This is a genomic window from Streptomyces sp. AM25 (genome assembly GCF_058146165.1).
Map to the genome: position 1 here is coordinate 1 of NZ_JBKIWN010000002.1, position 54540 is coordinate 54540.

A 54540-nucleotide genomic window follows, 5' to 3' on the forward strand; every position below is an offset into this window, starting at 1 on the left:
CGTAGATCATTTACGGGACAACCCTTAGTAGCAGTCGCTGTCGTAGTGCGAACCCCTCACGCTGAAAAGGGCCGTTCATGACCGCCTCGACGTCCAGCGTCATCACGTTGCATGTCAATGGAAAACCGCACACTTTCACCGTCGACCACCGCACCACCCTGCTCGACGCGCTGCGCGAGCATCTCGACCTGACCGGCACCAAGAAGGGCTGCGACCACGGGCAGTGCGGCGCCTGCACCGTGCTGCTCGACGGCCGCCGCGCCGTCGCCTGCCTGCAGCTCGCCGTCGCGGCCGAGGGACGGGCCGTCACCACCATCGAGGGCGTCGCCGACGGCGACCGACTGCACCCGGTGCAGGAGGCGTTCCTCGAACTCGACGGCTACCAGTGCGGCTACTGCACCCCGGGGCAGATCTGCTCGGCCCTCGCAGTCCTCCAGGAGCACGCGGCCGGCTGGCCGAGCGCCGTCACCGCGGACCTCCGCCCCGACGCGGGCCCGCCCGCCCTCACCGACGACGAGATCCGGGAGCGGATGAGCGGCAACCTGTGCCGCTGCAGCGCGTACCCGGCGATCGTCCGGGCCGTCGCCCGGTCCGCCAAGGCGGTGTCGGAGTGAGGGAGTTCCGCTACGAGCGCGCCGCCGACATGGCCGGTGCACTCGCCCTGCTCGGTGCCGAACCCGAGGCCCGCCCGCTCGGCGGCGGCACCAACCTCGTCGACCTGATGAAGAACGGGGTCGAGCGGCCCGCGCTCCTCGTCGACCTGCGCGACCTCCCCCTCGACCGGATCGAGCCCACCCCCGGCGGCGGCCTGCGCATCGGCGCGACCGTCACCAACAGCGACCTGGCCGCACACCCCCACGTGCGCCGTCACTACCCCGCATTGGCGCAGGCCGTCCTCGCCGGCGCCTCGGGCCAGCTGCGCAACATGGCCACCGTCGGCGGGAACCTGCTGCAGCGCACCCGCTGCGGCTATTTCACCGACGCCGTCGCACCGTGCAACAAGCGCGCGCCGGGCAGCGGCTGCGCCGCCCTCGCGGGCGAGCACCGCAACCACGCCGTCCTCGGCGCCTCGCCGCACTGCGTGGCCGTGCACCCCTCCGACATGGCGGTGGCCCTGGCCGCCTTCGACGCGGTCGTGACCTACGAAACCCTGGACGGGCCGGGCGAGTTGCCGCTCGCCGAGTTCTACCGGCCGGTGGGAAGCACCCCGCAGCTGGAGACCGCGCTGCCGCCCGGCGCGCTGATCACCGGCGTCGTCCTGCCACCGGCGCCGGTCGCCGCCGTCTCCCGCTACCGCAAGGTGCGCGAACGCGCCTCGTACGCCTTCGCGATCGGCTCCCTCGCAGCCGCCCTCGACGTCCGGGAGGGCGTCGTGCACGAGGTGCGCCTCGCCTTCGGCGCCGTCGCCTCCCGCCCGTGGCGGGCCCGGCAGGCGGAGCACGCCCTGACCGGGGGCCCGGCCGAGACCGCGGCGTTCGCGGCCGCCGCCGACGCCGAACTGGCCGCCGCCCGGCCCCTGCCGCACAACGGCTACAAGCTGCCGCTCATGCGCAACCTGGCCGTCAGCGTCCTGACCGAACTCGCCGAGGAGGCCGCCCGATGACCCCGGCAACGACCACCGGACTCGCGACCCGGGCCGTCGGCGCGCCGCACATCCGCCTGGAAGGCCGCGACAAGGTCACCGGCGCGGCCCGCTACGCCGCCGACTTCCCGGCCGACGGGCTCGTCCACGGCTGGATCGTGCTGTCCACGGTGGCCCGCGGCCGCGTCCGTTCCGTGGACGACGTTGCGGCCCTGAAGATGCCCGGCGTGCTCGCGGTCCTGCACCACGGCAACGCACCCCGCCTGACGGAGGAATTCGTCGGCACCTTCGGGCCCGACGCCACCACGCAGGTCCTCCAGCACGACCGGGTGCCGCACCAGGGCTGGCCCGTCGCCTTCGTCGTGGCCGAGACCCCCGAACAGGCGAGGGAGGCCGCCGAGACGCTCGTCGTCACCTACGACACCGAACCGCACGACGTGGGCTTCCGCCCCGGACACCCCGGCGCCTACACACCGGAGGCCGTGGTCCAGGGACCGGCGCGCACGGACAAGGGCGACGTGGAGGCCGAACTCGCCGCCTCCGACGTGGTGGTGGACGCCCACTACACCACCGCGGAGGAACACCACAACCCGATGGAGCCGCACGCGGCCATGGCGCGCTGGGACGACGGGCGGCTCGAAGTCGTCGACACCACCCAGGGCGCGTACGCGACGGCGCAGGACCTCGCCAAGCTCTTCGGCCTCGACCCCGCCTCGGTGCACCTGCGCTCCGAACACGTCGGCGGCGGCTTCGGCTGCAAGGCCCAGGTCCGCCCGCACCTCATCCTCGCCGTCATGGCGACGACCCTGCTCGGGCGGCCCGTCCGCGTCACGCTCACCCGCACCCAGACGTTCTCGCTCATCGGCCACCGCAGCCCCACCGCCCAGCGCGTCCGGCTGGGCGCCGGCGCAGACGGCCGCCTGCGCGCCCTGGAGCACACGTCGCTCAGCGCCACCTCCACGGTCCGCGAGTTCATCGAACCGAGCGCCTCGTACGCGCGCTCCATGTACGACGCGAGCGGCCACCGCACGGACCACAACGTCGTGCGTCTCGACGTCCCCACGCCGACCTACATGCGCGCCCCGGGCGAGGCCCCCGGGTCGTTCGCGATGGAGTGCGCGCTCGACGAACTCGCCGAGCGGTGCGGCCTGGACCCGATCGCCCTGCGCGCCCGCAACGAACCCGTCGCCGGCCCCGTCTCCGGACTCCCCTTCGCCGGGCGCCGCCTGACCGACTGCTTCGCCGAGGGAGCCCGCCGGTTCGGGTGGGCCGAGCGCGATCCGCGGCCCGGCGTGCGCCGTGACGGCCGCTGGCTCGTGGGCACCGGCACGGCGGGGTCCACCTTCTTCACCGGCGCCTTCCCGGCGACCGCCGCCGTGACGGCCTGCCCGGACGACACCTTCACCGTGCGCATCACCGCGGCGGACATCGGGACGGGCGCGCGCACCGCCCTGACCCAACTCGCCGCGGACGCACTGGAGGTGGCGCCGGACCGGGTGCGTGTCCTCATCGGCGACAGCGACTTCGGCAACGCGTGGCTGGCCGGCGGCTCCATGGGCACCCGCTCCTGGGGCTGGGCCGTCACCCTGGCGGCACGCGAACTGCGGGAGCGCCTCGCCCTCGGCGCCGACATTCCGCCGGACGGCCTCACCGTGCAATCCGACACGAGGGAGGCGGTGGGTTCCCTCGCCGCGTACGAACGGCACGCCTACGGCGCCCAGTTCGCCGAGGTCGCCGTGGACCCCGGCAGCGGCGAGATCCGGGTACGGCGCATGCTCGGCATCTTCGCCGCGGGCCGCATCGTCAACCCGCTGGCCGCCCGCAGCCAGCTGACCGGCGGCATGATCTGGGGCCTGTCCATGGCCCTGCACGAGGAGGCCGTCCGGGACGCCGCCTCGGGCGGCCTGGCCAACGCCGACCTCGCGGGCTACCACATCGCGGCCCACGCGGACGTCCCCGCCGTCGAGGCGGACTGGCTGGACGACGTGGACCCGGACGACCCGGTGGGGATCAAGGGCATCGGCGAGGTCGGCACGGTGGGGTCCGCGGCGGCGGTCGCCAACGCCGTCTGGCACGCGACGGGTGTACGCCACCGGGACCTGCCGATCCGGCCCGACCGCGTCCTGACGGCGGAGCAGGACCGTGCTGGACATAGCTGAGGACCTGGCCCGATGGGCCGCCGAAGGGCGGGACTTCGCGGTCGCCACCGTCGTGTCCGTGAGCGGCAGCGCCCCGCGCGGCCCCGGCGCCGCCCTGGCCGTGGACGGCCGCGGCGAGGCCGTCGGCTCGGTCTCCGGGGGCTGTGTGGAAGCGGCGGTGTACGACCTGTGCGTCCGGGCGCTCCAGGACGGAGCGGTGCTCCGGGAACGGTTCGGCTACAGCGACGACGACGCCTTCGCGGTGGGGCTCACCTGCGGCGGCACCCTCGAGGTCGTGGCCGCCCCGTTTCCGGCCGGCGCCCCGGGCCGGGCCCTGCTGGCCCGGGCGCTGACGGCTGCCGCCGGCGGCGAGGCGCTGGCCCTGGCCCGGGTCGTCCGGGGCCCGGCCGGACTCCTCGGCGGGATGCTGCTCGTCCGGCCCGACGGGTCCTCCGAGGGCGGCCTCGGCGGCCGCCCCGAACTGGACCGCACGGCCGCGGCCGAGGCCCGTGCGCTGCTCGACGCGGGCCGCACCGGCACCGTCGAGCTCTCGCAGGACGGCGCACACTGCCCCGGCGGGGTGACGCTCCTGGTCGAATCGGGCCTGGAGCCGCCGCGCCTGATCGTCTTCGGCGCGGTCGACTTCACGGCGGCGCTGGTCCGCGTCGGCAAGTTCCTCGGCTACCACGTCACCGTGTGCGACGCGCGCCCCGTGTTCGCCACGGCGGACCGCTTCCCCGAGGCGGACGCCGTCGTGGTCGACTGGCCGCACCGCTACCTGCGCCGCACCGCCGTCGACGCACGGACGGTGCTGTGCGTCCTCACCCACGACGCCAGGTTCGACGTGCCGCTGCTGCGGATCGCGCTGCGCCTACCGGTCGCGTTCGTCGGCGCGATGGGCTCGCGCCGCACGCACCACGACCGCGTCCGTCGGCTGCGCGAAGTCGGGGTCGGCGACGTCGAGTTGGCGCGGCTGCGTTCGCCCATCGGCCTGGACCTGGGCGGGCGCACGCCGCAGGAGACGGCCCTGTCGATCGCGGCGGAGTTCGTCGCGGCCCGGCACGGCGCCACGGGCCTCCCGCTCACGGGCACCCGCACGGCGATCCACCGCGTCCCGGAGCCGTCGGGCGTCTCCCCCTCCTAGGGAAGGAACTTCACCTCCGGGAAGGCCCGGGACGGCCCGTCGAGCAGATGCCCGCGGCGGTGCCGCAGGTGCAGGTCGGAGAACGCGAGCGGGTACACCTGCTGGATCCGCACCGCCCGGGCCGGATCGAGGGTGCCGATCCAGGCTCCGAGCTGCTCGTCGCTCATCCCGGCCACCTTCGTGGTGATGGCCCCTCCCCGGGTCTCCGGACAGAACCTGGTCGCTGTCCGTGTCCACGGGCGGAACGCTGTCATGCGGCATACCGCAACACATCCAACCGCCGGGCTGCCTCTGCAGGGTGACGTGGTGGTCGGGCAGCCGGGGCTTGCATCGGTCCCGGCCGGAGGACCCGGCTGGCTAGAGTGGCCGCCATGAGCGATCACCCCGGATCCCGGACCATGTCGCCGGTTCGGCTCGGCGCGGGCGGCAACGACGGGGACTGGCTGCCCGTCACTGCGGGCGAGTCGGGGGCCGCGGTCTTCCGCAGTGCGGACGCCACCCGGTATGCCAAGTGCGTGCCTGCTGTGGATGCGGCCGGTCTGGAGGCAGAGCGCGACCGGGTCGGGTGGCTGGGCGATCAGGGCGTACCGGTGCCCGGGGTGTTGGAGTGGCACTCCGGCGACGCGGGAGCCTGCCTGGTGACCAGCGCCGTCTCCGGTGTACCCGCCGATCGGATGTCTGCGGCCGGCCTGTGGGCCTCCTGGGAACACATCGCGGAGGCGGTCCGCCGACTGCACGAACTGCCCGTGCCGCAGTGCCCGTTCCGCCGGGGTCTGGACGCCATGGTGACCGTGGCACGCGACGTCGTGGCCCGTGACGCGGTGAACCCGGAGTTCCTCCCAGTCGATCAGCAGCACACGCCCGCCACGGAGTTGCTGGCCCGCCTCATCCCGCAGATTCCCCGGAGACGGGAGCAGGAGGCCGTCGATACGGTCGTCTGCCACGGGGACCTGTGCCTGCCCAACATCCTCCTCGACCCGCGGACCCTGGACGTGGCGGGATTTCTCGACCTGGGCCGCCTCGGGCCGGCCGACCGCCACGCCGACCTGGCACTGCTCCTCACCAATGCGCGCGAGACATGGGACGACGAGGACCGGGCGCGGGCCGCCGATGCCGCGTTCGCCGAGCGGTACGGCGTCGCCCTCGACCACGACCGTCTACGGTTCTACCTCCATCTCGACCCGCTCACCTGGGGCTGATCCGGGACGTCACGCTCGGAACGTGCGGAATTTCTCCGCTGCAGCCTGGTTGATCCACTCAGAGTTGCTCTTGTTTTCCGAGTGAGAAGGGACGGCACGCATGGCCAACAGCGCGCTCCTCGTGATGGACGTCCAACAGGACATCGTGGACATCGTCGACGACGGCTCCGGATATCTGCCGCGCCTGCGCAGGGCGATCGGCGGTGCCAGGGCGGCGGGCATACCCGTGATCTACGTGGTCATCGCGTTGCGGCCGGGCCACCCGGACGTCAGCCCGCGCAACCGGGTGCTCAGCGCGATCGCACGGGACGGCCTCTTCGCCGAAGGCGCCCCCGGCACCGGGATCCACCCCGACGTCGCGCCCCGGCAGGGTGACATCGTGGTCACCAAGAAACGGGCGAGCGCGTTCTCGGGCAGTGACCTCGACGTGGTGCTCAGATCGCGCGGAATCGACAGCCTCGTCCTGGCCGGCATCGCCACCAGCGGCGTCGTGCTGCACACGGTGTGCCAGGCCAACGACCTGGACTTCGGCCTCACCGTCCTGGCGGACGCCTGCCTGGACACCGACCCCGAGGTGCAGCGGGTCCTCACCGGAAAGCTGTTCCCGCAGTGGGCGGACGTCCTCACCGTCGAGGACTGGCTCACGGCCGTCGCGCCGCAGTAGCCGGGGCGGGCGCGTCAACTCCCTGCGGTCGGTACGTCCTTACGCCGCGGGAGTACGCGCGTGGCGGCGCAGGCGCGGGATCACCCGGGGAACGCGCTGCTTGTACTCCTCGTACGCGCCCGGGAACTCCTCGGTCATCAGCTTCTCCTCGACGCTGATCTTCCACTGCATGAGGGCGACGGCGAGGAGGACGGCCACCACCCAGCCGCCCAGGAGCATCAGCAGTGCGGTGCCGATGAACATGCCGAGGATGCCGGTGTAGATGGGGTGCCGGACGATCGCGTAGGGGCCGTCGGTGCGCAGTTCGTGGCCCTGCTTGGCCACGGGGGCGGAGGTCCACATCAGGCCGAGGCGGATGCGGGCCCAGATCGCGAAGGCGGTCGCGGCGATCAGCACGACGGCGCCGACGGCGCGCAGCCACTGCACGTGGACGGTGAGCGGGTCCCATGTGCCGTGCGGCAGCAGGGTGTTCACCGTCACCGCCACGACGATCCCGGCGAGGACGCTCCACCGCTGGAGCGGCTGGCCGCGCTTGCGCACGGCCGCGGACCGGCGGGCGTTGTAGAGCGCGCCGACGGCCCATACGGCCAGGAACGTCAGCCAGCAGACGATGTCGATCCCCGTCGCGATGTGGCGCCACTGCGAGTCGGTCATGTGCGCTTCGCCCCCTTCGGCCGGGACGGCCGCCGTGCCACCGCCGGTTTTTCCGGTGAGACGCGGTGGCCTGCGGACCGGTTGCCGCGGAGACGACCTTCCGGAGGCATTGGACGGGGCGCACGGCGCGCTGCTGCGCGCCTGGTCCGGCCGCAGTGGACGGTTTCTCGAAGGCGAGCATTTTACCTGTGTACGAATGTGCGTGCGATCGGCGCGTTCGGGTAAGCGCGCGGCTGGCCCGTTTCGCTCGGCCAGAAAAAGCACCAAATCGCGCATAAGGATTGAATAGGTATATGGATGCCGACCGCAGGAAGCACCCGAGGCCCGGTCAGGTCAGGTCGCCGCGGGAGAGTACTCCCGCGACCGACCGGCTCGTACGCATCATGCTGCGCCGCCGCAAGAGCGCGCTGAGCCTCGACGAGGTCGTGGTCACCGACCGCCCCGAGGTGCGGAGGGCCGTCTCCGCGGCGGCGCTCGGCAACATGATGGAGTGGTTCGACTTCGGCGTGTACGCCTACCTGGCGGCCGTGCTCGGCAAGGTCTTCTTCCCCGGCAGTTCCCCCGGCATCCAGGTGATCGCGTCCTTCGCCACCTTCGCCGTGGCCTTCCTGGTGCGCCCGCTGGGCGGGCTGGCCTTCGGGCCGCTGGGCGACCGCATCGGGCGGCAGCGGGTGCTGGCGGCCACCATGATCATGATGGCGGTGAGCACCTTCGCGGTGGGCCTGCTGCCCGGCTACGGGACGGTCGGCCTGCTGGCGCCCATCCTGCTGCTGGTGTGCCGGCTGGTGCAGGGCTTCTCCACCGGCGGCGAGTACGCGGGAGCCACCACCTACATCGCCGAGTACTCCCCGGACGAGCGCCGGGGCTTCCTGGGCAGCTGGCTGGACTTCGGCACCTTCGTGGGATACGTACTGGGATCCGCGCTCGTGACCACGCTCACCGCGACCCTGGGCGAGACCACCATGGTCGACTGGGGCTGGCGGCTGCCCTTCCTGCTGTCCGGTCCGCTCGGCCTGATCGGGCTCTACATGCGGATGAAGCTGGAGGAGACCCCCGCCTTCCGCGCCGCGGCCTCGGTCGGCGCGGCCGGCATGGCCGGCGACCCCGACGCATCCCCCCAGGCCCTGGCCGAGCACGCCGAAGAGGGCCGGCAGTCCGGGCACGGGCGGTTGAAGGAGACCTTCACCAAACACTGGCACGCGGTGCTGATCTGCATGGGCCTGGTGGTGGTCTACAACGTGACCAGCTACATGGTCACTTCCTACCTGCCGACCTACATGACCGAGACGCTCGGCAAGGATTCCACCACCGCGCAGCTGCTGGTCCTGTGCAGCATGATCGTCGTCGCGCTCACCATCACCACGGTGGGCCGCTACTCCGACATCTGGGGGCGCAGGCCGGTCTTCATGGGCGGCAGCGCCGCCCTGGTGGCCCTGGCCGTCCCCGCCCTGCTGCTCATCCGTGCGCAGGGGGCGGTGCTGCCGGCCATCGGGTGTCTCGTCCTGGCCCTGCTGTTGGTCTGCTTCGCGGGCACCGCCGCGTCCACCCTGCCCGCGCTCTTCCCCACCCGGCTGCGCTACGGAGCGCTCTCCGTCTCGTACAACATCTCCGTCTCGCTCTTCGGCGGCACCACCCCGCTGGTGGTCTCCGCCCTGATCGAGAACACCCACAACAAGATGATCCCGGCCTACTACCTGATGGCGGCCGGTGCCATCGGCTTCGTCTCTGCCTTCTTCCTGCATGAGACGGCCGGCCGGCCGCTGCGCGGCTCCGGGCCGATGGTGGAGAGTGAGGAGAAGGCCCGCGAACTCGTGGCCCGCAGCCGGGTCGAGGCCGGACGCGGGGCCCGGGACGTCTGGGTGCGGCTGCGTCATCCGTGGCACCGGCACCACACGGAGCAGTGAGGGCGCGCAGCCGTGCACGCGCCCGGCCGCCAGGGAGGACGGGGGAGCCACGACAGGCGACCGGACGCCGACCGTCCGGAGGGCCGCACACCGTGCCTGACACCGTGCCTGCGCGGTCGGGAGGTTGAGGGATCGGCCGGGCGGACACCGGGTGCGGCCGTGGGCGGAGACCTCCGGATCGGTCTCCGTCAGCATGCCGCCCCGGCCCCGGCCGGCGCCGGGGCCGAGCGGCCCTTCTCCGGGGCCGTTGGGCCCTGGCCCGAAGTTCCGCCGGCAGTCGGCCACCCCTGCAGCACCGCCCCCACCAGCACCGCCGAAGTCCCCGGCCCCGTCGGCACGGCGGCAGGGCCCGGGGCGGGCTGTCGTTCTTGCCCTCAATGTGATGAAAGCCGCGGAGGGTTCGCTTGAGGATCTCCATCCCCGGTGTCTCCGGTGGCGTGCTTCCGCCGGGTCGGACGGACCACTTCCGCACAGAAGGCCGCACGGATGCACAGCCGGGCCGGCGTGTTCACGGGGCACGGACGACGGGTATCGGACAGCCCGCTCCCTCACCGTCCGTTAATCGCCGTTGCGCGTACGGGAGTTGCCATCCGTGCGCACCTCTGTGACCTCCGGTGCTCCCGAGTGGAATCGAAGGCGGCGGGCCCGTGGCGCGCGATCGTGTGCGACCGGATGTTTTCTTGTGGGGTGCCATGGCCGGCCCGATACTCGATCGCACGACTCTTGGCATGAACGCGACGCATTTCGGTCGCGTCTCAGGCCGCCACGTCCTCCGGGCCCGCCGACCACGGCGGGCACACCCCCCTCACAGGAGGCCCGAGTTGAAGGACTCACGCATACCCAGGAGGCGCACGGCCCTGGCCGTCGCCGGCGCCGTGGCACTGGCCACGGCATCCTCCCTCACCCTCCAGACCGCCCACGCCGCTCCGGCGTCCGACACCACCGCCATGTCCGCGGCCCAGGCCGCACAGATCGGGCAGCACCTGGCGGCCGGCCTCGGGGCCGGCACGGCGGGTTCGTACTACGACGCGGCGGCGGGCAGGCTCGTCGTCGACGTCACCGACGCATCCGCCGCCGCCAAGGTGCGGGCAGCCGGCGCGGAGGCCCGGTACGTCCGGCACTCGGCCGCCCAGCTCGCCTCGGCCAGACGGACACTGGAACAGCAGGCCGCCATCCCCGGCACCGCCTGGTCCGTCGACCCCATGACCAACAAGGTCGTCGTCAAGGCCGACAGCACCGTCAAGGGCGACAGGCTCCAGCAGCTGAACAAGGTCGTCGCGCAACTCGGAGACAAGGCCACCCTTCAGCGGACCTCCGGCACCTTCCGGCCGCTGCTCGCCGGCGGCGACGCCATCTGGGGCAGCGGAGTGCGCTGTTCACTGGGCTTCAACGTCACCAAGGGCGGCCAGCCCTACTTCCTCACCGCCGGGCACTGCGGCAACGCCTCGGCCACCTGGTCCGACTCCCAGGGCGGATCCCAGGCGGGCTCCACCGAGACCTCGTCCTTCCCCGGCACCGACTACGCCCTCGTGGCCTACACCGGCAGCGTCGACCACCCCAGCGCGGTCGACCTCTACAACGGCAGTACGCAGAACATCAGCCGGGCCGCCGACGCGACCGTCGGCGAGAACGTCCAGCGCAGCGGCAGCACCAGCCAGCTCCACGGCGGTCAGGTCACCGGCCTCAACGCCACCGTCAACTACTCGGAGGGCACGGTCAACGGTCTGATCGACACCAGCGTCTGCGCCGAGCCCGGCGACAGCGGCGGAGCCCTCTTCGACAACGACAGTGCGCTCGGCCTCACCTCCGGCGGCAGCGGCGACTGCACCAACGGCGGCGAGACCTTCTTCCAGCCGGTTCCCGCGGCGCTGAGCGCCACAGGCGCCACGCTCCCGTAGGAACCCCTTCGGACGCGCCACCGGCAGGCGCACGGGCGCGGCCCCTGGACCTTCCCCCGGGCCCAGGGGCCGCGCCGCGCCCGCGTGCGGGAAGGGTCAGGAGGAGCGCGCCGGCACCTCCGGCGCCGTGCCGAGCGTCCAACTGGCCAGCAGCCGCAGCGACTCGGCGGACTCCGAACCCGGCTCGGCGTGATACGTGACCAACTGCTGGTCCAGGTCGGTCGGCAGCACCAGCGTCTCGCACGCCAGCGTCAGGGGGCCCACCACCGGGTGGTGCAGCCGCTTCACCCCGTAGCACTTGTCCCGCACGTTGTGCGCGGCCCACAGGCTGCGGAACTCCTCGCTCTTGACGGAGAGTTCGCCCACCAGCGCCGTCAGCCGGGGATCGTCGGGGCGGCGGCCCGCCTCCAGCCGCAGCATCGCGGCGAGGTCGGCCGCCTTGGACTCCCAGTCCGCGTACAGCTCGCGCGTGGCCGGCTCCAGGAAGGCCTGCCAGGCCATGTTGCGCTGCTGGGTGGGCATCGCGGGGAAGTCGCCGAGCAGGGCGCAGGCGAGCCGGTTCCAGGCGATGATGTCCATCCGGCGCCCGAGCACGTACGCCGGCACGTTCTCCATGGTGTCGATCAGGTTCTGCACCGCCGGCCGCACCCGCTGCGGACGGGCGGCCGCGGTGTGCGTGCGGCGCCCGGCCGGCCTGGCCAGGTGCGTGAGGTGGTCCCGCTCGGCCCGGTCCAGCCGCAGCGCATTCGCGATCGCGTCCAGCACCGACGCCGAGACGTTCTGCCCGCGGCCCTGTTCGAGCCGCGTGTAGTAGGCGACGCTCACACCGGCCAGCTGTGCCAGCTCCTCGCGCCGCAGCCCCGGCACCCGCCGCCGGGCCCCGTACGCCGTCAGCCCCACGTCCTCCGGCCGCAGCCGGGCGCGGCGGGAGCGGAGGAACTCGCTCAGTTCGGTGCGCTGGTCCATACCCACCAGTATGCGGGTGCCGCCGGACGCCGAGGGTGGTCCTGCCAGTGGTAGGAACCGCAAGCGTAGGCACAGCCGAGTCCTGGCTGCGATCTTCCGGCTGCCGCAGGATCGGGGACATGACGCACACCACTGCCCACGCTTACGCGGCTCCTGCCCCCAAGGCTCCCCTGGAGCGCATCACCATCACCCGTCGCGCGCTGGGCGAGCACGACATCCTGATCGACATCAAGTACGCCGGCATCTGCCACTCCGACATCCACACCGTGCGCGGCGAGTGGGGCCACGAGACCTTCCCGATCGTCGCCGGCCACGAGATAGCCGGCATCGTCGCCGAGGTCGGTCCCGGCGTCACCCGCTACGCCGTCGGCGACCGCGTCGGCGTCGGCTGCTTCGTCGACTCCTGCCGCGAGTGCGACAACTGCCAGGCCGGGCTGGAGCAGTACTGCACCGGCGAGCTCGGCCTGGTCGGCACCTACGCCGCCACCGACCGCCACGGTGAGTTCACGCAGGGTGGCTACTCGACGCACATCGTCGTCGACGAGAACTACACCCTGCGCATCCCCGAGGGCATTCCGCTGGACGCCGCGGCCCCGCTGCTGTGCGCCGGCATCACCCTCTACTCGCCGCTCGCCCACTGGCAGGCCGGCCCCGGCAAGAAGGTCGCCGTCGTCGGCCTCGGCGGGCTGGGCCACATGGGCGTGAAGATCGCCCACGCCATGGGCGCCGAGGTCACCGTGCTCAGCCAGTCCCTCCGCAAGAAGGACGACGGCCTGCGGCTCGGCGCGGACCACTACTTCGCCACCGCCGACCCGGCCACCTTCGAGGCCCTGGCCGGCACCTTCGACCTGATCCTCAACACCGTCTCGGCGGACCTGGACCTGGACGCGTACTTCGGGCTGCTGAAGACCGACGGCACCCTGGTCCAGCTCGGCGCCCCCGAGAACGCGCTGACCGTCACCGCGTCCGCCCTCTTCCGCCAGCGGCGGTCGATGTCCGGATCGATGATCGGCGGCATCGCGGAGACCCAGGAGATGCTGGACTTCTGCGGCGAGCACGGCATCGCCGCGGACATCGAGCTGATCCGCGCCGACCAGATCAACGAGGCGTACGGGCGGGTCCAGGCCAGCGACGTGCGCTACCGGTTCGTCATCGACACCGCGACGATCTGACGCGCACCGGTCCCAAGACCGCTCCGGCGCCCGGCCCCTCCCCTGTGGGCCGGGCGCCGGAGCCGCATATTCAGCAGGGCCCCGGGCCCCTTCGGGGCGCGATCACGCACCGCACTTCACCAAGCGCTCAGTTCAGGTTCTTCTCCAGCGCGGCGATGTAGTTGCGCATGAAGTGGTCCCGCACACCGGCGCTCGCGGGGGCGAAGGCATCGGCCGTCAGGCCCTTGGCCCGGTCCGTCAGACCGTCGAAGAACGAGATCGTGTCGTGCACCTTGCCGCCGGAGTCGATGTACCGCAGGGCGTCGACGTGCGTGTATGCGGGCTCGGGCGGCAGCTGCGGCACGATGTCGTTGTTGTTGACGAACCGGAACATGCGTTGCTTGAAGCCCTTGTTGTACGCGGCGGCCAGCAGCCGGTCGCAGGTGCGGGGCTGACCGTAGGTGTAGACGCCGTCGGCCAGCAGCTTCGGATCCTCCAGGTAGAGCCGCGCACCGGCGAGCATGGCCAGGGCGCCGCCGAGGCTGTGACCCGTGAACCACAGGGTCTGGCCGTTCGTCCGGAACTCGTCGAGGGCGTCCTTGACGCCGGGGTAGATCGATTCGAGGGCCTGGCCGAAGCCGTAGTGCACGTATCCGGTCTTCGCCGGGCCCGGCCACGGCGTGGTGCCGGCGTCGGAGAGCCAGTCGCGGATCTCCGACGGTTCCGTGCCCCGGAAGGCGGTGATGATCATGTCGTCACTGGCCATGGTGCAGGCCTGGGTGTCCTCCAGCGGGAACGGCGGCGTGAACCGCGTCTCGTGGTGCCGCACCCGGTCGAATCCCCAACTGCGTGCCTGCGCCTCGATGGTGGCCTTGTCCTTGTAGGCGAGGTCGGACGCCTGCGCCAGCCAGTACGCGTGGGCCAGGCTGTACGTACGGGCCTTGTGGTCGAGTGCGGAGGGTGCGGGCACGGGGATTCCCTTTCTCGGGCGGCCGGGGTGCGGATGCACCACAGTCGTTACCGGGGAGCCCCCGTCCCAAAGGACCGGCCCATGACATTCATCCGAACGGGCCCCCTAGTCCGGCCGCGCGAACCGGCGTGCCGCCAGGGCCAGTGCCGCCGCCGCGATCAGTGCCGTCAGCGCGAGTTCCGCCGCGGCCGGTGGCCGGTGGCCGAGGGGCCAGGCGGAGAGGGCGGGGCCGCCGGGCGGTGCGGCGCGGGCGATCGCCTGGCGGAGCGGGTCGAGGGCGTACGTCAGGGGGTCGGCGAGGCAGAGCACGAGCAGCCAGTGCGGCAGGCCGGAGAGCGGGAACATCGCGCCGGAGAGGAAGAGCATCGGCATGAGGGCGAAGCTCAGGACGGCCTGGAAGGTGTGGAGGCGGGTGATGCAGACGGCGCCGAGGGCGGTGAGGGAGGTCAGCGCCAGGGCGGCGAGGGCGAGTTCGGCGGTGAGGACGGCGAGCAGGACGGGGTCGTAGGGGACGCCGGCGGTGCGGGCGAGGGCGAGGAGGAGGACGCCCTGGCAGGTGGCGACGGTGGCGCCGCCCGCGCACTTGCCCAGCAGGAGTGTGGCGCGGTGCACGGGGGCGACGAGCATTTCGCGCAGGAAGCCCGCCTCGCGGTCCCACACGAGGGAGGCGCCTGCGGCGATCGCGGGCGTCTGGACGGTCATGAGCAGGACGCCGGGGAAGAGGAAGGCGCGGTAGTTCCCGGGGACCAGGGTGCCCAGGCCGGTGCCCAGGACGAGCAGGGTGAGCAGCGGCTGCAGCAGGGTCAGGGCCACCCGGGTCCGGCCGCGCAGGAGATGGATCATCTCGCGCTGCCAGACGACGCGCGCGGCGCGCAACTCCCCGTAGATCCGGGTGCGTCGAGCGGTCCGGTGCCCGGTCATGGCGGTGCGTCCTCCGTGTCGCGCAGGGTGCGGCCGGTGCAGCGCAGGAAGACGTCGTCCAGACTGGGCTGCGTGACGGCGACGGACAGCAGCGGCACGCCGAGTCCGGTGCAGAGGGCGGGGACGAAGGCGGCGCCGTCGGGGACGTGGACGCGCAGGCCCGCCGCGGCCGGGACGGCGTCGAGGCCGAAGAGGTCGCGGAGCCGGGCGGCCGCCGCGCGGTCGTCGGTGGTGCGCAGATCGATCCGGTCGGCGCCGATGGCGGCCTTGAGGGCGGCCGGGGTGCCCTCGGCGACGATGCGGCCGTCGTCGATGACGGCGATCCGGTCGCAGTGTTCGGCTTCGTCCAGGTAGTGGGTGGTCAGGAACAGGGTGACCGCGTGCCGGGTGCGGACCTCGTGCAGGTGCTCCCAGACCTGCGCGCGGGAGCGCGGGTCGAGGCCGGCGGTGGGCTCGTCGAGGAAGAGCACCCGGGGGGCGTGGAGCAGCCCCCGGGCGATCTCCAGGCGGCGCCTCATGCCGCCGGAGAAGGTGCGTACGAGCCGGTCGCGGTGGGCGGTCAGACCGACGAGGGAGAGCATGTCGGCGGTGGCCGTGCGGGCGGTGCGCCGCGGCAGGGCGTAGAGCTCGGCGTGGAAGCGCAGGTTCTCGGCGGCGGTGAGGTCGGGGTCGACGGTGGACTCCTGGAAGACCAGGCCGATGCGGCGGCGCACGGCGCCGGGGTCGGCGGCGACGTCGCAGCCGCCGACGAGGGCGCGCCCGGCGGTGGGCCGGGCGAGGGTGCAGAGCATGGCGATGGTGGTGGTCTTGCCGGCGCCGTTGGGTCCGAGGAAGCCGAACGTCTCTCCGGGGTGCACGGTCAGGTCCACGCCGCGCACGGCCTCGGTGCCGCCCGGGTAGGTCTTGCGCAGCCCGCGGGCGAGGACGGTCGGCCGGTCGTCGGTCACGGGCGGGTGCGCTGCAGGCTCGGTACGGTCATCAGCGTGCGGTACGCCCCGGCCGCGTGCGGTTCGTCGATCGGCCGGCCGTCCACTTCGACCCAGGCGTGGGCACGGAACGGGCTCGTGCGGACCCCGGTGCACCAGTCCGGCCACGTGCCGCGCAGCCGGCACAACAGGGCGGTGGCCACGGAGCGTTGGAGGCAGCCCTCTCCGGCGCAGCGGGCGCTGACCGCGACCACGGCGCGCCGGGCGGCGCGGGCCTGCGGGGCGGTGGCCGGCGCGGCACCGCGGCGGAGCTGTGCGAGCACGCGGCGCAGGCGGCGGGGCGACAGCCGGACGAGCAGCCGGGCGGTCCCGACGGCGAGGAGGACGGGCGGACGGCGGAGGAGGGGAAGGTGCTCTCGGGCCTCGGCGACCATCTGCTGGCTCATGTCCGCACCACCAGACGTGCGTCGAGCAGTGTGCGGATGAGGGCGGCCACGTCCTGAGCCGTGCGCTCTGCGGCGAGCTGCGGGTAGCGCTCGCCGAGCCGGTGTGCGGTCTGCTGCACGGTGTCCCCGCCGAGGAGGGCGCGCAGGATGAGCGAGGCGGTCGTATTGAGCTGCCAGTAGCGGCCGTTGACCTCGTCGAGCAGCACCATGCCGTCGTCGGTGTCGGCCGCGGAGACGTCGGCGCGCAGGGTGAGGGTCATGGGCGTTCTCCGGTGGGGACGGCGGTGCGCGGTGGTGCGGTGCTGCCGGGCCGGGAGCGCAGCCAGACCTCACAGGCCAGGGTGGGCTCCAGGAGACGCTGCGCGTCCGGCCCGGTCTGCAGGCCGAGCAGGCTCGCGCGGAAGGCGTCGGCATCGATCAGCCCCGCCCGTGCGAGCCGGGAGTCGTCGAACAGGCGCAGGAGGGCGGCCCGGTTGGCGCGCAGCCCGGTATGGAAGTCGGCGGTGAAGTCGCCCTTGGTGGAACGCTCCAGGAGAGGGTCGGCCACGATGCCGCGCAACGCGGTGGTGAGAACCGGCTTGTAGCGGCGGGGCGCGTTGCGCTCGTGGACGCGGACGGAGAGCGCGGCGTCGAGGACGTTGTCGTCGAGGTAGGGGGCGGCGTACTCCAGGCCGAGGCCGGTGGTCACCTGGTTCATGTGCCGGATGCCGCGCCCGCCCGTCTGGAGGCAGGTGAGGGCGGCGTGCTGGCCGCGCTGCGGCGTGAGCGGCCCGGCGCCGTCGGCGGCCTCGCGGAGGAGGTGGCGCACCAGGCCGACGGCCTCGGGGCTCGCCCACGGGGGCATGCGGAGTTCGGGCCCCCAGGCCAGGGAGGGGAACTCGCGCCCACGCGCGGGCGGTGCCGGATCGGTGAGGTGGTCCGCCGCGCCGGCCAGCCACCGCGCGTAGGTACTCCGGTCCGTCAGCTCGCGGACCACGGGCCACAACCGAGCCGATTCTGCGGCCCGTTGACGCCGGATCCGGGCGGCGGCCGCCCATGGGTGACGTCTGATGTAGTCGTGCAGGTGCGGGGGGAGTGCGCAGAACAGTTCGTCCCCGCCGATGCCGACGAGGTGCAGCCGCGAACCGCGGCCGGCCAGTGAGGGGATGAGGGCCGCGTATCTGCCGATGTCCCGTACCCAGCCGCCGGGTTCGTCGGCGGGGATGTCCAGGCTGTCCAGTCCCGTGAGCCACGCGGGCAACCGGTCGTGCTCCGGCCTCAGATGCTCGCCGTCCGGCAGTGCGGCGGTGGCGCGTACGGCCCATGCGGTGTCGTCGTTGTCCGGGTCGGTGCCGGTCAGGTGCAGGGTGACGAGCCGTGCCGGGCCCCGGGCGGCGAGGAAGCACAGGCTGGTGGAGTCCAGTCCGCCGGAGAGGTCCGCGCTGATCGTGCCGCCGCCCGCGGTGCAGCTCTCCACGGCGTCGACCAGTGCCCGGCGCACCGCCACCACGCCTTCGGTGCGGGAGAGTTCCGGGTCCGGCGGCTGCCACCACGTGCCGGTGCGCGCCCGGCCGTCCCCCTCGACGAGCATGTACCGGCCGGGGTGCAGTGCTCGGACTCCCCGCCACACGCACAAGGCGTCCAGGGGATGGAAGACCGGCATGGACAGCAGGGAGAGCGCCAGTACCGCCTCGTCCATTCCGGTACCGGTCAGTGACGCGAGCCGGTACGGACTGCAGGCCGCCACGGTCACGCCGTGCACCCGGGCGTGGAAGACCCGCCGCACCGCGGACGCACTGCCGCGCACGTAGACGCGGCCGGCGACCGAGGCGGCCACGTGGAAGCTGCCCGCCAGGCCGCGGACCGCTCCCTCCACGTCCGAGACCTTCCGCACCCTCCGCGAACGTGCCGCCAGCGCACCGGCGGCGACCGGGCAGCGCCCGATCACCGCCAGCCGCGCTTCCCCCTCTGCTGCCACGGTCACCCGGCCTTCCGGCCAGTCGCCCAGCAGCCACGGTCGTCCCGATGCGTGCGGGATCACCCGGGAGACCCGGGGAAGCAGCGCCCGGGCCGCGGCGAGGCCTGCTTCACCGTCCGGCAGAACCGCGAACCACACCTCGCTCGCCACGGATACTCAGCCCCGTGTGCCCGTGATCACGTAGTAACCGGCGTACCAGTCGGCGTGGCCGTACGTGATGGGCCCGCGGGTCAGTTCGGCGAATTCGCCGAGCTCCACCACGACGGGGGGCTCATAGATGTGCTGCTGTTCCATGAAAGCTCCTCTTTCGCAGGGGCTCAGCCCCGTGCGCTGTCCGGGTAGTACCAGCCGGTGAAGTACCCGTCCACGTTCGTGCCGTAGTAGGTGCCGCGGGTCGACTCGGCGAATTCGCCGAGCCCGACCACGACGGGCGGCTCGTAGATCTCGTTCTCCTCCATGGGAGTTCCCCCCTTCCCGGCCCCTCAGCCCCGCGCGCCTTCGCCGTAGTTCCAGCCGCCGTACCAGTCGGGGCAATCGCCGTACAGGTACCCGCGGGTGAGCTCGGCGAAGTCGCCGATCTCCGCTGCGACCGGGGGCTCGTAGACGTCTTTCTGTTCCATGGGAGTTCCTCTTTCAGGTGGGTTTCCCCTCATGCGGTGCGAATGTGAATTCGCACGTCCCGGAGATTCCCGGACGTCAAATACCCAAGCGTTGATGTCGAATTCTCCACTCGATCGAGTGGTAAGTCGTATGGGAATCTCGACACGCTTATGCGGTGAGGGCCGCGAACTACCCTTCCTCCAGCCTCAGACGCCGCACGAGCAGCCCGTGCACCCGCCGCAGCGGCCCCGGCGCCCACCAGTTGGCCCGTCCCAGCAGTGCCAGGTACGCGGGGACGAGGACGCCGCGCACCAGCACCGCATCGACGAGCACCGCCGTCGCCAGCCCCGTGCCCAGCAGCTTGAGCACCGTCACGCCCGAAGTGGCCAGGGCGCCGGTGACGACGGCCACCGCGAGGGCGCTCGTGCTCACCAGCCGCCCGGTCCGGGCCACGCCCTCCACGACCGACTCCCGGTTGTCGCGCGTCAGGACGTAGTGCTCCTTCACCCGCGACAGCAGGAAGATCTCGTAGTCGACCGCCAGCCCCACCGCGATGGCCGACATCAGCAGCGGCATCGTCATGTCGAGCATCCCCGTGACGGCGAACTCGCCCAGCGCGCCGCGCAGATGACCGTCCTGGAAGACGAACACCATCGCCCCGAAGCTCGCCCCCAGGCTCAACGCCCCGATGCCCAGGGCCTTCACCGGCAGCAGCACGCTCCCGGTCAGCAGGAACAGCACCGTCCACAGCGCGACACCCGCCACCGCCACCGCCAGCGGCAGCCGAGCGCGCACCGCGGCGCGGGTGTCGGCCAGCACCGCCGCACGCCCCGTCACCAACTGCCCGCCGCCCGGCCCCGGCAGGGCACGCAGCCGCCGCAGCAGGGCCCGGCTCGCCGCGGACTGCGGGCGGGCGTCGGGCCCGGTCACCATCAGGGCCGCGCCTTGTGTGCCGGGCAGGCGGGAGGTGCGGGCGACGCCCGGCAGGTCCGCCACCGCCGCTTCGTACTCCTGCAGTGCAGCGCGGTCGCGTACCGGGTCCGCCGCCGGAAGGACCACCGTCAGGTTGCGCTCGGTGCGCACCGCGAAGTTCTCGCGGACGTTCTGCGAAGTGCGGTACGACTCCGCCTGCGCGGGCAGGATCCGCTCGTCCGGCAGGCCGAAGCGCACATGGCCGAAGGGCGCGGCGAGCACCAGCAGCAGCACCGCGCAGCCCGTTCCGCACCACAGCGGCCGGGCGGTGACGGCGCGGGCGACGGCGCGCCAGGCGGGGCTGTCCGGCCGGGGGGCCCGGCGCAGGCGCAGGACGGCCAGCGGGTCCCAGCGGTCGATCCGCGTGCCCAGCAGGGCCAGGACCGGCGGGACCAGGACCGTCGCCGTGACGGCCGCGAACACGGCGACCCCCGTCCCGGCGCAGGCCATCGAGCGCAGGAACGGCAGCGGCAGCACCAGCAGCGCCGACATCGACAGCCCCACCGCCCCGGCGGAGACCGCCACCGTGCGTCCCGCGATGCGCGCGGTGCGCCGCACCGCGGCGTCGACGGGCAGACCGGCGCGCAGTTCCTCCCGGTAGCGGGTGACGAGGAACAGCCCGTAGTCCACGGCGAGTCCGAAGCCGAGGGCGCTGGTGAGGTTGACGGCGAAGACCGACACCGGCATGAAGAGGGTGAGCAGCCGCAGCAGCGCGAAGGTGCCCACGACGGCGACCGCCCCGATCATCAGCGGGACCAGCGCGGCCACCAGCGAGCGCAGCGCGACCACCAGCAGGAGCAGTGTCAGCGGCGCCGCCACGAGTTCGGCCCGCATCAGGTCCCGTTGCCCGGCCCGGCCGGCCTCGACGCTGACCCAGGCCGGGCCGGTGGCGGACACCTGCAGCACGCCGTGCCGGCCGGTGAGCCCGGGCACGAGCCGGGCGGCCGTGCGTGCGGCGTCCCGGTCCGCCCCGGCGAGGTCCGCCGTGACGAGCGCCGCCGAGCCGTCCGTGGAGCGCAGGACGGGGTTCCGGTCGTCGTCCTCCGTCCAGTACCCGTGCACCCTCGTCACCCCCGGCGAGCGCGCGAGCCGTTGCGCGAGCGCCAGTCCCTGCTCGGCGGCCCGGTCGTCGTCGACGCCGTCGTCGGCCCGCACGAGCAGCGTCAGGTCGGTCCTTCCCGTGCCGAAGCGCTCGGCCAACAGGGCGTCGGCGCGGGCGGATTCGGTGCCGGAGGCGGTGTAGCCGCCGTTGGCGAGGCGGCCGGCGGTGCCGAGCCCGGCCACGCCGAGCAGGGCGGTCAGCACGGCCGCGAGGACGGGCACGAGCCAGGGGCGGGCCCGGCCGGTGCGGGGCGCGGCGGCAGGGGCCGTGGCGGAGTCCGGTGGCGTCGTCACGCGGCCCGGAAGAGGAGCACGGCGTTCTGCCCGCCGAAGCCGAACGCGTTGCTGACCGCGGTCTCCATCCGGTGCTGCCGGGGCTGTTTCGTCACCACGTCCAGATCCATGCCCTCGTCCAGCCGGTCGAGGTTGGCGGTGGGCGGAATGAGCTGCCGTTGCAGGGACAGCACGGAGCACGCGGCGTCGATCGCGCCCGCCGCGCCCAGGGAGTGCCCGATGACGCCCTTGAGCGAGGTGACCGGCGGCGCGGTGCGGAAGACGTCGGCGAGCAGCCCGGCCTCCACCCGGTCGTTGAGGGGGGTGGAGGTGCCGTGCGCGTTGACGTGGTGGACGTCCGGCGGCTGCGCGCGGGCGTCGGCGAGCGCGGCCAGCAGGGCGCGGCGGGCGCCCTCGCCGTGCGGGTCGGGCCGGGTGGCGTGGTAGCCGTCGCCGGAGGCCCCGTAGCCGCAGAGCCAGCCGCGCACCCGCGCCCGGCGGGCCCGGGCGTGCTCCGGCCGTTCCAGGATCAGCACGGCGGAGCCCTCGCTGAGGACGAACCCGTCGCGGTCGGCGTCGAACGGGCGCGAGGCGCCTGCCGGATCGTCGCGGCGCGTGGAGAGCGCCTGCATCCGGTGGAAGGCGGCCGAACCCATGGGTACCCGGGCGCAGTCGGTGCCCCCGGCGATGGCGATGTCGCAGGCGCCGGCGCGGATCAGGTCGCGCGCGGTGCCGATCGCGGTGGCCCCCGAGGCGCAGGCGCTGGAGGTGGTGAGGCAGGGTCCCAGCGCCTGCAGGTCCGCGGAGATCTCGCCCGCGACCATGTTGGGCAGCGAACGCAGCAGCACGGTGGGGGAGATGGCCCCGATCCGGCCCTCGGCCAGGTTGCGGTACTCCTGGGGCCAGCGGTCGCCGCCGTTGCTGGCGGAGCCGAGGACGACCGCGACCCGCGGGCCGTCCCAGGCGGCGGGGTCGAGCCCCGCGTCGGCGACCGCCTCCCGTGCGGCGACGAGCGCGAGCTGGATGAACCGGTCGTTGCGCCAGGTGATCTTCCTGCCGAGCAGGGCGTCCCCGTCGAAGCCGGGGACCGCGCAGGAGAAGTCGACCGGCAGCCCGGCCAGGGCCGCGTCCCGGGCCGCGACGCCGACGCCCGCGCACAGGCCGTTCCAGGTCGCCTCCCGGCCGAGCCCGGCAGGGGTCACCATGCCGATGCCGGTGACGGCGACCTCGCGTTCGCTCACAGGAGAGGGCCGGGCAGCGAAGCGGGCCCCGTCCCCGGCGGGGGGCCCACGGCCGTCGCCGCGCCCCCGGTGCCGCCGGCGACGAGCAGCCGCTCGATGTGGGCGGCGGCCTCGCCGAGCGTGAAGCCGCCGGGCTCCTGATCGAGGGTCACCTGCAGCCGGTCCTCCACCACGGCGAGCATCTCGACCCGGGCGAGGGAGTCGATGTCGAGCTCCTCGAAGGTGGCGTCCGGGTGAATGTGCTCCTCGGGGACGCCGAAGTGCTCGCTGAGGGTTGTGGCCATCATCTGGTAGACGGTTTCCATCGACCACTCTCCTCGATCGGGTCCGGAACCGGGCAGCCGGTACATCGCATTGCATGGTTGTCGGGCTAATCCGGTTGTCGCGTGCGCAGCAGCCTCCCCCGCCGTGCACCCGAGGCGGGCCCGACACGCGCGCCGCCGGGGGCGCTGTCACCCGGCTGACCCCCTGCCGCCAAGTTCCCTCCGCGGCGGCCCTCGTGACGGGGGCCCGGGGTCGGGAGGGTCCGGGGCCGGTGGCATGCTGGGGATGTGAACGGACCCGAGATCGCCATCAGCTTCGCCCCCGGCCTGCAGCTCTTCGTCGAACCGGGGCGGCGGCACCGGGCCCGTACCACCGTGGTCACCGACGGCGCGTCGACGCTCGGCCACGTGGTGGAGTCGCTCGGCGTCCCGCTCACCGAGGTCGGCAGGCTGCTGGTCGACGGCCGGGAGACGGCCGTCTCGCACGTGCCGGGCGCGGGGGAGACCGTGGAGGTCGAGGCGGTCGCCCGGCCCCAGGAGGTGCCGGGCGCGCCCCTGCGGTTCCTGCTCGACGTGCACCTGGGGACGCTCGCGCGCCGGCTGCGGCTGCTGGGCGTGGACGCCGCCTACGAGAGCGAGGACATCGGCGACCCGGCCCTCGCCGCGCTCTCCGCCTCCCAGCGCCGGGTGATGCTCTCCCGCGACCGCGGGCTGCTGCGCCGCCGCGAGCTGTGGGCGGGCGCGTACGTCTACAGCGACCGCCCGGACGAACAACTCCGCGACGTGCTCGGCCGGTTCGCCCCGGCCCTCGCCCCGTGGACCCGCTGCACCGCGTGCAACGGACCGCTCCAGGACGCCGAAAAGGACGCCGTCCGGGAACAGCTGGAGCACGGCACGCAGCGCACCTACGACGTCTTCGCCCAGTGCACCGCGTGCGAGCGCGTCTACTGGCGCGGCGCCCACCACGCGCGGCTGCAGGCGATCGTCGACGAGGCGGTCGGGGAATTCGGGGCCGTGGACGTGCGGTAGCGCCCCGTAAGGGGCGCGGGGAACTGCGCGACCGGCCATGGCGCACCCGCAGTCGGCGTTCTCGGGGCTTCGCCCCGGACCCCGGGGTGGTGTGTCCGCTGCGGGTCGTCGGTGACTGGTCGCGCAGTTCCCCGCGCCCCTTACGGGGCGCTACGGTGCCGCGCAGGCTGCTCGTCACCGCGGCACGGCACGGCGTCACCGTGGACGGACGTGACTGCCTGGAGCCGGAACCTGACGGACGAGCGGGCCGCCGATGCCGGCGTCCGGTGCGCGGCGTCGAAGGAGGAGTAGCTGGAGAGCAGCGACCAGCTGCCGCTCGCTGCCGAACCTGCTGGCCACGCCCCACCTCGGGTACGTGACGCGGCGCAACTACGAGGGCTACTTCGCCCAGGCGGTGGAGGACATCGAGGCGTTCCTCGCGGGCGAGCCCGTGCGCCGGCTGGGGTGAGCGCGGGCCGCAGTAGACCGTTCGGGTGATGCCGGGGCGGTGGCCGCGCTGGTCAGGGGCGGGTCGTGGGGGAGGGGCGGGGCCGGGCCGCCGCCGGCCCCTGCGAGAATCCGCGCCGCGCGCCACCGCCCCCGTACGGTCTTCCCTTGAGGAATCGCATGAGCAGCCCGCACGTCCTGCTGACCGGTGAACGTCTCGCCCTGGGCATGCCCCGCCCGGAGGCGCTGGCCGAGTACCACGCCTGGGAGAGCGACCCGACCACCATCCTCGGCTACGGCGGCCGCTTCCCCCAGCCCTGGGAGGCCCGCCTGGCCACGTGGGAGCGGCGGCGGGCGGACCGGGACCACGTCCAGTTCGAGCTGCTGCGCGCGAAGGACCGTCAGCCGGTGGGCCTCACCTGGCTGCAGATCAACGCCACTGCCGCGACCGCGGAGTTCGCGATCCTCATCGCTCCCGCCATGCGCGGCAAGCGGTATGCGGAGGAGTCGACCCGGCTGACGCTGGACTGGGCGTTCCACCTGGGAGCGCTGCGTTCGGTGTGGCTGAGGGTGCTGGAGCCCAACCGGGCCGGGCTGGCCGCCTATGAGAAGGCCGGGTTCCGGTTCGCCGGGCGGCTGCGCAGGTCGGGGCACTGGCTGGGGCAGTGCGTCGACGAGCTGCTGATGGACGCCCTTCCCGAGGACTTCCCCGGCCCGTCGGCCCTGTGCGGCGTTCTCGGGAAGTGAGGTAAAGGCATATCCTGCGCCGTACCCGGTTGCGGATGTCAAGTCCCCTACCGTGCAATTGAACAGACGGCGTACTGCATCAATACCACACGCCTGCACGGACGTTGAGGCGTCAACGAGGTTCTTTGGTGACATTCCCAGGGCCTGCCGGACGCTGTTTCATATTTACCGATGGCTGCGCGCCGAATTACCCAGTCATTTTCCGCACCCGAACGAGAAAGGGATTGATGTGCCGATAGCCGAGACCCGAAACGGCCCCGTCGAGCATGTTCTCCTCGACGGCGACCCCGACCTGGCGCCGCTCGTCCTCCTGCACGGCGGGCTCGGCTGCATCGCGAGCTGGGGACGCTTCCCCGCCCTCCTCGCCGCGGCCACCGGACGCCGCGCGCTGGTGTACTCCCGCCTCGGCCAGGGCGGTTCGGGACCCGCCGTGCGCCCGCGCACCCCCCGCTACATGCACGAGCACGCCCAGGAGGACCTGCCCGAGCTGCTGGACCTGCTCGGCATCCGCAACCCGGTCCTGGTCGGGCACAGCGACGGCGCCTCCATCGGGCTGCTGTACGCCTCCGTGCGCCCCGCCACCGCCGTGGTCGCCCTCGGTCCGCACCTGTACTTCGAGGAGCAGAACCGCCAGGGCATCGAAGCGGCCCGCGCGTCCTTCGAAGCAGGGCCGCTGCAACGGAAGATGGCCCTGGTGCACAACGACCCGCGGGGCGTCTTCGACAGCTGGAGCGGGGTGTGGCTCTCCGAGGGGTTCCGCGACTGGAACATCGAGAAGGACCTGGACGTCACCGCGCCGGTCCTGCTGATCCAGGGCGACCAGGACGAGTACGGCACCCTCGACCAGCTCGACTCCGCCGAGCGCGCCCTGCGCGGCCCCGTGCGGCGCGTGGTGCCCGAAGGCGTCGACCACTACCCCCACCTGGTCCGCCCCGACCTCGTCGTCGACGCCGTCTGCGCCTTCCTCGACGAACACGCCCCCGGCCGCCCGATCCCCGCGGAGACCCTGCAGTGACCCCCACCGCCACCGTCACCGACGGCACCACCGAGACCCTGCGGCTGGACGGCCTCCTGGCCCGCTCCGCCCGCCTGCACCCCGACCGCCCCGCCCTCTCCGGCGCGGGCGAGGCCTGGACGTACGCCGAACTCGACCGGGCCGTCGGCGCGTTGGCCGCCCGGCTGACCGAGGACGGCCTCATACCCGGCGAACGCGTCGGCGTCCACGCGCCCAAGACCCCCTCCACCGTCATCGCCCTCTACGCCGCCCTGCGGGCCGGAGCCGTCGTCGCCCCCCTCGACACCGCCGACCCGCCGGCCCGCACGGCCCGGATGGTGCGCAACGCCGGCATCTCGCTGCTGCTCACCACCGACCGGGCGCTGCCCGTGTGCCGCAAGGCCGCGGCCGAGGCCCGCGACGGCGCCGAGCCGGACGCGGAGCCGCTGGAGCACGGGCTGCACCGGCTGCGCGTCCTGGACGGCGACGACCGCCCGGCCCCGCTGCCCGCGCCGGCCGACCGCGGCGGGTACATCCTGTTCACCTCCGGCAGCACCGGCTGGCCCAAGGGCGTCCTGCTCTCGCACGCCAACGTCGCCCACTACGCCCAGTGGGCCGCCGCCGAGTTCGGCCTCACCGAGCACGACAGGATCGGCTCGCAGGCCGCCCTCACCTTCGACCTGACCACCTTCGACCTGTACGGCGCGGCCGCCGCCGGAGCCTGCGCGGTGCTCATGCCGGACATGCTGCGGGCCTTCCCGCGCGACGTGGTCGCCTGGCTCAACGACGAGCGGATCACGGCCTTCATGGCCGTCCCGTCCCTGTACCACAACATGCTCCAGCAGGGCGGCTTCGCCGACGCCGTGCCGCCGACCCTGCGCGTGGCCTTCTTCGGCGGCGAGGCCTTCGCGCCGCAACTGCTGGAGGAGTACCTGGGCCTGCTGGGCGACGTGCCCTTCTACAACCTCTACGGGCCCACCGAGACCAACGCCTGCACCTACTGGCTGATGCCGCGCGACTGGACCGCCGACCGGGAACTGACCATCGGCCGCGGCATCGGCGGCGTCGACATCGAGATCCTGGACGACGACGGCCGGCCCACCGACGGGGAGGGCGAGATCCACATCGCCGGACCCACCGTCTTCCAGGGCTACCTGCGCAACGGCGAACTCGCCGACCCCACCGTCACCGTGGCCTTCCGCGACGGCGCACCCCGCCGCGCCTACGCCAGCGGCGACATCGGCCGGATCACCCCCGACGGGCGCGTCTTCCTGCGCGGCCGCCGCGACTCCCAGGTCAAACGGCGCGGCCACCGCATCGACCTGCTCGACGTGGAGAGCGCCGTCCTCGACCTGCCCCAGGTCACCACCGCGGCCGTCGTCGCCAAGGACGGCGGCGACCACGCGGGCGAGATCTGGGCCTACGCCCTGACCGACGCGGGCGAGCGCGAGCTCCTCGCCGAACTGCGCGGCCTGCTGCCCAAGCGCATGCTGCCCGACCGGGTCGTCCCGGTCGCCTCGCTGCCCACCACCACCAGCGGCAAGGTCGACCGGCGCGCCCTGAGCACCCTCGCCGACACCCCTGACGGCACCCCCTCCCACACCCTTGAGGAGAACCGCACATGAACAGCGTCGAAGACCTCTGCGCCCTCATCAGCAGCAAGATCACCTGGGCCCGGGGCGAGGACCCGCAGAGCCTGACCCCCGACACCCCGCTCCTCGAACTCGGCCTGCTGGACTCGCTGGCCATCATGGAGATCGTCTCCGCACTGGACAAGCAGGCCGGCATCGTCCTCCCCGAGACCGAGATCGTCGCGGCCAACTTCCGCAGCCCCAAGGCCCTGTGGACCGCGATAGAGGACCTCACCGGCGAGGCCCGCAAGTGAGCACACCCACCGACCGCCTGCTGCGCTCCGGCCCCGCACCCGCCGAGGAACTCGTCGACGCGTGGCGCGAGCGGGCCCGGCCGGCCGTGGAACAGACCGAGGGCAAGGACTTCCGCACCCAGTGGCAGACCATGGCCGACCTCGGCGTGCTGCGCATGGACGCGCCCGGCGGCGAACACCCCGGCCCGGTCACCCGCGCCCTCGCCGCCGTCGAGGGCATCGGCCTGGCCGGCGCCGACCCCGGCATCTGCTACGCCCTGGCCTCCCAGCTCTTCGGCATGCAGTTCCCGCTGCGCGCCACGCTGCCCGAGCGGGCCTGGCAGTCCCTCGCCCACATCCAGGACGGGCGCACGATGCTGTGCCACGCCCTCACCGAGCGCACCGCGGGCAGCGACCCGCTGTCCATGGACACCCGTGCCCGGCGCGACGGCGACGGCTATGTGCTCGACGGTGCCAAGACCTTCATCACCGCCGCGCCCGTCGCCGACCTCGCCATCGTCTTCGCCCGTACCGCGGAAGGCCGTTCACCGTTCGCGCTCTCGGCCTTCCTCTTCCCGGTCGACACCCCCGGCGTGAGCCTCGGCGAGACCTTCGACAAGACCGCCCTGCCCACGGTCCCCATGGGCGAGCTGGTCTTCGACGGCGCCCGCCTGCCGGCCTCGGCACTGATCGGCGAGGAGGGATCCGGCCTGGCCGTGATGTCCTCCACGACCGCCTGGGAACGCGCCGTCGTCCTCGGCTACGCGCTCGGCCCCATGCGCCGCACCCTGCAGCGCACCGCCGAATGGGCCGGAACGCGCGAGCACTTCGGCCGCCGCATGGGCGCCAGCCACCAAGTGGCCGCCCGCATCAGCGACATGGCGCTCGCGCTGCACCGCTCCCGCATCCAGCTGTACGCGATGGCCGCCCGGCTCGACGCCGGAACGCCCGCCCGGCAGCTGGCCGCCGAGGCGGCCCTCACCAAGATCTCGGTTGCCGAGGACTACGTACGCCTCAGCGAGCACGCCACCGCGCTCGCCGGCGTCCGCGGCTTCCTCCCCGGATCCGGTCTGACCGCCGACCTGCACAGCCCGATGGCGGCCCACGTCTACGCGGGCCACAACGACCTGCTGCGCGTCGGTGTCGCCCGCCAGTTCGGCCTGCCGGTCGAGAACTGACACGAGGAAGGACCCCATGACCACCACCGCCACTCTGCCGGCGACCCTCGACGAGCTGCTCAAGCTCGCCGAGGAGACCGGCCGGACCCTGGCCCCCCTCGCCGCCGACGTCGACGCCCAGCGCGACAACGGCCACGAGGCCTACCGGATCCTCCGCGAGAGCGGCCTGCTCGGCCTGCTCGTCCCGCGCGAGGCCGGCGGAGCCGGGCTCGGCTTCGCCGACTACTCCCGCGTCCTGGCCGTGCTCGGCGCCCACAACGGCGCCGCCGCCCTCGGCTACAACATGCACAACGTCGTCATCGGCGCGCTCTCCGAATCCGTCGGTGCCCAACTGCCCCCGGCCGCCGAGGCCTTCCGGGCCTGGATGTTCGACGAGGTCGTCAACGGCCGCAAGCTCTTCGCCTCCGCCACCTCCGAGGCGGGCACGGGCGCCAAGCTGCGCGGCATCCGCACCAGTTACCGGCGCTCCGAGGACGGGCAGCACTACGTCCTCAACGGCGAGAAGTCCTTCGTCTCGCTGGCCGGCGCCGCCGACTACTACATCGTCGTCGCCCGCGCCGAGGGCACCGAGGGCAGCAGCGAGGTCTCGCACTTCGTGGTCGCCGCCGACGACCCCGGCGTCGGCTTCGGCGAGGTGCACAACCTGTCGGCGCTGTACGGCACCAGCACCGCCGCCATGAAGCTCGACGAGGTCACCGTGCCGCGCTCGCGCCTCTACCTCGGCGTCGAGGGCATGTCGCTGTTCAAGCTCGTCCGCGAACCGCACTGGATGGCCGCCGGCTACACCGGCGCCTACCTGGGCATCGCCGAGGCCGTCTACCGCTACACCGTCGACTACGTGGCCGCCTCGCCCAAGCGCGCCGACTCCCCGGTGCTCCAGCGCGACCTGGGCCGGATGTCCGCCCGGCTGCGCGCCGCCCGGGCCCTGGTGCACGAGGCAGGCGAGTACGTCGACACCCAGCGCGGCAGCCTGGAGGCCAACGCCATGGTGCACGCCGCCAAGTACATCGTCGGCGAGGTCGGCCCCGCGCTCGCCCAGGACGCCGTGCGCATCTGCGGCTCGGCCGCCGTCAGCCGCGCACAGCCGCTGGAACGTTTCATCCGCGAGGTCGCCTTCTCCGCCGTGATGCCCGCCAAGCCCGACGAGTGCCTGGAGTACGTCGGCAAGGCCGCCCTCGGCGTCAACCTCTACAACGCCCAGGCGTTCGAGTGGTGAGCCCCATGTCCCCCGTCGAAACCGCCCCTGTCGAGACCGCACCCACGGTGACGCCCGACGCCTTCCGCGCGCTGATGGGCTCCCACCCCGGCGGCGTCGCCGTCATCACCACCACCGACGCCCTGGGCGACCCGCACGGATTCACCTGCACCGCCTGGTGCAGCGTCTCGCTCGACCCACCACTGCTGCTGGTGTGCGCGGCGAACACGAGCAGGACGCTGCCGGTGATCGCCGAACGCGGGGCGTTCGCCGTCAACCTCCTGCACGGCGCCGGGCGCCGCGCGGCCGAGGCCTTCGCCGGCCGCGCCGCGGAACGCTTCTCCACGGTGCCGTGGCAGCCGTCCCCCGAGACCGGGCTGCCGCTGCTGCCCGAGGACGCCCACACCGTCGCCGAGTGCCGCGTCGTGCGCCTCGACCGGGCCGGCGACCACACCATCGTGCTCGGCGAGGTGATCCGCACCGACGCCCCGGACGGCCCCGGCCCCGGGCCCCTGCTCTACGGCATGCGCCGCTACGCCACCTGGCAGGCGTGAGCAACTCCCCTTCCGTGACTGCTGATTCACTACTGATTTCGAGGTCGAACCATGTACCGCACCATGATGAAGTCCAAGATCCACCGTGCCACCGTCACCCAGGCCGATCTGCACTACGTGGGCTCCGTGACCGTCAGCGCCGACCTGATGGAGGCCGCCGACCTGCTACCCGGCGAGAAGGTCGACATCGTCGACATCGACAACGGCGCCCGCCTGTCCACCTACGTCATCGAAGGCCCCCGCGACTCCGGTGTGATCGGCATCAACGGCGCCGCGGCCCGCCTCATCAGCCCCGGCGACCTCGTCATCCTCATCGCCTACGCGTCGGTGACGGACGAGGAGGCCAAGGTGCTGGACCCGCGCGTGGTCTTCGTCGACGAGCACAACGCCGTCAGGTCCCTGGGCACCGACCCCGCGGACGTCCCCGCGGACTCGGGCCTCAAGCGCGGCGACATCCTCGCCGGATGACGCCCACCGCCGTGGTGAGCGGCGGCACCCGCGGCATCGGCCTGGAGCTCGCCCTGCGCCTGTGCGCACTGGGCCACCGCGTGACCGCCCTCTACCGCACCGACGAACAGGCCGCCCGGCAGGCCGAGAAGGAGGGCGCCGGACGGCTCCGCACCCTCCGGGCCGACCTCGCGCGGCCCGCGGAGATCCGGGACGCCTGCGCGGAGATCCTCGCCACGGACGGCGCACCCGCCGTCCTGGTCAACAACGCCGGCATCAACCGCGACCGGCCCTTCCTCTCCCTCACCGGCGAGGACTGGGACGATGTCCTCGCCACCAACCTCTCCGCCCCCTTCCACCTCGTCCGGGCCCTGGCACCCGCCATGGCCGAGGCCGGCGGCAGCATCGTCAACATCGGTGCCACCACCGCCATCCGCCCCCGGGCGAACGGCGCGAACTACTGCGCCAGCAAGGCGGGGCTGCTGCAGCTCACCAAATGCATGGCCCTCGAACTGGCCCCGCACATCCGGGTCAACGCCCTGATCCCGGGCTTCACCGACACCCCCGAGGTCACCGAACGCTACCGGCTGGACGATCCCGACGTGCGCGCGGCCGTCCTCGCCACCATCCCCGCGGGCCGGATCGGCACCCCCCGGGACATCGCCGACGCCCTGGAGTTCCTCGTCACCTCCCGCAGCTCCTACCTCACCGGGCAGCAGCTGATCGTGGACGGCGGGAACTTCATGGGCTGACCGCGCCCGCCCGCGAACTCCCCTACACACCATGGAGTACTGCACCATGCACCTGACCCAGGAGCAGCTCGACTTCTACCACGACAACGGCTTCCTGATCATCGAGTCCCTGCTGGACCCGCGCGAGGTGACGGCCCTGCGCGAGGCCTTCGCCCGCGACTGCACCGTCCCCGGCCCCCACCTCGTCACCGAGGACACGGGCCAGGAGGTCCGCGCGGTCTACGCCTCCCACCACCGGCAGCCCGAGTACGCCGGACTCGTACGCGACCCCCGCGTGCTGGGCCCCGTCCGCCAGCTGCTCACCGACGACGTCTACGTCTACCAGTTCAAGATCAACGCCAAGCCGGCCTTCGGCGGCGACAAGTGGGCCTGGCACCAGGACTACCTCGCCTGGCAGCTCGCCGACGCCCTGCCCGCACCCCGGCAGGTCAACATCGGCGTCTTCCTCGACGACGTCACCGAGTTCAACGGGCCGGTCATCTTCCTGCCCGGCTCCCACCGCAACGGCATGGTCCGCGACGGCCGCAAGTCCGACGCCCGCTCGGAGCAGCACCTCGACCCCGACGACATCGCCCTGACCCCCGGGCAACTCGCCGAGCATGTCGACCAGTACGGCATGTCCAGCCCCAAGGGCCCGGCCGGCTCGGTGGTGTTCTTCTCCCCGGAGATCGTGCACGGCTCCGCGCCGAACATGTCCCCCTTCGCCCGCCGGCTGCTCATCGCCACCTACAACGACGTCACCAACCTGCCCAGCTGGTCCGGCGAACCCCGCCCCGACTACGTCGTCTGCCGCGACACCGAGCCGCTGCGCCCGCTGTCCGAGCCCTTCCTCGACGCCCTCGAGGGGGTGACGGCATGACCGCGCGCACCGGAAAGGCCGTGGTCCTGGAGGAGTTCGGCGCGCCGCTCGCCCTGCGCGAGTTCGGCATCCCGCAGGCCCCCGCCGGGGGCATGATCGTGGCCTGCGGCTACGGCGGCATCTGCGGCACCGACCTGCACCTCCAGCAGGGCCACCTGCCCATCCCCACCCCGCTCGTCCTGGGCCACGAGGGCTACGGCGTCATCCGCGAACTCGGCGCCGGGGAGCACCGCGACGCCACCGGCGCACCGCTGGCCGAGGGCGACGCGGTGATGTGGGCCTCGTCCATCGCCTGTGGCGCGTGCCCGCCCTGCCGGCTGCACCGCGAACCCACCCTGTGCGAGAACCGCCGCACCTACGGCGTCAACCGCCCCGTGACGGAGGGGGCCGGGCTGTCCGGCTCGTGGGCCGACCACATCGTGCTGCAGCCCGGCACCACCGTCGTCAAGGCGGCCGAGGGCGTCGACCCGCTGGCCGCGATGTCGCTGGCCTGCGCCGGACCCACCGTGGTGCACGCCCTCTTCGAGCGCCGGCCCGTACGGCTCGGCGAGACCGTCGTGGTCCAGGGCAGCGGGCCCGTCGGCCTCGCGGCGGCGGCCTTCGCCCATCTCGCGGGCGCCGCCAAGGTGATCCTCGTCGGCGGCCCCGCCGAACGGCTGGCCCTCGCGGCCGAGGCCGGCATCGGCGACGTGCACATCGACATCGCCGGGGCACCGGACGCCGGGCACGTCCTGCAGCAGGTGCGCGACGCCACCGGCGGCGCCGGGGCGGACCTCGTCATCGAGTGCGCCGGAGTGCCCGCGGCCGTCGCCCAGGGCCTCACCCTGGCCCGCCGCGGCGGCTCGTACCTGGTCATCGGCCAGTACTCCGACGCGGGCGACACCCTGCTCAACCCGCACCAGATCGTCCACCGCCAGCTCGACGTCATCGGCTCCTGGGCGTTCACCGGCGCCCATCTCACCGAGTACGTACGGCTGTTGCCCACGCTGGCCGCCCGCTTCGACCTCGCCGGCCTGGTGACGGCGTACCCGCTGGAGCAGCACGCCGAGGCCATGGCGGCGGTCGCCGCCGGGTCGGTGATGAAGGCCGTGCTCACCAGCTGAACATGCAGGACATCACAGGGAGCCGCCCGCGATGCACAGCGGGCGGCTCCTTCCCGTGCCCTCTCACGCCCCTCCGGCCAGGCGCCGCACGGCCGTTGCCGTCCCCGGGTCGTCCGGCACGTAGGCCAGGAAGTGGTGTCCGGGCTCGTCCACGGCCGCCAGCTTCACGTATCGCAGGTGCAGATCGCCCGCCACCGGGTGACGGAAGTGCCGCACCGCCGGGTGGAACGCCGCCGTCTCCCGCTGCCCGTACCAGCGGGCCGCCTCCGGGTCGGCCAGCAGCTCCTCGACGATCTCGGCGTACCGCCCGTCCCCGGGATGCCGCGCCGCATGCGCGCGGAACTGGCCCAGCAGGCTGCGCGCTTCGGGCTCCCACTGCGCCAGCAGCGAGCGGCTCGGCGGCCAGCGGAACACCAGCCACAGCAGATTGCGCTGCTTCGGAGGCAGCCGCGCCGGGTCGGTGAGCAGCGCCGCGTAACCGGCGTTCCACGCCAGCAGGTCCCAGTGCGGGTCGATCACCACCGCCGGGTTCGGGTCCGTCGCCTCCACCAGCGACAGCAGGTTCCGCGAGACCCAGCCCGGCGCCGCCGACCCGGTCTCCGGGGCGTCCTCGGTGAACGACAGCACGTGCGCCGTCTCGTCCGCGTCCAGCAGCAGTGCCCGCGCCACCGCACGCAGCACCTGCTCCGAGGTGCGCACCCGGCCCTGCTCCAGCCACGCGTACCAGGAACCGCTGATCCCGGCCAGCCCGGCCACCTCGCCCCGGCGCAGCCCGGGGGTGCGCCGCCGCGGCGAACCCGGCAGGCCCACGTCGGCCGGTGCCAGCCGCTCCCGGCGGGAGCGCAGGAAGGCCCCGAGCTCCTGACGCGGCGTGCGCGTCGTGGTGTCCATCGTCCCCCCGGTCTTCCCCGTGACGGCTGCTGACGAGCCTGTCAGCGATGGTAATCGGTTGAGGTGATCACGACGGGCCGCCGGGCGGTGAGATGGAGGCATGGGTGAAGAGAGGAGAACCTCCCCATGACTACTGTCGCGTCCCCCGTTTCCGCCCCTCCTGCAACCGGGCTTCCCAAGCAGTCGCTCCGGATGCTGAGCGCCGCCGGATTCGTCAGCAACTTCGACCGTTTCTGCATCGCACCGATGCTCGTGCTCATCGGCACGCATCTCGGCGCCTCCCTCTCGACCGTGGTCCTCGCGGCCAGCGGCTACTACCTCTGCTACGGGCTCATGCAGCCGGTGTGGGGGCTGGCCAGCGACCGGCTGGGGCGGGTGCGGGTGATGCGGTTCTCCCTCGTGGGAGCGGCCGTTGCCGCGTTCTGCTCGGCGGCGGCGCCCGATGCATCCGTACTGATCGTGGCGCGGGCCGTCGCCGGGGCCTTCTTCGCGGCCTCGATCGCCGCCTCGCTCACCTACGTCGGCGACACCGTCCCCGCGGCGGTGCGGCAGCGCCCGCTGAGCTCGCTGATGACGGCCTTCGCGCTGGGCACGGCCGTGGCCACCGTGGTGGCCGGAGTGGTGGCCCTGTACGTCAGCTGGCGGCTGGTATTCGCCCTGCCGGGCCTGCTCGCGGCGTACCTCGTGTTCGCCCTGCGCCGCCTGGAGGAGCCCGAACGGGAGCCCGTCGGCTCGCTGTTGGCGCCCATACGGGACGTGCTGCGCTCGGGCTGGCAGTGGTACGTCATGGCCGTGGCCGCCCTGGAGGGCGCGGTGCTGCTGGGCTTCCTGACCTACATCGCCCCGGCCCTGGAGGCACGCGGCGTGCCGACCGCACTCGCGGGAGCGGTGTCCGCGCTCTACGGCGTGGGCTCCATGTCCGCCGCCCAGTGGGTCAAGCGCCTGGTGGGCCAGTGGGGCGCGGTCCGGCTGATCGTGGCGGGCGGTGTGCAGATGGCCGCCGCCTACGCGGTCGCGGCGGTCAGCCAGTCCGTGCCGGCGCTCGTGGTGACGGCCCTGCTGCTGGGCGGCGGCTGGTCGTTCATGCACTCCACGATCCAGTCGTGGGCGACCGGCCTGTCGGCGACGGCCCGGGCGACCGGAGTGGCCATGTTCGGCGTGGCTCTGTACGTCGGCAGCGCGGTGGCCAGCGCCGTCTCGGCCGCGGCCGCCGGGGCGCACCACTACGGGGCGCTGTTCACCGTCGCCGCGGTCCTGACGGTGCCGCTGACGGTGGCGGCGGCGGTGGGGCGGTCGCGGTACGGGAAGTAGGGGTTGGCGGTGATGCTGCTTCTGCCGGGAAGATGTCGTCCCGGCAGAAGCAGCGTTCGTTCGTACCGATTTCCCGGGAGGCCGACGTGACAGCTGTGATGCAGACGTCCGAGCAGGTGGTGGGCGTCGAGCGGGGGCAGTTCGCCCTGTGCGACGCGTCGGCGCCGTTCGACGACGAGCAGCCGTGGCGGCTCCCGGCGCTCGAAGGGCGGCAGTTCGCCGTCAACGGCAGCGGGTTGACGGTCGCCAGCACCGTCGCCATGCACGACGCCGATGTGCGGCTGGAGTTGTGGGACGGGCCGCCCCCGGAGCAGCCGGCCGGGCCGCCGGTGGGCGAGTGCGTGCTCGACGTGCCGTCCGGTGCGGTGACGGCCTGGGCGGTGGCGCACGGCCCGGCGGGCGAGCCGATGGAGCTGGGCGGGCCCGGAGCGTACGCCGTGCGCCTGTACCGGCACGGAGGCGGTCCGGTGGCGCGGGCACGGCAAGAGGCCGCGGACCCGCCGCTGTTCGGCGGTCTGGAGCGGTACGTCATCCAGCTGTGGGCCCGGGGGTGACGTACCGCTGACGCGTCAGTGTCAGTGGATGGTGACGTAGAAGGCGTCCTTGTGCAGGATCCGGTCGGCCACGTACCAGTTGTTCAGGTCGGTTCCGGCGTTGCCGTTCTGCGTGCCGTTGACGTACTTCACCGAGAAGTTGCCGTCGCCCTTGCCCGCGCCCTCCCAGGACGAGGCGAAGGGGTACTCGTCGCACTCCTCGCCGGCCTTGTGCGGCAGGTGGGCGCAGGTGCTCTGGACCTTGTTGCGGTTCTTGTTGTACTCGGCGGTGGCCGTCGCGTCCCAGTTGGACACCAGCCGGTGCAGCGGTCTGCCGGAAGCGACGCTGCCCGGAATGGACTTGGTGTGTCCGGCGGGCGCGGGGGGATAGGTGGCCGCCGGGTTGGTCTGGGCGAGCCGGATGTGCTGGGCGACCGCTCCGTTGCGCGTGCTGCGGACGCTGTACTCGCCCATGACCGGCATGACCCGGTCGAATATCCCCGCGCCCTTGGAGCCGAGGTAGCTCGCGGAGTCGAAGCGGACGCCGTTGTCGAGCACCGTCCCGGTGCCGCCGCTGTTGGTCACGTTCGAGCGGATCGCGCAGCGTGCCACCTTGTCGCGGCCGTAACCGTCGTTCGCCGCCGAGGAGATGGTGTGGATGGCGGTCCCGCCCGCCTGCCACTCGCTCAGCAGGTTCGGCCCGGAACCGAAGACGTCGCACGCCTTGTTGCTGCCGTCCGGCCCGCGGTAGCCGGCGGTGGCCCACCCGATGGAGAGCAGTCCGTCGGTCGTCTCCCCGATCCGCCGGAACTGGTCCATGCCGGTCACCATGCGGATGACCCGGGAACCCTTGGTGCCGTCCCCGGCCGTGGTGTTCCGCCACGAGACGGTGCCGACCACCTTGCCGTTGACCAGGACGGAGTACCCGAGCGGGGTGACGCGGCAGTACGCGTAGTGGTTGAGGATCTGCTCACCGGACGTCGGCAGCAGCTTCCGGCAGGTGGTCAGGTCCGCACCGGCCGCGAGTGCCGATGCGTTCCGGGACGTGGCCGTGGACGTGTAGGTGGTTCCCAGCCGTTGCGCGGTCACGTCACCGTGCTCGTGCAGTGTGGCCGGCGGCTGCGGTACGGAATCGGGCCACTGCGCGTCCCGGTTCTGCGCTCTGGCGTCCCATCTGCTGCCGATGGCGGGCAGCGGATGCGCGGCGTCTACGACCTGTATGGGCGTCGTGACGACGTCGGTCTTCGCGGCTGGGCCCGGTTGTGCCACGGCAGAGGTGGCGGGGAGGGCGGTGCAGGCGGCGCCGACCAGGGCGGTGGTCAGCGCACGGCGTATCGGCCAGTGCATGGGCGCTCCTAGAGTCGCTCCTCGTGGCCTGTTGGCCACGGCAGGGCGACGCTAGGCATGCCGAACACGTGAACCAAGAGTTCCGGCCGAACCGCCCACCGCAGAAGGGCGGTTTTCGGCCACTCCAGGAGCCTGCCGTGCTCCGCGTCTCACCACCCCACCGGCATCTCCCGCGGTCCGCGGACCAGCATCTGGGTCTTCCAGACGATCTCACCGGCCGGACGGAGGCCCGGGAGCCGCAGAGAGAGCGCTCTGAGAGCCTCCTGCAACTCCACCCGGGCCAGCGGTGCCCCGAGACAGTGGTGCACGCCGTGGCCGAACCCCAGGTGCTGGTTGCCCTGCCGGGACAGGTCGAGTCCGTCGGGCGCGCTGAAGCGCCGGTCGTCACGGTTGGCGGCGCCCATCGACACCAGGACGGCCTCGCCCTCGCGCACCAGCGTCCCGCCCACCTCGACGTCCTCGGTGGCGTAGCGGGGCACACCGGCCGCCATGCCCATGGGGACGAAGCGCAGCAACTCCTCGACCGCGGCCGGGATCAGGGCCGGATCGGCGGCCAGGCGCGCGAGTTCGCCGGGGCGGTCGAGGAGGGTGTGCACGAAGTTGGGGATCTGGGTGGCCGTGGTCTCGTGCCCCGCGACCAGCACCGCCACGCACAGGTCGATCAGCTCCTGCTCGGACAGCCGGTCCTCCTGGTCGCGGGCCTCGATCAGGGACGTCATCAGGTCGTCCGCGGGCCGTCCACGGTGCTCGGCGATCAGCTCGCCCATGTAGGCACGCAACTCCTGCCTGCTGGCCTCTGCTTCCTCGGCCGTGAGGGAGCTCGTGGAGAGCGCGTCGTCGCTCCACTTGCGGAAGAGGGGCCGGTCCGCCTCGGGCACGCCGAGCATGCGGCAGATGACGGAGACGGGCAGCGGCAGCGCGAAGGAGTCGACCAGGTCGGCGGGTTGGCCCGCCGCCACCATGTCGTCCAGCAGGCTTCCGGCCAGAGCGCGGATGTCCGGGCGCAGCCGCTCCATCCGCTGCACGGTGAACGCCCCGGCCACCAGCCTGCGCAGCCGGGAGTGGTCGGGCGGGTCCATGGCGAGGATGCCGGTGTTGTTCTGGTTCGCCGACTGCCGGGGCTCGTCGTGCGCGACGCAGGCGGCGCGGCTGAACCGCTGGTCGCCCAGGACGAGCCGGGCGTCCGCGTACCGCGTCACCAGCCAGGCCGGCTCGCCGTAGGGCAACTGGACGCGCGGCAGGCCCTCGTGGGCGCGCGCCTCGGCGTACTGCTCGGACAGCTCCAGTCCGGCGGCTTCGTTGAAGGGGTAGGCGGCGGGCTCGGCGGGGGAGACGGACATCCGGACTCCTCGTTCCTTCGCAGGGGCAGTAAGGTCTCGCGGCGGTGCAGGAGCATGATGTAAGCAGGTGCTTACATCGACCGTAGGACGGGACGGGGCAGGCGTCAACAGGGCCTGTCGGCCCGGCGCTTGAGGAGGACCGGAATGACCGCAGAGAAGCCGGCGCGCCGACGCGACGCCGAGGCCACCCGCAGATGCCTCGTCGAGGCAGCTGCTCAGCTCTTCGCCGAACGCGGCTACGACCGCACGACGGTGCGCGCGATCGCCGACCGCGCCGGCGTCAACCAGGCCCTGCTCTTCCGCTACTTCGGCTCGAAGACGGCGCTCTTCGGCGAGGTCGTGGCGATGAACGGCCGCCGGCAGCTGGAGGAGACCCCTGCCGAACAGCTGCTGCAGACCGCCCTGCACAACCTGCTCGCCCCGGCCGGCACGTCGGCTGCCGACCGCTCGCTCGAAGTGTTCCTGCGCTCCGCCGGCAGCGACGACGAGGCGGCGCAGACGAACCGCCGCCTGACCGAGGAGTACGCCGCGGCGCTGACCGGCCTCACCGACGCCGACGACGCCGAACTGCGCGCCGCGCTGGTTCTCGCCTGGCTGCTCGGCATCGGCCTCACCCGCGTCGTCGTCCGCCAGGAACCCCTGGCCAGCGCCGATCCGGAGCACGTGAGCCGGCTGATGCTGGACGCGGTGCGCAGGCTTCTGGAACGGATGCCGTGACCCGGTCCCGGTTGCGTACGCCGTGTTTCACGCTTGCCGCCGCCTCGTGCGCCCTGCCGGACGGTCTGGACGTGCATCGGGGCAAACCGGAAGGCTTGATCGGGTGTTGGTACGACGGTGGCTGGACGAGGCGGGCATCTCCGACCCCGCATTGCGGCAGGGCTACATCATGTGCGTTCGGGATGCCGCTCGTCAGGACCGGGGGAGTGCCCGCTGGTGGGGTCTGCGGGCGGTGCCCGCGGCACTGCGTCCCCATGCCGGGGCGCTCATCAGCATGGCGTTCGCCGCCGACGCACGCGTCGACACCGGCCCGGCCGGTGAACGACGACGCCGGTTCGAGGAGTACGCCGATGCCGTCATGTCCGCGGTCACCACCGGTTGTTCAGCGGACCCGGCCCTTCACGCCACGGCCCATACCGTCCGCACCTTCGCGCTGCCGGTGTCGCTGTTCGAGGGCCACTTCCTCGCACAGCGACAGGATCTCGACCACAGCGGGTTCACGACGTACGACGAGCTGCGGCAGTGGTTGACGAACTTGACCGGTGCGCCGATGGTCGTCGCGATGTCGCTCCTGGCGGGTCGTGACGTCGCTCGTCGGCTGGAGCCGGCGCTGCGCGAGTTCGGTGAGCTGATCCAGTTGACGGATGTGCTCTGCGATCTCGGCGAGGACCTGCGCGGAGGACGGCTGTATCTGCCCCTGGAGGACCTCGACCGGTTCGCAGTCCGCGCCGGGGACCTCAGGGCAGGGCGGTGGACATCCGGCGCGGCCGGACTCGTCGCGTTCGAGGCCGGCCGGATCACCCGGCGGCTTCCCGCTCTGGTCGCCGACATGCAGCGCCACACCGATGCTCGTCTCCTGGGCGTCGCGGAGAAACACTGCGCGCTGTTCCTGCGCGAGGTGCTGGCCGACGGCCCCGCAGTGCTGCAACGGCCCCCGCGACCGGGCTTCACCGAGGTACTGGACGTATGGCAGTCGCACTGGCGCAGCACGATTCCCTGCTGAACGTGCAGGAGAGCGAAGGAGGTCGGTCATGGCGGTCGTCGCCCCGGAGTCCCTGATCCCGCTCATCCGGGCCGAGTTGCTCCGGTGGGCGGGAAGCGGCGAGAACCTCATGGAACTGGCCTGCCTGGATGCGCTGTTCCCCTTGGGCAAGCTCCTGCGCCCCGTCCTGTGCGTGGAGTCGGCGCAGGCCGTCGGCGGCGACGCCGGAGCCGTGCTCCCCTTCGCGGCCGGCATCGAGTGCGTGCACGTGGCCAGCCTCGTCCACGACGACATCGTCGACCAGGACCCGGTGCGCCGTGGACGGGCCTCGACCGCCGAGCAGTTCGGCATCGCGGAGGCGTTGCTGGCGGGGGACGGGCTCTCGGTCGCGGGACAGGCAGCGATGCTCAGCTGCGGTCCGGCGGACCGCGTGCTGGAGGCGGCACGCGCGGTGACCGACGCACTGCAGCGCATGTGCCGCGCCACGATGCGCGAGATGGAGATCCGGGAGGATCTGGACTGCGGCGTGCCGACCGTGCTCGGTGTGATCCGCGGCAAGACCGCTGCGCTGACCGGCGCATCCTGCCGGGCCGGTGCCCTCCTGGCGGGTGCGACGGCTGAGCAGAGCGGATGTCTCGGCCGGTACGGCGAACTGCTCGGCGAGGCGTTCCAGATCGGCGACGACCTGCTGCCGTACACGGTGGACGAGCGGGAGACCGGCAAGCCCGCGATGAGCGATGTCGCCAACCGGCAGCCGACGTTGCCGGTCCTGCTCGCCTACCGGGCTGCGGACGGGACCGACCGTCGGCGGCTCGCCGCGGTCTTCCGCGGCGAGTCCGATCCCGGCACGGCGCATCGGCACGTCCGGGACATCGTGATCGGAACCGGCGCGGCCGCCGAGGCGGCGCGGCAGGTACGCGCCTGCGTCGATGCCGCCCGCGCGGAGCTCGACGGCATTCCCCGCCCCGACCGGCTCGCGGAGCTGGCCCTCTCCGTGGTGGACCGCCACCGCTGAGGCCGCCCGGGTCAGTTGCCGACGTACTCCGCGAGATGCTCCCCGGTGAGGGTGGACCGGGCGGCGACGAGATCGGCCGGCGTGCCCTCGAAGACGACGCGGCCGCCGTCGTGGCCCGCGCCGGGGCCGAGGTCGATGATCCAGTCGGCGTGTGCCATGACCGCCTGGTGGTGCTCGACGACGATGACCGACTTGCCGGAGTCGACAAGCCGGTCGAGCAGGCCGAGCAGGTGCTCGACGTCGGCGAGGTGGAGGCCGGCGGTCGGCTCGTCGAGGATGTAGACACCGCCCTTCTCGGCCATGTGCGTGGCCAGTTTGAGCCGCTGCCGCTCGCCGCCGGACAGCGTGGTGAGCGGCTGGCCGAGGCTGAGGTAGCCGAGCCCGACGTCGGCGAGCCGCTCCAGGATCCTGTGCGCGGCCGGGGTGCGCGCCTCGCCGGTGCCGAAGAACTCCCCGGCCTCGGTCACCGGCATCGCGAGCACCTCGCTGATGTCGCGGCCGCCCAGGCGGTACTCCAGCACCGATGCCTGGTACCGCTTCCCCTCGCACTCCTCGCAGACGGTGGCGACGCCGGCCATCATCGCCAGGTCGGTGTAGACCACGCCCGCTCCGTTGCATGTCGGGCACGCGCCCTCGGAGTTGGCGCTGAACAGCGCCGGCTTCACGTCGTTGGCCTTGGCGAACGCCTTGCGGACCGGGTCGAGCAGCCCGGTGTACGTGGCCGGGTTGCTCCGCCGGGAGCCGCGGATCGCGCTCTGGTCGACGGCCACCACTCCCGCACCGGGCGGGATCGACCCGTGCACGAGCGAGCTCTTGCCGGAGCCGGCGACGCCGGTGACGACGGTGAGCACGCCGAGCGGGACGTCGACGTCGACGCCGCGCAGGTTGTGCGTCGTCGCGCCGCGGATCGGCAGCCTGCCGGTGGGCTTGCGGACCGTCTTCTTGAGGGCGGCCCGGTCGTCGAGATGCCGGCCGGTGACGGTGCCGCCGGCCCGCAGCCCCTCGACGGTGCCCTCGAAGCAGACGGTGCCGCCCGCCTGTCCGGCGCCGGGGCCGAGGTCCACGACGTGGTCGGCGATCGCGATCATCTCCGGCTTGTGCTCCACGACGAGCACCGTGTTGCCCTTGTCCCGCAGCCGCAGCAGCAGTTCGTTCATCCGCTGGATGTCGTGGGGGTGCAGGCCGGTGGTGGGCTCGTCGAAGACGTAGGTGACGTCGGTGAGCGAGGAGCCGAGGTGGCGGATCATCTTGACGCGCTGTGCCTCGCCGCCCGACAGCGTGCCCGACGGCCGGTCGAGCGAGAGGTAGCCCAGGCCGATCTCGACGAACGAGTCGAGGGTGTGCTGCAGTTTGGCGAGCAGCGGCGCCACCGACGGTGCTTTGAGGCCGCGGACCCAGCCGGCGAGGTCGCTGATCTGCATCGCGCACGCGTCGGCGATGGTGATCCGCTTGATCTTCGACGACCTGGCTCCCTCGGCGAGTCGCGTGCCGTCGCAGTCGGGGCAGGTGGTGAAGGTGACCGCCCGTTCCACGAACTCCCGGATGTGCGGCTGCATCGCCTCCTTGTCCTTGGCGAGCATCGACTTGCGGATCCGCGGAATCAGGCCCTCGTAGGTCATGTTGATGCCCGCGATCTTCATGCGGACCGGCTCGCGGTGGAGGAAGTCGTGCAGTTCCTTCTTGGTGTACTTGCGGATCGGCTTGTCCGCGTCGTAGAAGCCGGACTCGCTGTAGAGGCGGTGGTTCCAGCCGCCGGCCTTGTAGCCGGGGACGGTGATCGCGCCCTCGGCGAGCGACTTGGAGTCGTCGAAGAGCTGGGCGAGGTCGAGGTCGGTGACCGCGCCCCGGCCTTCGCAGCGCGGGCACATGCCGCCGGTGCGGGAGAAGGTCGCCTTCACCGTCTTCGACGTACCGCGCTCGACCGTGATCGCACCGCTGGCCTTCACCGAGGGGACGTTGAAGGCGAAGGCGCTGGGAGGACCGATGTGGGGCTTGCCGAGCCTGCTGAAGAGGATGCGCAGCATCGCGTTGGCGTCGGTGGCGGTGCCCACGGTGGAGCGCGGGTCGGCGCCCATCCGCTGCTGGTCGACGATGATCGCGGTGGTCAGGCCGTCGAGGACGTCGACGTCGGGCCGCGCGAGGGTGGGCATGAAGCCCTGGACGAAGGCACTGTAGGTCTCGTTGATCAGCCGCTGCGACTCAGCGGCGATGGTGTCGAACACCAGGGAGCTCTTGCCCGAGCCGGAGACACCGGTGAACACCGTCAGCCGCCGCTTGGGGATCTCGATGCTGACGTCCTTGAGGTTGTTCTCGCGCGCACCGTGCACGCGAATCAGCTCGTGACTGTCGGCAGCGTGCGGCGCGCTCTTCGCGGCCTTGGTCATCGTCTCTCCGTCCAAATCTGCGCCCTGAAGGGGCGCGGGGAACTGCGCGCCCAGCCACGACGAGCCCGCAGCCGACGCACTGCGCTTCCTGTGGATTCGCTACCGCGTACGCGGCTGGGTGAAGCGGAGCATGTTGCCGGCCGGATCGCGGAAGGCGCAGTCGCGGACGCCGTAGTGCTGGTCCATCGGCTCCTGGAGGACCTCGCCGCCGGCGGCCCGGATGCGTTCGAAGGTGGCGTCGCAGTCGTCGGTGGAGAAGATCACGCCGCGCAGCATGCCCTTGGCCAGCAGTTCCGCCATCGCCTGCCTGTCGGCCGGCGAGGCGTTGGGGTTGGCGAGCGGCGGTTCGAGGACGATCTGCACGTCCGGCTGCTCCGGCGACCCGACGGTCACCCACCGCATCCCCTCGAACGCGACGTCGCCGCGCACCTCGAGGCCGAGGACGTCGCGGTAGAAGGCGAGCGCCGTGTCATGGTCGTCGACTGCGATGAAGCACTGGGAAAGCTTGATGTTCATGCCCCCGACGCTACGAGGCGGCAGCCGATTCCGCTTCTCCGATCCTGACCGGTTCGCCGTTCCTGCGCGGCCGCGTGAAGATCTTGGCCACGCACGCCGGGATCGCGGCGCCCGCCTCGTGGCTGCGGGCCCGGTAGGCGCTGGGACTCTCGCCGACCAGCTCGGTGAAGCGCGAGCTGAACGACCCCAGCGAGGTGCAGCCGACCGCGAGGCAGACCTCCGTGACGCTCAGATCACCCCGCCGCAGCAGCGCCTTCGCCCGCTCGACGCGGCGGGTCATCAGATAGCTGTAGGGCGTCTCCCCGAAGGCGGCGCGGAAGCTGCGCGAGAAGTGCCCGGGCGACATGAGGGCGACGTTCGCCAGCGCCGGCACGTCCAGCGGCTGCGCGTAGTCGCGGTCCATCGTGTCCCGGGCGCGGCGCAGCCGCACCAGATCCTCCAGGTTCATGCGCACCAGCATCGCACGCAGCGCTGACATGCCTCCCTGCGAGCAAAAGCCATGGCCTGCGCTTGACGGGGCGGGCGCCGAGCAGGAAACTCACCGTGTGATGAATTATGGCGAGGGGGCCGCCCCCGCGATCCGTGCCACCGGCCTGACGGTCGTCCGCGGTGGCCGTACCGTCCTGCACGGTCTCGATCTCGACGTCCCGCGCGGCTCGGTCACCGGCCTGCTCGGCCCCAGCGGCTGCGGCAAGACCACGCTGCTCCGCTCGATCGTGGGCGTGCAGCGCGTGGCCGGGGGGCGGGTGGAGGTGCTCGGCAGCCCGGCCGGAAGCGCTGCGCTGCGCGACCGGGTCGGCTACGTCACCCAGGCACCCTCCGTCTACGGCGATCTGAGCGTCGCCGAGAACCTCCGCTACTTCGCCGCCGTCCTCGGCGCACCGCCCTCCGACCCCGACCGCGTGATCGCCGAAGTCGGTCTCGCCGCCCATGCCCACGACCTGGTCGCCCGGCTCTCCGGCGGCCAGCGCGCCCGCGTCTCGCTGGCCGCGGCCCTGCTCGGCACCCCCGAACTGCTCGTCCTGGACGAGCCCACCGTCGGCCTGGACCCGGTCCTCCGTCAGGAGCTCTGGCGGCTCTTCCGGCAACTCGCCGACGGGGGCGCCGCCCTGCTGGTCTCCAGCCATGTCATGGACGAGGCCACCCGCTGCGACCGCCTCCTGCTGATGCGCGACGGACGGCTGCTCGCCGCCGGCACCCCTGCCGAACTGCTGCGCAGGACAGGGGCGTCCGACGTCGACAGCGCCTTCCTCGCCCTCGTCGCCCAGGCCCCGGACGCGGCCGCCGCCATCCCCTCCGGAGACGCCTCGTGAACACCGCCCGCACCCTCGCCACTGCCCGCCGGGTGCTGGCCCAGCTCCGGCACGACCCGCGCACCATCGCCATGCTGCTCGTGGTGCCCTGCGTGCTGCTCGCCCTGCTCCGCTACATGTTCGACCAGCAGCCCCAGCTCTTCGACCGCGTCGGCGCGGCGCTGCTGGGGATCTTTCCGCTGCTGGTGATGTTCCTCGTCACCTCGGTCGCGATGCTGCGCGAGCGCACCACCGGCACGCTGGAGCGGCTGCTCACCATGCCCCTGGGCCGGCTGGACCTGCTGCTCGGGTACGCCCTCGCCTTCGGCCTGGTCGCCCTGGTGCAGGCGGTGCTCGCCTCGGCGCTGACGCTCGGGCTGCTGGGGCTGAAGGTGGCGGGCCCGGCCTGGCTGCTCTTCGCGGTGGCGGTCGGCGACGGCCTGCTGGGCATGGCGCTCGGCCTGCTGGTCTCGGCGTTCGCGGCCACCGAGTTCCAGGCGGTCCAGTTCCTGCCCGCCGTGATCCTGCCGCAGCTGCTGCTGTGCGGGCTCTTCGCCCCGCGCGCGAGCATGGCGGCCGTCCTGCGCTGGGTCTCGGACGTGCTGCCGCTCTCGTACGCGGTCGACGCGATGGCCAGGCTGACCACCACCGCAGGCGTGGACGCCCTGCTGGTACGGGACTTGGCCGTCATCGCGGGCGCCGCCCTGCTCGCGCTGTCGCTCGGCGCGGCCACGCTCCGCCGCCGCACGGACTGAGCCCGGCCGCATTGCACGTAAAATAATCACAGCTCGATCTAAAGGCCACGTAAAATCCCCGCGTCCTGATTTTTCTCGATGTGGGGGGGGTACTCCGCCCTGTGGGCACTTCTCTGCGCGCCCTGCGTGCACTTGTGCTGCTGGCCGGCTTCTATCTGCTCGCGCTTGTCGTGCTCGGCGTGTTCGTCGGCATCGACGTGGTGGCGTGGACGCGGGCTCCGGTCGTTGCAGCGATCAAAACAACCGCGGTCACCGTGGTGTTCGGCTACCCCGTGCTCAAGGGCGTCTTCGCGCTCGGCGCGTCCAAGGGCGGGGAGGAGCACGGGCTGCCGGTGACCGAGGGCGAGCAGCCCGAACTGTGGCGCGCCGTACGGTCCCTGGCCGAGCGGTCGGGCACGCGGGCGCCGGACGAGATCGTCCTGACCGGCGACGTCAACGCGGCCGTCTCCGAGGACACCCGGATGCTGGGCCTGCTGCCCGGCCGGCGCCGCCTGTACCTCGGCGTCCCGCTGCTGACGGGCCTGACCGAGCCGCAGCTGCACGCCGTCGTCGCGCACGAACTCGGCCACTACGGCAACGCGGACACCCGCGTCGCCGGCATCACGCGGCGCGGCCGCGACGCCGTGGCGCGGACGGTGGAGGCGTTCCAGGAGCGCGAGCAGAGGGCCGTCAAGGACGAGCGCTCGCGGCAGGAGCGGGCGGCCGCCAAGAGGCTGCGCAAGGGCAGGAAGCCCCGGAAGGTCAACACCGGCGGCGCAGGCTTCGGTCACCGGATGATGGCCAAGCCGTTCCAGGCGTACGCACGCTTCTACCTGCGTGCCACGCACAGCGTCGGCCGGCAGCAGGAGCTCGCGGCCGACCGGTTGGCGGTCCGGGTCGCGGGCCGGGAGGCCACGGCCTCCGCACTGCGGGCGACCGCGGCCCTCGACGCCGCGCACGACCACTACATGGAGAGGTACGCCACGATGGGCGTCCCGGCGGGCGTCCTCCCGCCGCACGGCGAGGTCTTCGGTGGTCTGCGGCACCTGCTCGCCGACCCGCACCGCCAGGCGGACATGGCCGACCTGCGCGGCGAGTTGCCGCCCGACGCGGCGTCCCCGTACGACTCGCACCCTCCGGTGGCCGAGCGCGTACGGCTCGTCGAGGAACTGCCGGACGACGGCATGGCGGCGGCACCGGCGCGCCCCGCCCTGGAGCTGCTGCGCGACCCCGAGCGGGTGCTCGTGGAGCTGGAGGGCGCGGTCCTCACGCCGGAGGCGCTGGCCCTGGAGCGCGTGGAATGGCCGGAGTTGACGCACCGGGCCGCACTCGCATGGGCGCAGCAGGCCGCGCAGCCGCTGCGCTCGGCGATCTCGGAGGCCGGACTGGCGGCGGGCCTCGCCGCGGACGACCTCAACGCCCTGCTGGACGCCGCCGACGCCGGCCGGCTGTGGCAGGCCGCCGGTCACCTGCCCAAGTCGCCGGAGGCCGCACAGGCGACGGGCCGCGCCGCGCGGGAGTTCCTGCGGCCCGCACTGGAGACCGGCGTGACCCGGCTCGCGGAACTGGCCCTGGTGGAACGGGCCGGGGCGCGCTGGGAACTGTCCTGGTCCGCACCTGCCCGACTGGTGCTGCCCGGGGCCGGGGACGTGGCGGACGCGCTGGCCGCCGCGGTGCGGAGCGCTGTCGCGGACGTACCGGACACGCTGCCCCTGCGCACGCTCCTCGCCGACTGACCCGACCCACCGACGACTTGAGAAACCCATACCTGTGAGAATTTTCCCCCTCATCGTCCTCGCCGTCATGCTCGGCTTCTGGCTGCGGAACCGGCGGCGCGCGGCGAAGCTCGCACGCGAGGCGGCCGTCGCCGGCGCGGACCTGCTGCCGCCGGAGCGCCAGAACACGGACCGGGCCGCCGCCGACCCCGAGGCGGACGCCGTGACGGCGGCCCTCGCCCGGGGCGAATGGGAGCCCGCCGCCCGGGCCCTCGCCGCCGCGGGCACGGACTGGGAGCGCCGCTCCTGCCTCGTCGGCATCGCCTCCGGGCGGGCGGTCCAGGACGACGCCTGGCTGCGGGCCTGGCAGGCCGCGCGCCCCGACGACCCGGACACGGCCGTGATCGACGCGACCGCGAAGGTGTTCGTCGCCTGGGAGATCCGCGGCGGGGGCTGGGCCAAGGACACCACTGCCGAACAGTTCGCGGGCTTCCACCGTGTCCTGCGCGAGGCCCGCGAGGACTTCGGGCGGGCCGCGTCCCTGGCCCGCCCCGACGACCCCACCCCGTACCTGCTGCAGATCCCGCTGTACATGGGCCTGGGCGCCCCGCACGAGGCCTTCCACGAGCTGTGGGCCGAGGTCACCTCCCGCGCCCCGTACCACTACGAGGCGCACTGGCGCGCCCTCAACTACTGGTACGCCAAGTGGCACGGCTCCGCCGAGCTCTCCCGCGACTTCGCGCTCCGGGCCGCCGCAACGGCCCCTCGCGGCAGCCTGCTCACCGTGCTCCCGCTCCTCGACTGGTACGAGGCCAACGACGACAAGGCACCCGACGAGGCCTACGGCTGGCCGGAGGTCACCGCCCTCGTCGACGCCGCCCTGGCCGACGTGGCGGCGGCCCGCCCCGACCATCCGCGGCTGGCCGAAGTCCGGCACCTGCTGGCGTACTTCCTCGCCAAGGCCGGCCGCCACGAGGCCGCCCTGATCCAGTTCCGGCTGGTGGACGGCTACGTGGACGCCGTGCCGTGGCGCTACTACAGGCACTCGGCGAAGGCCTTCTGCGCCATGCGCGACAAGGCGCTCAAGGGCGCCCTGAGCGCTGCCCGGCCGTGACGACACGTGCCCGCCGCGCGAGGCCGTGCGGCGGGCACGATGGGCATTGCGGCGTCAGCCGGTGAAGGCGGCCAGGCCGTTGGGCGTTCCCACTCCGGTCGGGCCGTCGTAGCCGGGCCCGGCGGTGCACAGGTAGGAGGGGGAGCACGTGGCCGTCGAGCCGCTGGTCACGTCGTTCAGCGCGTCCGTGTGTGCGTACGGGAACGAGGCGGGGTACGAACCGGCGGACGGGGTGCCGGCGTCGGCGTATACGCTCGCGATGATCGGCGCGGCGGCGCTGGTGCCGCCGTACACGCTCCAGCCGGAGCCGCCGTAGGTCTGGTACACGGCGACGCCGGTGGCCGGGTCGGCGACGGCGGCGACGTCGGCCACCGTGCGCTGCGCGCAGCCGGTGTCCGTCTGCCAGGCCGGCTTGGTGTCGTAGGCCGAGCACCCGGAGCCGCCGCCCTCGGTGGCGCTGGTGTTCCAGACGCTCTCGCCCCAACCGCGGCTGCTGGAGTCGCGCTTGAGGGAGGTGCCGCCCACGGCGGTGACGTACTGCGAGGCGGCCGGGTATTCGACGCCGTAGCCGCTGTCACCGGAGGAGGCGGTGATGACGACGCCGGGGTGGTTGTAGTAGCTCTCGTCGGAGGAGGTGTCCGAGGCCGACTCGGGCCCGCCGTAGCTGTTGGAGACGAACTGTGCGCCGAGCCGTACGGCGGTGTTGACCGCCGTGCCCAGGTCGGCCGTGCTCGCGGTCTTCGCCTCGACGAGGATGATGCGGGCGTCGGGCGCGACGGCGGAGACCATGTCGAGGTCGAGGGAGATCTCCCCGGCCCAGCCCGTGTTGTTGCGCGGGTAGGTGGTGCCGCCCTGCTCGTCGACCTTCTGGAAGCACCTGTTGCCCGTGGTGCAGGCGGGCAGCCCGTACTGGCTGCGGTAAGTGGCCAGGTCCGACTCGGCGTTGGGGTCGTTGTAGGCGTCGACGATGGCGATCGTCTGCCCGCTGCCGCCGCCGGACGGCAGGTTGTAGGCGCTCTGGAGGTCGGCGGGGCCGTAGCCGGAGGGGGTGGCGTCGGCGGTGACGCCGAGCGCCCTGACGCGCTGGGGCGCGTTGGTCACGCGCAGGGCGTTGCAGGCCATGGCGCCGGGCCTGGTGGCCTTCGCGCAGGAGCGGACCCACGAGGCGCCGTGCGAGGAGCCGGAGGCGGGCTGCGCCTCGGCGGGCGCCGAGGCCACGAGGCCGGAGAGGGTGAGCGCGGCGGCTCCGAGGATGGCGAGGGCGGTGCGGCGGGGGGCCTGGGATCTGTGTCGTGCCGATGCGTTGCGCAACGTACGTCCTCCTGAAGTCGGTTGACCCGGTGGGCGGGTTGCGCAGACCGTAGTTTTGTCGGTGATCATTCAACAATGGGAGGGGGTGATTCCTGGGGAATCCTTGGCCGGTTCATGACACTCAGTGGGCCCGACCCCTGGGTCCCGGTCGTCGGCGGCCGTGGTGCAGGATGATCATCCGCGCGCCGGCCCGCTCCCGTGGCCCGGCGCGATCGTGATTCCTGGGACAGGCAGGTGGAAGTGACGCACCATTACCTCGGCCGAGTTGGCCGAACCGATCGCCCTGGCGGCAGATCCGGGCTCCGGGCAGGGGGAGGCCGGTGAACCGGTCGTTGACGCTGCACGACGCAGTCGTCGCCGGCATCGCGGTGGCCGCGGGGCTGGCCGCGGCGCTCGTTCTGCGGGTGCTTCTCCGCTGGCTCGCCGAACGGGCCCGCAGGACGCGGTGGAGCGGGGACGACATCATCGTCGACCTGCTGCGCACGTCCGCGCCGTGGGCCGCGGTGGCGGCCGGCGTCGCCGCGGGGGCCGCGGCCCTGCCGCTGAACCGCACCGTCGGACACACGGTCAACCAGACGCTGACGGTTGTCGTGATCTTCACGGTGACCCTCACCGTGGCCCGCGTCGTCGGCGGGCTGGTGCACTCCGTGGCGCAGTCCCGCTCGGGCGTGGCGGGATCGGCCACGATATTCGTCAACATCACGCGGATCGCGGTGCTGGCGATGGGCTTCCTCATCGTCCTGCAGACGCTCGGCATATCCATCGCCCCGCTGCTCACCGCCCTCGGCGTGGGCGGTCTGGCGATCGCACTGGCACTGAAGGACACGCTGGCCAACCTCTTCGCCGGAGTGCACATCCTCGTCTCGAAGACCGTCCAGCCCGGCGACTACATCCGGCTCAGCAGCGGTGAAGAGGGCTACGTCGTCGACATCGACTGGCGCAACACCGTGGTGGAACAGCTCGCGAAGAACCTCGTCATCATCCCCAACGGCAAGCTCGCCGGCACGAATATGATCAACTTCAGCCGGCCCGAGCAGAAGCTGTCCGTCACGGTGCAGGTGGGCGTCGCCTACGACAGCGACCTCGAAGAGGTCGAGCGCATCACCATCGAGGTGGCCGAGGGCGTGATGAAGGACGTCTCCGGCGCCGTGCCCGACCATGAACCGGCCGTCCGCTTCCACACGTTCGGGGACTCCCGGATCGGGTTCACGGTGATCCTCGGCGTGGGCGAATTCAGCGACAAGTACCGCATCAAGCACGAATTCATCAAGCGCCTGCACCAGCGCTACCGCGCCGAAGGCATCCGCGTCCCGGCTCCGGAGCGGACCGTCTCGCTGCTGCGGGGCTGAATCAGCAGGCGGGGGCGGCCGGCCCGTTCTGGCGCGTGAGATTGTCGTTCGACATCCAGCCCGAGGTGTTCGTGCCGGCCACGCGGACCCAAGTCCACGTGCTGCCGTAGGCGTTGACGACGGAGCAGTGGTACCAGAGCTTCGTGCCGGACTTGGCGAGGGTCACGGACGGGCACATCCGGTACGGCCCGGTCTGTAGGTGATTGCTGCCGGCCATGTAGCCGTAGGTGCCCGGTTCGGGGTCCGTGTGGCTCCAGCCGGCGCAACTCGCCGGAACAGGGGTCGGCTTCGCGGCGGGGGACGGTGACGTGCCGCTTGTGCGGACGCGCTTGCCGCCGTCCGTAGCCGGGGTGGCGGACGGCGGGGCCGTCGTCGGGTCGCTGCTGTTGCTGTTGCTGTTGCTGTGGGAAGGGGAGTTGCCCCCGGGTCGCACGGCTCGCATCTCGCCGTAGAGGGACGGGCCGACCCTGACCGGGCCGGGTTGCGGGAACGCCGGGCATAGGGCGTTTATGGGCACTGACCTGCGGTTATATTGGGTCGTACCCTCAGATCGCCACTGATCCGTGCCCCTTATCTCTCGGCACGTACGACCAACGTCCCGTCGCACTCACCCGTTGGCGGTCCGATGACCTCCGCTGTGATGTTGGTGAAGCAGGCCGAGAACAAGAGAGCCTCCCACTGCCTGGCTGAGTAGTCCCAACGCGAGACTGCCCGTGCTTCTCGAAGTGATCCCCTTGTTTTCTGGTCAGGTCGGGCTGGCCGGTGCGAAAACGCGAACATGCCACCGGGGGAAAGGCTTTGCCGAACCAGCGGCAAGAGAATGGCCGGGTTGGTGAACCACACAGGACCGAAGATGGACAGCACCACGTCGAAGCTGTGGGGGTGGTCGGACAGAAACTCCGTCGCCTCAGCCGTCTGGAACGTGAGGCCGGGCAGGTCTCCCCAGCGTGCGTCCGCTCTGGCTCGTTGACTGGGTGCGATGTCGACGCCGACGCAATCGGCTCCCAAAGTCGCAAGGTGAGCGAGGTTGCAGCCCGTACCGCAGCCGAGCTCCAGCACGCGGCGACCACGCACCGGGCCGAGCAGGGTCTCATCGGGGCCATGGTCGGGGTACTGCGTCCAGTTCAGCCACGTGGTGGCTCCCGCAGCGTTCATGGTCCTTCTGGGCGTCCTTCCTGCCGCGTACCGTTCCCACGCTGCGGTGACTGCTTCCATGCGGTTCCTTTCACGCGTGGTGGCTCCCCCCGGTCCCGGAGGGAGCCACCTCACCCGGCAGATCGTGCTGCTACTTGCCGCCGACCGGGCTGTCGGTGCAGCCGGCGTGGCACTGAGAGCAGTCGGATTCGCCTGCGTTCCACAGCTCGTGGTCGATGGCGAACCCGGCGTTCTCGATCGCCTGGACGGTGTCCCTGAGCGACAGTGGCTGGCTGCCGCTCTCCTGGGGGAGGTGCGGGACGTGGTGAATGTAGCGTCCGGTGACCGCGGTGCAGAAGGCCGTGTAGTTGACCGTGTCGAGCACGAACGAGTGAACACCTAGGTCGATGCTCGGAGCCGGGCCCATGCGAACGTCGGGGTGCTCACCGGACGCTACGAGGTAGGCGACGGTCTGAGCGAATGTGCGATCGGCGAGACTGCGGTCCATCTCGTGGTCGCGCATGATGAGCCGTACCGCGCGCTCCCAGACGTCCGGTGCCACACAGGCCCGGGGGTTCCGGGTTTCTACTGCTGTTGCCATCGTGCGTCTCCTTTTGATCGCGAGCAGGATCACCGGGACGACGGCCCCTCGGGCCGTCTCTATGCCCGGAGCATGGCCCGCGCTCAGGGACGTTTCCACCGACGTTCCGCGGACGTAGCGGCCTTCTCATCGGTAA

Annotated in this window: 56 protein-coding genes and 1 pseudogene; 32 read left to right on the plus strand and 25 right to left on the minus strand. The window is 72.5% G+C overall.

What is annotated here, in order from left to right:
- Positions 1 to 77: 77 nt before the first annotated feature.
- The 4 genes from ACLHRZ_RS02150 to ACLHRZ_RS02165 are packed head-to-tail and all read left to right on the plus strand — an operon-like array spanning position 78 to position 4864.
- The gene (locus tag ACLHRZ_RS02150) at positions 78 to 614 is read left to right on the plus strand and encodes a (2Fe-2S)-binding protein (RefSeq protein ID WP_490416458.1); all 537 of its coding nucleotides are present in this window, start codon (positions 78 to 80) and stop codon (positions 612 to 614) included.
- A complete protein-coding gene (locus ACLHRZ_RS02155; RefSeq protein ID WP_490416459.1) occupies positions 611 to 1603 on the plus strand; it encodes an FAD binding domain-containing protein in 993 nt (330 codons plus the stop codon). Before ACLHRZ_RS02150 ends, ACLHRZ_RS02155 begins: the two co-directional genes overlap by 4 nt.
- Complete coding sequence (locus ACLHRZ_RS02160) at positions 1600 to 3741, plus strand: xanthine dehydrogenase family protein molybdopterin-binding subunit (protein WP_490416460.1); 2142 nt, start codon at positions 1600 to 1602, stop codon at positions 3739 to 3741. The genes ACLHRZ_RS02155 and ACLHRZ_RS02160 overlap by 4 nt, the downstream gene beginning before the upstream one ends.
- Positions 3725 to 4864, plus strand: a complete 1140-nt coding sequence (locus ACLHRZ_RS02165) for an XdhC family protein (RefSeq protein WP_490416461.1) — start codon at positions 3725 to 3727, stop codon at positions 4862 to 4864. Before ACLHRZ_RS02160 ends, ACLHRZ_RS02165 begins: the two co-directional genes overlap by 17 nt.
- Here ACLHRZ_RS02165 and ACLHRZ_RS02170 read toward each other — a convergent pair.
- Entirely contained in the window at positions 4861 to 5031 is a 171-nt protein-coding gene (locus ACLHRZ_RS02170) for a hypothetical protein (RefSeq protein WP_490416462.1), read from the minus strand. The genes ACLHRZ_RS02165 and ACLHRZ_RS02170 overlap by 4 nt on opposite strands.
- Positions 5032 to 5235: 204 nt before the next feature.
- Between ACLHRZ_RS02170 and ACLHRZ_RS02175 the strand changes: the two genes are divergently transcribed.
- Positions 5236 to 6063 (plus strand): APH(3'') family aminoglycoside O-phosphotransferase, encoded by an 828-nt coding sequence (locus ACLHRZ_RS02175; protein ID WP_490416463.1) that lies wholly within the window; start codon positions 5236 to 5238, stop codon positions 6061 to 6063.
- Positions 6064 to 6163: 100 nt separating this feature from the next.
- Positions 6164 to 6727, plus strand: coding sequence for a cysteine hydrolase family protein (locus ACLHRZ_RS02180; protein WP_490416464.1), 564 nt, complete (start codon positions 6164 to 6166; stop codon positions 6725 to 6727).
- Positions 6728 to 6766: 39 nt separating this feature from the next.
- Here ACLHRZ_RS02180 and ACLHRZ_RS02185 read toward each other — a convergent pair whose 3' ends face one another.
- Positions 6767 to 7381 carry a methyltransferase family protein gene (locus ACLHRZ_RS02185; protein ID WP_490416465.1) on the minus strand — a complete coding sequence of 205 codons (615 nt, stop codon included), beginning with the start codon at positions 7379 to 7381 and terminating at the stop codon, positions 6767 to 6769.
- Positions 7382 to 7674: 293 nt separating this feature from the next.
- On the opposite strand from ACLHRZ_RS02185, the gene proP reads away from it, so the two are divergent.
- Positions 7675 to 9285 carry a glycine betaine/L-proline transporter ProP gene (proP, locus tag ACLHRZ_RS02190; protein WP_490416466.1) on the plus strand — a complete coding sequence of 537 codons (1611 nt, stop codon included), beginning with the start codon at positions 7675 to 7677 and terminating at the stop codon, positions 9283 to 9285.
- An 821-nt stretch (positions 9286 to 10106) separates the two neighbouring features.
- A complete protein-coding gene (locus ACLHRZ_RS02195) occupies positions 10107 to 11183 on the plus strand; it encodes a S1 family peptidase (RefSeq protein ID WP_490416467.1) in 1077 nt (358 codons plus the stop codon).
- Between the two features lie 96 nt (positions 11184 to 11279).
- Here the strand turns inward: ACLHRZ_RS02195 and ACLHRZ_RS02200 are convergent, their stop codons facing one another.
- A complete protein-coding gene (locus ACLHRZ_RS02200; RefSeq protein WP_490416468.1) occupies positions 11280 to 12149 on the minus strand; it encodes a helix-turn-helix transcriptional regulator in 870 nt (289 codons plus the stop codon).
- Positions 12150 to 12268: 119 nt separating this feature from the next.
- Here ACLHRZ_RS02200 and ACLHRZ_RS02205 point away from each other — a divergent pair, with 119 nt between their 5' ends.
- The gene (locus ACLHRZ_RS02205; RefSeq protein ID WP_490416469.1) at positions 12269 to 13321 is read left to right on the plus strand and encodes an NAD(P)-dependent alcohol dehydrogenase; all 1053 of its coding nucleotides are present in this window, start codon (positions 12269 to 12271) and stop codon (positions 13319 to 13321) included.
- A gap of 127 nt (positions 13322 to 13448) precedes the next feature.
- Here the strand turns inward: ACLHRZ_RS02205 and ACLHRZ_RS02210 are convergent, their stop codons facing one another.
- From ACLHRZ_RS02210 to ACLHRZ_RS02265, 12 genes are all read right to left on the minus strand, one after another.
- Positions 13449 to 14270 (minus strand): lipase family protein, encoded by an 822-nt coding sequence (locus tag ACLHRZ_RS02210; protein ID WP_490416470.1) that lies wholly within the window; start codon positions 14268 to 14270, stop codon positions 13449 to 13451.
- 105 nt (positions 14271 to 14375) lie between these two features.
- Complete coding sequence (locus tag ACLHRZ_RS02215; RefSeq protein WP_490416471.1) at positions 14376 to 15191, minus strand: ABC transporter permease; 816 nt, start codon at positions 15189 to 15191, stop codon at positions 14376 to 14378.
- Positions 15188 to 16138, minus strand: coding sequence for an ABC transporter ATP-binding protein (locus tag ACLHRZ_RS02220; protein WP_490416472.1), 951 nt, complete (start codon positions 16136 to 16138; stop codon positions 15188 to 15190). Before ACLHRZ_RS02220 ends, ACLHRZ_RS02215 begins: the two co-directional genes overlap by 4 nt.
- Entirely contained in the window at positions 16135 to 16563 is a 429-nt protein-coding gene (locus ACLHRZ_RS02225) for a lasso peptide biosynthesis B2 protein (RefSeq protein ID WP_490416473.1), read from the minus strand. Before ACLHRZ_RS02225 ends, ACLHRZ_RS02220 begins: the two co-directional genes overlap by 4 nt.
- Entirely contained in the window at positions 16560 to 16823 is a 264-nt protein-coding gene (locus ACLHRZ_RS02230) for a lasso peptide biosynthesis PqqD family chaperone (protein ID WP_490416474.1), read from the minus strand. The genes ACLHRZ_RS02225 and ACLHRZ_RS02230 overlap by 4 nt, the downstream gene beginning before the upstream one ends.
- Positions 16820 to 18670, minus strand: coding sequence for an asparagine synthase-related protein (locus tag ACLHRZ_RS02235; RefSeq protein ID WP_490416475.1), 1851 nt, complete (start codon positions 18668 to 18670; stop codon positions 16820 to 16822). Before ACLHRZ_RS02235 ends, ACLHRZ_RS02230 begins: the two co-directional genes overlap by 4 nt.
- Positions 18671 to 18676: 6 nt before the next feature.
- Positions 18677 to 18814: a lasso RiPP family leader peptide-containing protein gene (locus ACLHRZ_RS02240; RefSeq protein WP_490416476.1), complete on the minus strand. Its 138-nt coding sequence runs from the start codon at positions 18812 to 18814 to the stop codon at positions 18677 to 18679.
- 23 nt (positions 18815 to 18837) lie between these two features.
- Positions 18838 to 18978, minus strand: a complete 141-nt coding sequence (locus ACLHRZ_RS02245) for a lasso RiPP family leader peptide-containing protein (protein WP_490416477.1) — start codon at positions 18976 to 18978, stop codon at positions 18838 to 18840.
- A 24-nt stretch (positions 18979 to 19002) separates the two neighbouring features.
- Positions 19003 to 19140: a lasso RiPP family leader peptide-containing protein gene (locus ACLHRZ_RS02250; protein ID WP_490416478.1), complete on the minus strand. Its 138-nt coding sequence runs from the start codon at positions 19138 to 19140 to the stop codon at positions 19003 to 19005.
- Between the two features lie 169 nt (positions 19141 to 19309).
- Positions 19310 to 21487, minus strand: coding sequence for an MMPL family transporter (locus tag ACLHRZ_RS02255; RefSeq protein ID WP_490416479.1), 2178 nt, complete (start codon positions 21485 to 21487; stop codon positions 19310 to 19312).
- On the minus strand, positions 21484 to 22707 hold the full coding sequence (locus ACLHRZ_RS02260; protein WP_490416480.1) for a beta-ketoacyl-[acyl-carrier-protein] synthase family protein: 1224 nt from the start codon (positions 22705 to 22707) through the stop codon (positions 21484 to 21486). Before ACLHRZ_RS02260 ends, ACLHRZ_RS02255 begins: the two co-directional genes overlap by 4 nt.
- The gene (locus tag ACLHRZ_RS02265) at positions 22704 to 23012 is read right to left on the minus strand and encodes an acyl carrier protein (RefSeq protein WP_490416481.1); all 309 of its coding nucleotides are present in this window, start codon (positions 23010 to 23012) and stop codon (positions 22704 to 22706) included. The genes ACLHRZ_RS02260 and ACLHRZ_RS02265 overlap by 4 nt, the downstream gene beginning before the upstream one ends.
- Before the next feature lie 246 nt (positions 23013 to 23258).
- Between ACLHRZ_RS02265 and ACLHRZ_RS02270 the strand changes: the two genes are divergently transcribed.
- The 13 genes and pseudogenes from ACLHRZ_RS02270 (at position 23259) to ACLHRZ_RS02330 (ending at position 34118) form a co-directional block, all read left to right on the plus strand.
- Positions 23259 to 23999, plus strand: coding sequence for a Mut7-C RNAse domain-containing protein (locus tag ACLHRZ_RS02270; protein WP_490416482.1), 741 nt, complete (start codon positions 23259 to 23261; stop codon positions 23997 to 23999).
- A 313-nt stretch (positions 24000 to 24312) separates the two neighbouring features.
- Positions 24313 to 24447: pseudogene (locus ACLHRZ_RS02275) on the plus strand (D-2-hydroxyacid dehydrogenase family protein); the annotation flags it as partial.
- Between the two features lie 158 nt (positions 24448 to 24605).
- Complete coding sequence (locus ACLHRZ_RS02280; protein WP_490416483.1) at positions 24606 to 25172, plus strand: GNAT family N-acetyltransferase; 567 nt, start codon at positions 24606 to 24608, stop codon at positions 25170 to 25172.
- 229 nt (positions 25173 to 25401) lie between these two features.
- Entirely contained in the window at positions 25402 to 26187 is a 786-nt protein-coding gene (locus ACLHRZ_RS02285) for an alpha/beta fold hydrolase (RefSeq protein WP_490416484.1), read from the plus strand.
- On the plus strand, positions 26184 to 27791 hold the full coding sequence (locus ACLHRZ_RS02290; RefSeq protein ID WP_490416485.1) for an amino acid adenylation domain-containing protein: 1608 nt from the start codon (positions 26184 to 26186) through the stop codon (positions 27789 to 27791). Before ACLHRZ_RS02285 ends, ACLHRZ_RS02290 begins: the two co-directional genes overlap by 4 nt.
- The gene (locus tag ACLHRZ_RS02295) at positions 27788 to 28051 is read left to right on the plus strand and encodes a phosphopantetheine-binding protein (protein WP_490416486.1); all 264 of its coding nucleotides are present in this window, start codon (positions 27788 to 27790) and stop codon (positions 28049 to 28051) included. Before ACLHRZ_RS02290 ends, ACLHRZ_RS02295 begins: the two co-directional genes overlap by 4 nt.
- Complete coding sequence (locus ACLHRZ_RS02300) at positions 28048 to 29208, plus strand: acyl-CoA dehydrogenase family protein (protein ID WP_490416487.1); 1161 nt, start codon at positions 28048 to 28050, stop codon at positions 29206 to 29208. Before ACLHRZ_RS02295 ends, ACLHRZ_RS02300 begins: the two co-directional genes overlap by 4 nt.
- Before the next feature lie 16 nt (positions 29209 to 29224).
- Positions 29225 to 30424 (plus strand): acyl-CoA dehydrogenase family protein, encoded by a 1200-nt coding sequence (locus tag ACLHRZ_RS02305; protein WP_490416488.1) that lies wholly within the window; start codon positions 29225 to 29227, stop codon positions 30422 to 30424.
- 5 nt (positions 30425 to 30429) lie between these two features.
- A complete protein-coding gene (locus ACLHRZ_RS02310; RefSeq protein WP_490416489.1) occupies positions 30430 to 30957 on the plus strand; it encodes a flavin reductase family protein in 528 nt (175 codons plus the stop codon).
- A gap of 51 nt (positions 30958 to 31008) precedes the next feature.
- Complete coding sequence (panD, locus tag ACLHRZ_RS02315; protein WP_490416490.1) at positions 31009 to 31425, plus strand: aspartate 1-decarboxylase; 417 nt, start codon at positions 31009 to 31011, stop codon at positions 31423 to 31425.
- A complete protein-coding gene (locus ACLHRZ_RS02320; RefSeq protein WP_490416491.1) occupies positions 31422 to 32156 on the plus strand; it encodes an SDR family NAD(P)-dependent oxidoreductase in 735 nt (244 codons plus the stop codon). The genes panD and ACLHRZ_RS02320 overlap by 4 nt, the downstream gene beginning before the upstream one ends.
- A 31-nt stretch (positions 32157 to 32187) precedes the next feature.
- Complete coding sequence (locus ACLHRZ_RS02325) at positions 32188 to 33015, plus strand: phytanoyl-CoA dioxygenase family protein (protein WP_490416492.1); 828 nt, start codon at positions 32188 to 32190, stop codon at positions 33013 to 33015.
- Complete coding sequence (locus ACLHRZ_RS02330) at positions 33012 to 34118, plus strand: zinc-binding dehydrogenase (RefSeq protein WP_490416493.1); 1107 nt, start codon at positions 33012 to 33014, stop codon at positions 34116 to 34118. Before ACLHRZ_RS02325 ends, ACLHRZ_RS02330 begins: the two co-directional genes overlap by 4 nt.
- 63 nt (positions 34119 to 34181) lie before the next feature.
- Here the strand turns inward: ACLHRZ_RS02330 and ACLHRZ_RS02335 are convergent, their stop codons facing one another.
- The gene (locus ACLHRZ_RS02335) at positions 34182 to 35009 is read right to left on the minus strand and encodes a helix-turn-helix transcriptional regulator (protein WP_490416494.1); all 828 of its coding nucleotides are present in this window, start codon (positions 35007 to 35009) and stop codon (positions 34182 to 34184) included.
- Between the two features lie 126 nt (positions 35010 to 35135).
- Here ACLHRZ_RS02335 and ACLHRZ_RS02340 point away from each other — a divergent pair, with 126 nt between their 5' ends.
- Both ACLHRZ_RS02340 and ACLHRZ_RS02345 read left to right on the plus strand, forming a co-directional pair.
- Positions 35136 to 36320, plus strand: a complete 1185-nt coding sequence (locus ACLHRZ_RS02340; RefSeq protein ID WP_490416495.1) for an MFS transporter — start codon at positions 35136 to 35138, stop codon at positions 36318 to 36320.
- Positions 36321 to 36406: 86 nt separating this feature from the next.
- A complete protein-coding gene (locus ACLHRZ_RS02345) occupies positions 36407 to 36874 on the plus strand; it encodes a hypothetical protein (RefSeq protein WP_490416496.1) in 468 nt (155 codons plus the stop codon).
- Between the two features lie 21 nt (positions 36875 to 36895).
- Here the strand turns inward: ACLHRZ_RS02345 and ACLHRZ_RS02350 are convergent, their stop codons facing one another.
- Both ACLHRZ_RS02350 and ACLHRZ_RS02355 read right to left on the minus strand, forming a co-directional pair.
- Positions 36896 to 38200 carry a NucA/NucB deoxyribonuclease domain-containing protein gene (locus tag ACLHRZ_RS02350; protein WP_490416497.1) on the minus strand — a complete coding sequence of 435 codons (1305 nt, stop codon included), beginning with the start codon at positions 38198 to 38200 and terminating at the stop codon, positions 36896 to 36898.
- Between the two features lie 149 nt (positions 38201 to 38349).
- Complete coding sequence (locus ACLHRZ_RS02355) at positions 38350 to 39540, minus strand: cytochrome P450 (RefSeq protein ID WP_490416498.1); 1191 nt, start codon at positions 39538 to 39540, stop codon at positions 38350 to 38352.
- 144 nt (positions 39541 to 39684) lie between these two features.
- On the opposite strand from ACLHRZ_RS02355, the gene ACLHRZ_RS02360 reads away from it, so the two are divergent.
- The 3 genes from ACLHRZ_RS02360 to ACLHRZ_RS02370 all read left to right on the plus strand — a co-directional run bounded on the left by ACLHRZ_RS02360 (position 39685) and on the right by ACLHRZ_RS02370 (position 42254).
- Complete coding sequence (locus ACLHRZ_RS02360) at positions 39685 to 40257, plus strand: TetR/AcrR family transcriptional regulator (protein ID WP_490416499.1); 573 nt, start codon at positions 39685 to 39687, stop codon at positions 40255 to 40257.
- Positions 40258 to 40360: 103 nt separating this feature from the next.
- The gene (locus ACLHRZ_RS02365) at positions 40361 to 41260 is read left to right on the plus strand and encodes a phytoene/squalene synthase family protein (protein WP_490416500.1); all 900 of its coding nucleotides are present in this window, start codon (positions 40361 to 40363) and stop codon (positions 41258 to 41260) included.
- A gap of 28 nt (positions 41261 to 41288) precedes the next feature.
- Positions 41289 to 42254, plus strand: a complete 966-nt coding sequence (locus tag ACLHRZ_RS02370; RefSeq protein WP_490416501.1) for a polyprenyl synthetase family protein — start codon at positions 41289 to 41291, stop codon at positions 42252 to 42254.
- 11 nt (positions 42255 to 42265) lie between these two features.
- Here ACLHRZ_RS02370 and ACLHRZ_RS02375 read toward each other — a convergent pair whose 3' ends face one another.
- The 3 genes from ACLHRZ_RS02375 to ACLHRZ_RS02385 form a co-directional block, all read right to left on the minus strand.
- A complete protein-coding gene (locus ACLHRZ_RS02375; RefSeq protein ID WP_490416502.1) occupies positions 42266 to 44638 on the minus strand; it encodes an ATP-binding cassette domain-containing protein in 2373 nt (790 codons plus the stop codon).
- A 99-nt stretch (positions 44639 to 44737) separates the two neighbouring features.
- Positions 44738 to 45154 carry a VOC family protein gene (locus ACLHRZ_RS02380; RefSeq protein WP_490416503.1) on the minus strand — a complete coding sequence of 139 codons (417 nt, stop codon included), beginning with the start codon at positions 45152 to 45154 and terminating at the stop codon, positions 44738 to 44740.
- Positions 45155 to 45164: 10 nt separating this feature from the next.
- Positions 45165 to 45602 carry a helix-turn-helix domain-containing protein gene (locus ACLHRZ_RS02385; RefSeq protein ID WP_490416843.1) on the minus strand — a complete coding sequence of 146 codons (438 nt, stop codon included), beginning with the start codon at positions 45600 to 45602 and terminating at the stop codon, positions 45165 to 45167.
- A gap of 100 nt (positions 45603 to 45702) precedes the next feature.
- Here ACLHRZ_RS02385 and ACLHRZ_RS02390 point away from each other — a divergent pair, with 100 nt between their 5' ends.
- The 4 genes from ACLHRZ_RS02390 (at position 45703) to ACLHRZ_RS02405 (ending at position 50009) form a co-directional block, all read left to right on the plus strand.
- Complete coding sequence (locus ACLHRZ_RS02390) at positions 45703 to 46467, plus strand: ABC transporter ATP-binding protein (RefSeq protein ID WP_490416844.1); 765 nt, start codon at positions 45703 to 45705, stop codon at positions 46465 to 46467.
- Positions 46464 to 47201, plus strand: coding sequence for an ABC transporter permease (locus ACLHRZ_RS02395; protein ID WP_490416504.1), 738 nt, complete (start codon positions 46464 to 46466; stop codon positions 47199 to 47201). Before ACLHRZ_RS02390 ends, ACLHRZ_RS02395 begins: the two co-directional genes overlap by 4 nt.
- Before the next feature lie 101 nt (positions 47202 to 47302).
- A complete protein-coding gene (locus tag ACLHRZ_RS02400) occupies positions 47303 to 48916 on the plus strand; it encodes a M48 family metallopeptidase (RefSeq protein WP_490416505.1) in 1614 nt (537 codons plus the stop codon).
- A gap of 34 nt (positions 48917 to 48950) precedes the next feature.
- The gene (locus ACLHRZ_RS02405) at positions 48951 to 50009 is read left to right on the plus strand and encodes a hypothetical protein (RefSeq protein ID WP_490416506.1); all 1059 of its coding nucleotides are present in this window, start codon (positions 48951 to 48953) and stop codon (positions 50007 to 50009) included.
- 54 nt (positions 50010 to 50063) lie between these two features.
- On the opposite strand, the gene ACLHRZ_RS02410 is transcribed toward ACLHRZ_RS02405, so the two are convergent.
- Positions 50064 to 51320 carry a S53 family peptidase gene (locus ACLHRZ_RS02410; protein WP_490416507.1) on the minus strand — a complete coding sequence of 419 codons (1257 nt, stop codon included), beginning with the start codon at positions 51318 to 51320 and terminating at the stop codon, positions 50064 to 50066.
- Positions 51321 to 51640: 320 nt separating this feature from the next.
- Between ACLHRZ_RS02410 and ACLHRZ_RS02415 the strand changes: the two genes are divergently transcribed.
- Positions 51641 to 52669 carry a mechanosensitive ion channel family protein gene (locus tag ACLHRZ_RS02415; RefSeq protein ID WP_490416508.1) on the plus strand — a complete coding sequence of 343 codons (1029 nt, stop codon included), beginning with the start codon at positions 51641 to 51643 and terminating at the stop codon, positions 52667 to 52669.
- 1 nt (position 52670) lies between these two features.
- On the opposite strand, the gene ACLHRZ_RS02420 is transcribed toward ACLHRZ_RS02415, so the two are convergent.
- The 3 genes from ACLHRZ_RS02420 to ACLHRZ_RS02430 form a co-directional block, all read right to left on the minus strand.
- Complete coding sequence (locus ACLHRZ_RS02420) at positions 52671 to 53102, minus strand: hypothetical protein (RefSeq protein ID WP_490416509.1); 432 nt, start codon at positions 53100 to 53102, stop codon at positions 52671 to 52673.
- A gap of 137 nt (positions 53103 to 53239) precedes the next feature.
- Positions 53240 to 53884, minus strand: coding sequence for a class I SAM-dependent methyltransferase (locus ACLHRZ_RS02425; protein WP_490416510.1), 645 nt, complete (start codon positions 53882 to 53884; stop codon positions 53240 to 53242).
- A gap of 70 nt (positions 53885 to 53954) precedes the next feature.
- On the minus strand, positions 53955 to 54404 hold the full coding sequence (locus tag ACLHRZ_RS02430; RefSeq protein ID WP_490416511.1) for a glycine-rich domain-containing protein: 450 nt from the start codon (positions 54402 to 54404) through the stop codon (positions 53955 to 53957).
- Positions 54405 to 54540 lie beyond the last annotated feature (136 nt).

What these genes read in the sequence shown, in the direction of transcription:
- ACLHRZ_RS02250 (WP_490416478.1), bottom strand. Translation starts at nt 19,140, where the DNA reads ATGGAACAGAAAGACGTCTACGAGCCCCCGGTCGCAGCGGAGATCGGC.
- ACLHRZ_RS02430 (WP_490416511.1), bottom strand. Translation starts at nt 54,404, where the DNA reads ATGGCAACAGCAGTAGAAACCCGGAACCCCCGGGCCTGTGTGGCACCG.
- ACLHRZ_RS02185 (WP_490416465.1), bottom strand. Translation starts at nt 7,381, where the DNA reads ATGACCGACTCGCAGTGGCGCCACATCGCGACGGGGATCGACATCGTC.
- ACLHRZ_RS02215 (WP_490416471.1), bottom strand. Translation starts at nt 15,191, where the DNA reads ATGACCGGGCACCGGACCGCTCGACGCACCCGGATCTACGGGGAGTTG.
- ACLHRZ_RS02295 (WP_490416486.1), top strand. Translation starts at nt 27,788, where the DNA reads ATGAACAGCGTCGAAGACCTCTGCGCCCTCATCAGCAGCAAGATCACC.
- ACLHRZ_RS02180 (WP_490416464.1), top strand. Translation starts at nt 6,164, where the DNA reads ATGGCCAACAGCGCGCTCCTCGTGATGGACGTCCAACAGGACATCGTG.
- ACLHRZ_RS02360 (WP_490416499.1), top strand. Translation starts at nt 39,685, where the DNA reads ATGACCGCAGAGAAGCCGGCGCGCCGACGCGACGCCGAGGCCACCCGC.
- proP (WP_490416466.1), top strand. Translation starts at nt 7,675, where the DNA reads ATGGATGCCGACCGCAGGAAGCACCCGAGGCCCGGTCAGGTCAGGTCG.
- ACLHRZ_RS02225 (WP_490416473.1), bottom strand. Translation starts at nt 16,563, where the DNA reads ATGAGCCAGCAGATGGTCGCCGAGGCCCGAGAGCACCTTCCCCTCCTC.
- ACLHRZ_RS02335 (WP_490416494.1), bottom strand. Translation starts at nt 35,009, where the DNA reads ATGGACACCACGACGCGCACGCCGCGTCAGGAGCTCGGGGCCTTCCTG.
- ACLHRZ_RS02230 (WP_490416474.1), bottom strand. Translation starts at nt 16,823, where the DNA reads ATGACCCTCACCCTGCGCGCCGACGTCTCCGCGGCCGACACCGACGAC.
- ACLHRZ_RS02350 (WP_490416497.1), bottom strand. Translation starts at nt 38,200, where the DNA reads ATGCACTGGCCGATACGCCGTGCGCTGACCACCGCCCTGGTCGGCGCC.
- ACLHRZ_RS02320 (WP_490416491.1), top strand. Translation starts at nt 31,422, where the DNA reads ATGACGCCCACCGCCGTGGTGAGCGGCGGCACCCGCGGCATCGGCCTG.
- ACLHRZ_RS02240 (WP_490416476.1), bottom strand. Translation starts at nt 18,814, where the DNA reads ATGGAACAGCAGCACATCTATGAGCCCCCCGTCGTGGTGGAGCTCGGC.
- ACLHRZ_RS02340 (WP_490416495.1), top strand. Translation starts at nt 35,136, where the DNA reads ATGACTACTGTCGCGTCCCCCGTTTCCGCCCCTCCTGCAACCGGGCTT.
- ACLHRZ_RS02170 (WP_490416462.1), bottom strand. Translation starts at nt 5,031, where the DNA reads ATGAGCGACGAGCAGCTCGGAGCCTGGATCGGCACCCTCGATCCGGCC.
- ACLHRZ_RS02265 (WP_490416481.1), bottom strand. Translation starts at nt 23,012, where the DNA reads ATGGAAACCGTCTACCAGATGATGGCCACAACCCTCAGCGAGCACTTC.
- ACLHRZ_RS02280 (WP_490416483.1), top strand. Translation starts at nt 24,606, where the DNA reads ATGAGCAGCCCGCACGTCCTGCTGACCGGTGAACGTCTCGCCCTGGGC.
- ACLHRZ_RS02370 (WP_490416501.1), top strand. Translation starts at nt 41,289, where the DNA reads ATGGCGGTCGTCGCCCCGGAGTCCCTGATCCCGCTCATCCGGGCCGAG.
- ACLHRZ_RS02205 (WP_490416469.1), top strand. Translation starts at nt 12,269, where the DNA reads ATGACGCACACCACTGCCCACGCTTACGCGGCTCCTGCCCCCAAGGCT.
- ACLHRZ_RS02425 (WP_490416510.1), bottom strand. Translation starts at nt 53,884, where the DNA reads ATGGAAGCAGTCACCGCAGCGTGGGAACGGTACGCGGCAGGAAGGACG.
- ACLHRZ_RS02355 (WP_490416498.1), bottom strand. Translation starts at nt 39,540, where the DNA reads ATGTCCGTCTCCCCCGCCGAGCCCGCCGCCTACCCCTTCAACGAAGCC.
- ACLHRZ_RS02305 (WP_490416488.1), top strand. Translation starts at nt 29,225, where the DNA reads ATGACCACCACCGCCACTCTGCCGGCGACCCTCGACGAGCTGCTCAAG.
- ACLHRZ_RS02150 (WP_490416458.1), top strand. Translation starts at nt 78, where the DNA reads ATGACCGCCTCGACGTCCAGCGTCATCACGTTGCATGTCAATGGAAAA.
- ACLHRZ_RS02375 (WP_490416502.1), bottom strand. Translation starts at nt 44,638, where the DNA reads ATGACCAAGGCCGCGAAGAGCGCGCCGCACGCTGCCGACAGTCACGAG.
- ACLHRZ_RS02325 (WP_490416492.1), top strand. Translation starts at nt 32,188, where the DNA reads ATGGAGTACTGCACCATGCACCTGACCCAGGAGCAGCTCGACTTCTAC.
- ACLHRZ_RS02175 (WP_490416463.1), top strand. Translation starts at nt 5,236, where the DNA reads ATGAGCGATCACCCCGGATCCCGGACCATGTCGCCGGTTCGGCTCGGC.
- ACLHRZ_RS02385 (WP_490416843.1), bottom strand. Translation starts at nt 45,602, where the DNA reads ATGAACCTGGAGGATCTGGTGCGGCTGCGCCGCGCCCGGGACACGATG.
- ACLHRZ_RS02200 (WP_490416468.1), bottom strand. Translation starts at nt 12,149, where the DNA reads ATGGACCAGCGCACCGAACTGAGCGAGTTCCTCCGCTCCCGCCGCGCC.
- ACLHRZ_RS02390 (WP_490416844.1), top strand. Translation starts at nt 45,703, where the DNA reads ATGAATTATGGCGAGGGGGCCGCCCCCGCGATCCGTGCCACCGGCCTG.
- ACLHRZ_RS02245 (WP_490416477.1), bottom strand. Translation starts at nt 18,978, where the DNA reads ATGGAGGAGAACGAGATCTACGAGCCGCCCGTCGTGGTCGGGCTCGGC.
- ACLHRZ_RS02160 (WP_490416460.1), top strand. Translation starts at nt 1,600, where the DNA reads ATGACCCCGGCAACGACCACCGGACTCGCGACCCGGGCCGTCGGCGCG.
- ACLHRZ_RS02310 (WP_490416489.1), top strand. Translation starts at nt 30,430, where the DNA reads ATGTCCCCCGTCGAAACCGCCCCTGTCGAGACCGCACCCACGGTGACG.
- panD (WP_490416490.1), top strand. Translation starts at nt 31,009, where the DNA reads ATGTACCGCACCATGATGAAGTCCAAGATCCACCGTGCCACCGTCACC.
- ACLHRZ_RS02380 (WP_490416503.1), bottom strand. Translation starts at nt 45,154, where the DNA reads ATGAACATCAAGCTTTCCCAGTGCTTCATCGCAGTCGACGACCATGAC.
- ACLHRZ_RS02330 (WP_490416493.1), top strand. Translation starts at nt 33,012, where the DNA reads ATGACCGCGCGCACCGGAAAGGCCGTGGTCCTGGAGGAGTTCGGCGCG.